The following is a 57,369-nucleotide window of genomic DNA, read 5'->3' as shown; positions in this document are numbered from 1 at the left end:
GATAGGTGGCTTCTGCGGCTTGAGCATCTAAGGTCTCAGATTGCTCAACCAAGGTACAGACCCAATAGGCTTGTTTACCTTCGCGGCAGTTGGTTGCGATTCGTTGTAGGACTTGTTCACGACGATCTAATGGAATCGTCACGGTTTGAATCGGTGTGCGTCCTGGTGGCAGTTCATCAATAACCGATGTATCTAAATCACCATAAGCACTCATAGCGAGGGTACGGGGAATCGGGGTTGCCGTCATCACCAACTGATGGGGCGTAAATTGATCTACGCCTTTATTTCTAAGCGCAAGGCGCTGATCCACACCGAAGCGATGTTGTTCATCAATGATCACTAAGCCAAGTTTGGAAAATTCAACATTGTCTTGGAATAGTGCATGTGTGCCGACGATGAGCTGCGAATGTCCTGCTTTGATCTGTTGTTCGGCGTGCGTACGTGCTTTACCTTTCTGTTTGCCCGATAGCCATGCAACTTGAATCCCCAATGGCTCGAACCAACGTTTAAAGTTCAAATAATGCTGTTCAGCTAAGATTTCAGTGGGTGCCATCAATGCCACTTGCCAATCTGCTTCTAGCGCATGACAGGCCGCTACGGCAGCGACCAAGGTTTTACCTGCACCCACATCGCCTTGAACTAAGCGCAACATTGGTTGATCTTGTTTTAGATCTTGTAGAATTTCTTTGGAAACGCGTTTTTGTGCATTGGTCATTTGAAAGGGCAGTGCTTCTAAGAGTTTTTTTGCTAGAACTTTGCTGCTGCTAAAACGTGGCGCAGCGATCTGTCGAATAAAAGCACGACGAGTAAGTAAACTAATCTGGTGAGCCACTAATTCTTCAAAGATTAAGCGTTGCTGTGCGGGATGTGAGCCTTGATTGAGTTGCAGCATATTGGCATCAATCGGCGGTTCATGAATGTAATGTAGCGCTTGTTTGAGTTCGTAGCCATTGCTGTGTTGACTTGGTAGCAGTTCAGGCAGATCATCACTATGATGTTTCAAAGCCTGACGGACATATTCACGCAACTTTGGTTGCGTCAGACCTTCTGTACTTGGGTAGATCGCGGTGAGTTGAGTTTGTGGCAATGCGGTATGCTGGTGGATGACTTGAATTTCGGGATGATACAGTTCTAAACCACGGGCACCAACGCGTACTTCACCGAAGATGCGTAATCGAGCACCCATTTGGATACGATCAGTTAAGCCTTTATAGATATGATAAAAACGCAAAGTAACTTTGCCGAAATCATCTTGTAATAAAGCGGCAAGGGATTTTTTCTTTCCCGGTGGGAAATCGACGGATCTGACCTCACCTTCAAGCAAATAGCTGCGTCCAACAACCAACTGATTCATCGGAATAATCGTGCTACGATCTTCATAGTCACGGGGAAGATGAAACAATAAATCATCCGTGCTAAAAATATGAAGCTTTTCTAATAGGGTCGCTGCGCTAGCGCCAACGCCTTGTAACTGCTGGACTGAACTCATATTTGATCAAGGACATGTATGCATATTTTATTTATTGGTTATGGTAAAACATCTCAGCGTGTCGCTAAACACTTATTTGAGTGTGGTCACCACATTAGCACAATTAGTCGTAGTGAAAAAACAGATTGTTATGCGACTCATTATATTCAAGACGTGCAGCGACTTGATTTAACAGCATTTCGTCCAATTGATGTGGTTTATGTGCTTCTCGCACCATCTCAAAGTGGCATTGAGGCTTATCAACACACTTATGTTGATAGTGTTGAGCCGATTGTTCGGGCCTTAAAATCACATCCCGTGCAACGCATCATTATTGTGTCTTCAACTCGGGTCTATGGTGAAAGTGCTGGTGAGCGAATTGATGACGAATCACTGATACAACCTGCCGATGAGCAAGGGCATTTACTGCGTAAGATGGAACTTTTATGGCAAGCGCATTATCCAGAGCGTAGTATTATCGTTCGACCAACGGGTATCTATGGGACATCGATTGTTCGATTAAAAAGATTGGCACAACAAGCGCTTACTTATCCTACAGTTCATTATAGTAATCGGATTCATATCGATGACTTAGCCAATTTTTTGGCCATGTTAGCTGATCTTTCAGAAGTAGAATCTAGTTATATTGTCAGCAACAATCAGCCTTTGCCTATACATGAGATTTTACTTTGGTTTCAGCAACAACTGGATTTGCCTCCTTTACAGCTTGTATCCAAACAACATACGGGCAAGCGAATTTATGCGACGAGACTGGCGAGAACAGCTTTTAAATTTGACCATTTGATTTGCTTTAATGACTATGCTGAGGCGCTATTGGCACATAGTAATAAATGAAATTTTGATTAAAATGTGACGTGGTTGTTCTTTTTTTGGGTTGGATTCTTGATTTTTACTCTCTGTGAGTACAGGGCTGATTGAAGCCGATATGTGTATATGGATTGCGCTAAGACATTAAGGGGTATATATGAAAAAAATAATTTGCTCGATGTTACTTGGCTTAATGACCACAATGAGTTGGGCGAGTGAAAAGGTATGGTGTGTATTTGATCCTTTGAGTACGCAGGGAGATATTAGCCGCCGTTTACATGATATTCGGTTATATGCGCAACATAGCCAAGTCCAATTGAAATTTAAAACCTTCAAAAATGAAAAAGAGGCGATCCATGCATTTGATCAAAATGAATGCTCTGGTTTAGTCGCGTCCAATTTTAATACCTATCGTTATAATCCATTTATGGGCAGTACCAGTGGCATTGGTCTGATTCCGAATAACCGTACGGCAAGGGTGTTTTTACAGCTGCTTACCAATCCGAATGTCGAAAAACGTATGATTGGTTCCGAGTATGAAGTGGTTGGCATGATTCCGGTTGGTACGGTCTATATGATCATGAATACCCAAAAGATCCAGAAAGTCTCGCAACTTAAAAATAAGAGTATTGGGATTTTGGTGGATAATCCACCGCAATTGGCATTGGCGCAAAGTGTCGGTGCAAAACCTGTTTATGTGGATTTTGCAAATGCCATAGATTTATTCAAACAGAAAAAAATTGATATCTTGGCTGCACCCGCTTATGGGGTGTTGCCATATAACTTAAAGACCGAGTTTGGTGAGAAGACTCAAGTGGTCAATTTCCCAGTGGCTTATTTTGCTGTCAATATCGTGATCCGCCCTCAAGTATACCCAGCGGGTTTTGGTCAGAATATTCGAACTTGGTTTGTTAAAAATAGCCATGTTTTGTCTGCTCAAGCAATTCAATGGGAAAACCAATTGCCTGCATATTATTGGGCTGATATTTCAGCTCATGAAAAACAAGGTTATGACGCTTTGGTGATGCGAATTCGTAATCGCTATGTGGCATCTGGTTACTATGATGCTTATTTTGTTGAACTAATCAAACGTTTAAGGTGTTTGGATGAACCCAAATACATCGAATGTCGAAGATAGATAAACAATAACGGCAACCGAAGTTGCCGTTATTGTTTTTGCTGTTAAGCCTTTTTGCGTTTGAGGCGACGTTTGGCTTGTTGTGATGCCATTGCCTCTAAAGCAGTTGCAAGTTCTTCATCACTGAATGTGGTGATGTGTTGCAGCATTTGTAAGGTGGTTTCATCTAGGACAAGTCGCGCACCTGCAGCCATCTCACTGAAGTTATCATCATATTCAATGAAACCTTGTTCATTATTGCGAATATAATTTTGCTGCGTTAAGACTTTAATAAAACTTTGGAAAAGTGATTTATCAAAGAATTCTGGTGAGTTGAATTCATAGAGCACAGATAAGCGTTGACCTAACAAATGACTTAACTCTTCAACTTGCTTGGTCGAAATATTGCCAGAACCACGTTGTGTAATCAGAGCAAGCGTCATGTAGTAGCGCTCCAAACTTTGTTTCACTGGCATTGCCAAAGTTAAAAGCTTTTGATGCTCTTCACTATTTGGTGTTGGGCTAAACAAGTTGTCATCATGATCTTGGAAAATCAGACCCAGCTGAACCAGCGCATCGATATAGCTATCAATGTGTTGCTGTAGTTCAGAAGGCTGCCATTTCATAAACAGTTCAGCTTTTAAGAACGGATACAAGGTACGAATCACATTACTTAGATCTGCTTTATTAATTTTACCGTTATGCTCAACCAGTGACGCAACCAAAGATGGTAATACAAAGGCATGCAAAATATTATTACGGAAATAGGTGAGTAAGACTGCTTGATTATCTTCAATTGCAATAATATCGCCCAAGACATGCTGAACACGTTTGATCAGTTTAAGTTTTAAACCATAAGCAATGATTTCTTTACCTGATAATGATGTCACTTGCGTACGTTCATCATAAGGCTGTTGGGTGACAAGGTCTCGGTAAATATCGAGCTGTTTTATACAGATTTCCTCGTCCAGCGTATGTTTTGGTGTCGCCAATAACACCAAAGAAAGCAATGAAACAGGGTTAACAACCACAGCACGGTTAATGTTTTCTAAAATCAGATTGGCAGAGCTTGCAACCACATTGGAGATTTCGGCTGAAATAGGCGCATCATTTTTTTCGACGTGAACATTGTCTGCTTGATGCTGTTTTAAAATGTCATCCAAGAAAACAGGTTCACCGAAGTTGACGTGAACTTTGCCGAAAATTCTTTCAATTTTACGTAAGGTTTTTAAGATGCCAAAAATAGATTCAGCTTCTTTCGGCTTACCTTGCATTTCACCAACGTAGGTCGCGCCTTCCATCAAGCGTTCATAGCCAATATAAGTAGGTAAAAATACGATCGGTTTGGCAGGTCCACGAAGGTGACCTTGAATGGTCATTGCCAACATGCCTGTTTTCGGTGGAAGTAAACGTCCTGTACGTGAACGTCCGCCTTCGATAAAGTATTCGATCGGTGTGTTACGAGATAAAATGCTATATAAATATTCTTTAAATACAGATGTGTAAAGTGCATTGCCACGGAAAGAGCGGCGAATAAAGAACGCACCACCACCACGCAATAATTGCCCCACAAACGGCATATTTAAATTATCACCCGCAGCGATATATGGAATCATCAAGCCGCGTTTATAAATCACATAGGACAATAATAAATAGTCGATATGGCTACGATGACATGGGGTATAGATAATTTCATAATCTTTTGCCAGCTCACGCACGGTGCTAAAGTTGTGTACCTCAACGCCGTCATAGAGTTGCGTCCATAAACGTGTCAGTGCCATATCGGCAAAACGCACCGCTGATGCAGAATAGTCCGAAACGATTTCATTGACATAACCAATGGCGCGACGTTCGGCTTCTAGCATGCTGATTTTATGATGGATACTTTCACGGCGAATCGCATCTTGCACATCTGGTGCTTTGACCACGGACTGCATAACATTACGGCGATCAGATAAATCAGGGCCGAGTACCACTTCACGCTGTTGATCTAAATAAGTATCGAGCGAGCTTGCAATATACGTTGCAGGAGAAATATTTGGATGCTGTGTTTTGGCATAGTCAACCAATTCACGTAAACATTGGGGTTCATGGAACTCTAAGTAGGATTGGCGGCCATGTAAGCCGATATTGACCAATTGCTTGACTGTACTCGGTGTTGCCCAAGTATCTGAAAATAATAATTTGAACCAAGAATCTTCTTTATCTGGTGATCGTCCCCAAAGTACGGTCACAGGAATCAATTGAACTTCAATGCCAGGATTTTGTTCAAGGGCTTCAATCAGTTGTAATAAGCGTGGAGGATAAGTTTGGGTATTGAAGAAAATATTATCGTTCTGATGTAAAAAAAGGACTGAATTTTTTTCTTGATAGTTGCCAAAACTCAAAGGATCTAGCGCAGGTTTTAGCTTAAGGCGACGCGTCTCACCATCGACCACCAGCGCATTACTATGCGAATAGTTTTGTAATACATAGCATACGACTTTATTTGGATCGGCTGGGCTTTGTTCTGTTGAGGTGGATTCTACAGGAACTTCACCAAGAACGTGCGGGGTTACCACAAGGTCAAGTAACTTACTCGAAAGTTGACGATACATTTGACCAAATCCTGTCTTGGACATTACGAACTCCTAAATATAACCCTAACATCAAGTCATGATGAACACGACATTCTGCTGTATTCTGACATAAAACGGTATGCTATTTTCTGACAAAATATAGCGTATTTGGTAGATTTTATCGTTAAAAATCGTATTTTTAGCAGGTATAAATAGAATAATGCGATGGGTAAATCATTTTATCTTGGCTACAATCTATATTAATCGACTCATCTCGATTAAGATGATTATTCTTGCTCCGCCTTAGGTTTCAAGCAAAATACTGCTTTGCTATGGCCCTCGTTATTTCTCCCTCATTGTTGTAAAAAGGTGATTACATGAATGCTTTAACGCAAGAACTCGTTGAGCTTTTGACGCTAGAAAGACTGGAAGCCAATATCTTTCGGGGCAATAGTCGCAACTTGGTTGGCAAACGTGTATTTGGTGGACAAGTGCTTGGGCAAGCATTAAGAGCAGCGTCATACACCACAGATCGTCCTGCGCATTCGTTACATGCATATTTCCTTTATGGTGGGGATGTTGATGCTCCGATTATTTATGAAGTAGATTCGCTTCGAGATGGGAAAAGCTTTGCCAGTCGTCAAGTGCGGGCGATTCAACATGGGCGTACTATTTTTTCGGCAATGGTTTCTTTTGCCAATCCTGAGGAAGGCTTAAATTATCAACATAAAGAGCCCGAATATCCTGCACCTGAAAGTTTGAAATCAGAAAATGAACTGAAAGAAGCGATGATTAATTTTGTCCCTGAAAATGTTCGTGCCAGTTTTATGCGTGAACGTCATGTGGAAATTCGCCCAGTTCAGCCAGTCAACCCTTTTCAGCCGCAACCTGAAGCACCGTTTTATGCACATTACATTCGAACCCATGGTGATATTGCTAAAAATTTGGATGAAATCTCATTGCATCAAGCGATCGTGGCATTTTATTCAGATTTCACTTTGATGACCACAGCATTACGTCCACACGGCTTGTCGTGGATTTCTCCAAATCTACAGTGTGCCAGTATTGATCATACAATTTATTTCCATCGCCCATTGCGTGCAGATGAATGGATGCTCTATGAAATGGAAGCGACCATTAGTGCGAGTTCTCGCGGGCTCAATTTTGGTCGGATGTGGCAAGATGGTCAGTTGGTATGTAGTACGGTTCAAGAAGGTTTGATTCGGCTCAGAGAAATCGAAACCCAATAACAAATAAATTTATACTAAGGCCATCATTCTGATGGCTTTTTTATGATATAGATGTGACAAAAAATTGCTCGATTCTTCAACATGAGCATGCCATAGTAGCAATAAGTCAAAAAACTTTATCAAGCATAATGAATTTAAATACACAGATTTTACTGGCCGCTGTGCTCGGTGTGGCATTTGGTTTTTTGTTAAATGCTTACCCACAAACGATATTCGTTGACTATAGTTTATATGGGCTCGGTATTTTAAGTAGCATCTTCATTGGTTTGTTGAAAATGCTATTGATTCCATTGATCTTTAGTTCAATTGTGGTCGGTGTTTCAAACTTACAAGCAGGTGGTCAATTTGGCCGCGTTTGGAAAATCACAGCGCTGAGTTCGATCACCACCACCACTTTGGCGCTGATTCTCGGCATCAGCTGCGCACATCTTTTTGACGTGGGCAAGGGAATTGATATCCAAATTTTCCAAGCCGAGATGCAAAGTCATCAGACCCCAGACACGCTGACCCCCTCTAGTTTTTTGACCAATTTTGTACAAAACACCCTGATCAACCCATTTAAAGCCTTTAGTGAAGGCAATGTTTTGGCGGTCGTGGTATTTGCATTATTTTTGGGTGTTGCGTTGGTTAAAGGTGGGGAGCGTTTTACGCTCGTGCGGAATAGCTTTCAACAATTTTTCGAAATGATGATGATGCTGGTGGGTTGGGTGATGAAACTTGCACCGATCGGCATTTTCGCATTACTCGCCAAACTGATCGCCAGTGAAGATCTTTCCGTATTGAGTCGTTTAGTTGAATTCGCGGCTGTGGTTACGGGAACCACCATTTTTCATGGTCTTGTGGTATTGCCATTATTGTTGTGGATATTTGGTCGAATGGATCCGATTACCTTTTTTAAAGGGGCTAGAGCAGCCTTGGTGACTGCTTTTGCAACCAGTTCCAGTTCTGCGACCATGCCGCTTAGTTTGAAATGCGCACAAGAAAATCTCGGTGTTAGACCGCAAACCGCAGGTTTTGTTATTCCTCTCGGCACGCAGCTTAATATGGATGGTACGGCGCTGTATGAAGCAGCGGCAGCATTGTTTATTGCCAATCTGATGGGTTTAGATTTATCCATCACCCAACAGATTATTGTCTGTTTGGTGGCGATTGTTGCTTCTTTAGGTGCGCCTGGGATTCCAAGTGCTGGCATGGTCACTATGATTATGGTGTTACAATCTGTTGGTCTACCCGCAGAGGCGATTGCAATTTTACTGCCTATTGATCGTTTATTGGATACAGTACGTACCGTGGTAAATGTGCAGGGCGATATGATGATTAGTGTGGTGGTGGATCGGCATACACCTGAGTGAAAAATATAAATGACAGTATGTGAGCGATAGATTGTATATCGCTCAGGCAGAGCGACTGGTGTCAGTTCAGTTGGAAGAATATTGCTTAGTTCAGCCAATGATGAAAATGTTGGATAAAGTTTTGGTTATTTAATTAGTTGAAAAGTGCATTAAAAAAAATGATTTTAATTGAGCGGTCTGTTGAAATATAAAAGAAAAAAAGATGATATATATTCTAATAAATTAATATTGTTAAAAATATATATATGAAATTAAAGCCATTTTATGACAAATGTCTTAAGAAAATATAGATAATCATTCTTGTTTGCACTATCATTTGTTTGTTTTTTGTCTGAGATCGTTTCTGGTCGCTAAAGAAAAATAGCGATGGAAAGGATATTCCGTTCTTTACCGCTTCGGGGGAAGCTATGAAAAACCGTTTTTTTCTAAAAAATCCAATCGTAATGAGTGGTTTGTTATTCGGTAGTTTTGCGCCTATGTTGCATGCTGAGACAGCACAAGAGAGCAAAACCATGGTTCTGCCTACCATTCAGGTGATCGGTTCACAGGATGGCGCTGTTTCTAAGATACCGGGTGCGGCTGTGATTGTAGATCAGGAGCAAATCCAAAAATTTGTCCCGACCTCGACCGAAGATATTTTAAAGCGTGTTTCAGGCGTTTATGTCAAACCTGAAGAAGAGTCTGCTGTTGTTGCCAATATCGGTATGCGCGGTATTAGCTCGGCTGATTATAAAACCTTAATTTTAGAAGATGGTGTGCCTGTTGCACCGGGTCTATTTGTGGGGAATGGTCGTTATTACAATCCGCGTGTACAACGCATGGATAGTATTGAAGTTCTAAAAGGTTCTTCGGCATTGCGTTATGGTCCATCAAATATTGGTGGCGTCATTAACTATCGTACCAAGCAACCCAAAGATGGTGCATTGGTCGATCTGTCGATTGGCTCTTGGGATACCTATAAAACCACAGTTGAATTGGGTGGCAGCTCTCCAAATAAAGACAGTAACTTTGGTGCAATTTTAAGTTGGGCGAAAAGTGATGGTTTCATGGACAAGAGCTATGAAATGAAAGATGCAGTCATCAAAGCGGGTACTGCGATTGGCGATAATCAATGGTTAGGTGTTAAATTTACCCATTATGAAAATGATGCCAACATTTCATATCGTGGGCAGTTCTTGGGTGAATATCATGCCAAGAAAAAGAACAATCCTGCACCAGATGACTGGTTCTTGACTGAGCGTAACTCATTCGACATCAACCATCGTTGGAACATCAATGCGGATACAGAACTTCAAACCTTGGTGTATTGGAGTGAAATGAATCGTGATTACTGGCGTTATGGAACGAATGCGGCAGCATCGCAAGCAGCAGGTCGTTGGATCTATACGGACAGTTTGAATGGTAACAATCGTGCCTTTGAGCGTGTAGGTGCTGAGACCCGTTTAGTGGCAAAACATGCGCTATTTAATATCCCGAGCGAAGCTGAGGTCGGTCTACGCTTGATGAATGAAAAAATGGATGATGTCACCATTAAGGCAACACGTGCAACACCGCGTACAGGTAGCATTGATCGGGATAGAAAAGATTCAGCTAAAAGTATCGCGTTATATGCACAAAACCGTTTAGATATTACCGATCACTTGTCAGTTACACCAGGTCTTCGTATTGAACGTTATGAGCAAGAACGCTTAGACAGAAAACAGAACCAATCTGTAAAAACTTCAAATACTGAAGTGATGCCTGGTTTGGGGGCGACGTTCCAGCTTGTGCCTGAAGCACAACTGTATGCGAGCGTTTATAAGGCTTTCTCTCCTGCTTCAAATGGTGATGCTTTAGATGGTTTAAAAGACCAAAAGCTTGATGCGGAAAGTTCAACAAACTGGGAGCTAGGAGTACGTGGTCAAAAAGATATCTTTAAATATGAATTGACTGCCTTCCGTATGGATTTCAAACATCAGGTGATCCCTGCGAATAGCAACTCTAATTTCCAACAAACCAATGGTGGAAAAACCTATCACCAAGGGCTTGAGGGTGCAGTTAGTGTTGATCTGGATGGTGGCTTTGATGCATTTGCCAATGTGACTTGGGTGGCAGATGCTCAGTTTAAAGGTGATCGCTATGACTCTAAGGATGTGATGACTGCGAAAGATGATAACCGTATTCCATATACACCTGAATGGGTGGCAAATTTGGGTGTTGGTTATAGTTATGCGGGTTTACGTACTCAGCTTAGTGCAAACTATATGGGATCTCAATTTACTGATACCATGAATACGCGTCCAATTGCAGAAAATACTGCGAACAATACCTTTTTTACAGGTAAACTTAATAGTTATACAACCGTTGATTTAACCTCTCGCTATACACTCAATGATCAAGTTGAATTCTACGGTGCAGTGAAAAACTTGGAAGACAAGCGATATATGGCAAGCTTGCGTCAAGGGATTTATGTAGGCCCTGAGCGTTCATTTGAAGCAGGCGTTCGCTATCGCTTCTAATTACATTTGTTCATAAATAAAAGCCCTCATCCTAAGATGGGGGCTTTTTGTATTGATTTAGCATAATTTCGTTTAAGCAGCTGGTTGTAAAGCACGTTTCGCAGCAGGAGAGTTGTTTAAATAGTTGACCGCATCTTGGGTATTTCCTTCTTTGACAGGATCATACCACGGCATGAGGTAATCAATTTGTTGTGAAATTAACCAAATTGGGTTTGGTAATATTTGATCATCTTTGCGTCCCTGTTTATACCATTCTAACCAAATCCAAGGTTTGAACGGACTCGGTTTCTTATCGGCAAAACGAGGGTCTTGACCCATGATGTGTGCTGCGCCATCCACCCATAAGCCAAGTACGCCAATAATCACCGCAACGCTGAGATAGTAACGAGCGATATAACCACCACCGAGATGACGATAAAGATCAAAGGCAACGGTACGGTGTTCGATTTCTTCTGAACCATGCCATTTGATTAAATCAATCATTTCTGGGTCAGCACCAAGCTCTTCCCAGCGTTTGTTATACAACGCATATTTACCAAGCACGCAAGTCATATGCTCAACAGTAGCGATAACACCTAAACGGAACAGATCCCATTGATGATCAAGTATTTTTGGGACTTGTTTGTCAAAAGGTTTATCCGCTAAAGCTTTGCCAAATACAAAGTCCATAATGTCGAGGTTGCGTTGAATATCAATATTGCGTTGGCTTAGATATTCTTTGTTTGCCGAGGTATGTGCAACTGCATGCATGGCTTCTTGGCGAATAAATGCTTGTACATCTTCTTTCAGTTTTGGATCGGTAATTTCAGGCAAAACTTTATTATATAAACGACAGAACCAAAACTCACCTGCGGGTAAGATATTGTTAATTTCATTAATAAAATAGCTAGCAAAAGGTTGATTTGGAATCCAATCTACAGGCGTTTTTTCCCAATCAAACTTTACTTTGCGAGGGAGAATTTTATAGTCAATCGAAGAACCAAGAACTTTGTTCTTCACAAATGATAGTAATTTCATCGTTTAGTCCTAATCGATAGTGCAATGAACCAATAGTATGGAGTATATGAAAATACGCCACCTATTGTGTTTAGCAATTCAGGACAATTAAAATTTATTTTATGCATCAAGTTGCATGAATTGCAATATGAGGGCTTTTTGAGACTTTATTCTCGTTGTATGTCTTACGAAACCTTGTTTCTCATCACGCAGTTTCGCAAAATATATTATATATCGTCTAAAAAAAATTGCAGCCGTATACGGCTCATGCTGCACACATATATGAAAGATTTACAGGTGCTATTCTTCAAGATCAGCGTCTGTAGCTTCTGGAATTTGATCGAGGTCAAATTCAGTCGGTTGGTCGAGTGTATAATTCAAACGGCCACCCATCACACTTGCCAATTCTTCTAAGCCAATTTTATTGAGTGATGAAAACAGTTGAATCGAAAAGTCTAGCTTCATCTTCTTCAATTGTTGTTTCACATCTAATAAGGTTTTATTGGCAGGTCCACGATTGAGTTTGTCCGCCTTGGTTAAAAGGATGTGCACAAATAAATGACGTGAATGTGCCCATTCCAACATCATTAAGTCAAAATGCTGCAATGGATGACGAATATCCATCAATAACACTAAGCCTTGTAAGCTTTGGCGATGGATTAGATAGTTTTCTAATTCTTTTTGCCAAACCAGTTTCATCGCTTCAGGTACGGCTGCATAACCGTAACCTGGTAAATCGACTAAACGTTGATCAGGATTACCTAAGCTAAAAAAGTTGATCATTTGGGTACGACCCGGTCTTTTCGATGCACGAGCCAATTGTTTTTGATTGGTCAGCGCATTGATTGCACTGGATTTACCTGCATTTGATCTACCAGCGAAAGCAATTTCATAGCCTGTATCTTCTACGCATAAAGCAAGCTTTGGCGCACTCATTAAAAACTCAGCTTGGCGTAACCAATTTAAAGACTGGTTTGCATAAAGTGTTAATGCAGGATCAGTCTGTTTCTCATAACTGATTTTTTCTTTTGGGGCGAGTTTAGCTTTGGTATCTTTCGATTGTTGACGCTGACGCATAGAAGCTTACTTTAAAATTTGAAATAGCGAGATCTATTATAAAGGATGTCAGAGATTCGTGCGAATCCTCATGACGAGGCTTTTGGAAGGAGTTGTAAAAAATCAATATTTGAATGCTGAGACGAGGGGAGAATACTGTGTTGCAATACTTCTCCCACGGTATATTGATCAAGACTTTGATAAAAGCTCTCCAATGCTTGATCTAAGATTCCTTTAAGTCCGCAGTGCGCACGTAAAACACAAGGTGGGGTATTGCATTCTACAATTTGCTGATGACCTTGTAAGATGCGAACGATGTCACCGAGTTTTAGATTTTTAGCTTCTGGATTGAGGCGAATACCGCCGCCTTTACCACGTGTGGTAATGATCCAGTGTTGCTTCCCCATAAAGTGAACAATTTTAACCAGATGGTTTTGCGAAACATGTAAATCTTGAGCAATATCTGCAATCGTATACGGTACATCACTCGGGCGAGCGACATACATCAAAATTCTAAGTGCATAATCAGTAAACTTATTGAGTTGCATGGTATTTCACTCAATCTAATGCTTTAAATACAAAGGGCTAGTCTATCATAGACTAGCCCTACGCAAAATGCAGCGCCGATTAGTTGAGTTTGACACCACCCGTGCCAAAAGCCTCGCTATGGATATTTTCTGCTGCAATGCCACGAGCGATCAGTGCTTTATGCTGTTCTGCCATAAATGGCATTGGGCCACATAAGTAATAATCTGCACTTGTCGGTAATAATGCAGCATCCATCGAACTTAAATCTAAGCGCCCTACAATGTCGTAATCTTCCCCGAGTACATCATCCGTATGTGGAAATTCATAAGCCGTAAATGTGCTGAGACGTGGATACTTGGCTTTAAGTTCATGAATATGTTTTTTCATCGCATGAACTTGGCTGCTACGACATGCATGGATAAAACTGACAGGTTGTGGCATATCCAAAGTCACCAATTGATTGAGCATGGCAATCATTGGGGTTAATCCGACACCACCACTAATGAAGACATTGCGCTTGTTACTATTCATTAAGTAGAAATTCCCTGTTGGTGCAGACACTTCAATTTCTGAGCCTTCAGCTAAACCATGTAATGTACTTGAAACCCAGCCACTTGCTAACTCACCTTTTTCATCTTCGCGCTTCACAGATATACGTAAATAATCCGATTGTGGACTAGTGGATAAAGTATATTGACGTGGCTGTCTGAGATTCAGCTCAGGCACAAAGACACGAACAGAGATGTATTGACCTGCTTCATATTGTGGTAAATCACCGCCATCAACTGGTGCAAGGTAGAAGGAGGTGATTTCATCACTTTCAACCACTTTCTTGGCGATTTTAAAATTGCGCCAGCCTAACCAACTGCCTTTATTTTGCTGATGTTGCTCATATATGGCTTTTTCAGTGCTGATGAATAGATCAGCCAATTGACCATATGCAGCTGCCCAAGCGTCAATAAGTGGATCTTGCATTGAAATATTCAGAACTTCACTGATGGAGTGGAGTAGGTTTTCACCCACAATGCCGTAATCTGGTGATTGAATATTTAGGCTGACATGTTTGTGTGCAATCAGTTCAACCATAGGTAAAAGCACGGAAGGATCTTCAATATTTTCAGCATAAGCGAGGACTGCGCCAGCAAGTGCCTGTGCTTGTGCACCACTACGTTGATGCCCCATATTAAAGGTTTCTTTTAATTCAGGATTATTTCCTAACATGCGGTTATAAAAATAGCCCGTTAACGCGACACCATTTTCACGCAGTACAGGAACAGTGGCTTTTACAAGGTCAATTTGCTGCGGAGTCATTTTAGATCTCTCTTGGCTATCATTTATAAGATGTATTTAAAATATACCTTTAATTTTGCATTTGCAATACGTATTTAAAGAAAACCATAAAAAAAATAAGGGATAATAAATTATCCCTTGATTTATAAATGAATAAAGCTTTATTTTCCAAATAATGAACCTAATAACCCCCGAACAATTTTTTGCCCAGAACTCCCACCCAAACTGCGCGCGGCACTCTTGGCAAAAGTCCCGACAATGTCTTGGGTCATTTTGGCGCGTTGTTGGGCTGCTTTTTCCTCAGCACGTTGTTGCTCACGGGCTAAACGTTCTTGCTCTTTGAGTTGTTGTTTTTCGGCAGCTTCTTGTTCTTTGGTTTGTTGCTTTTCGAGTTCAGCTTGCTGTTTTTGTTGCTCACGTTCAGCGACTTTGTTTTGCAGCATTTCATAAGCACTATCTCGATCAACTGCCTGATCGTATATACCTGCAACGATACTCTGCGCAATAATCACTTGGCGTTCTTCGGCGGTGATGGGGTTAAATGATGAGTAAGGTGGCATCACCCAGCCACGTTCTACAATCTGCGGCGTACCTTGTTCATCTAGACAACTAACCAATGCTTCGCCCACTGCAAGTTCAGTAATGGCTTGATCCACTTTAAAGTCTGGATTGGCACGGAACGTGTCAGCCGCAGTTTTGACTGCTTTTTGATCCTTCGGTGTAAATGCACGTAATGCATGTTGTACTCGATTTCCCAATTGACCTAACACGCTTTCAGGTAGATCCAGTGGGTTTTGGGTGATGAAGTAGATCCCAACGCCTTTGGAGCGAATTAAGCGAACCACTTGCTCGATTTTTTGCTGTAAGGCTGGGCTGGCATTATCAAATAATAAATGTGCCTCATCGAAGAAGAACACCAATTTAGGTTTATCCATATCGCCGACTTCAGGCAGTTGTTCAAAGAGTTCTGACAACATCCAAAGTAAGAAGGTGGCATATAGTTTTGGGGTATTCATGAGTTTATCGGCAGCTAAGATATTGATATAGCCATGACCGTTACTATCTGTTTGGATGAAATCCAGAATATTTAGACTGGGTTCGCCAAAGAATTGCTCGCCACCTTGATCGCCCAATGCCAATAGATTGCGCTGAATCGCACCGATACTTGCAGGAGATAGATTGCCGTATTCTGCTTTCAATTCGGAAGTGTGTGCGCTGACATAACTCAGCATCGATTTAAGATCTTTAAAGTCGATGAGTAATAAGCCTTGATCATCGGCAATGCGGAATACGGCGGAGAGTACACCTTCTTGGGTGTCATTCAGATTGAGCATGCGTGCTAACAGCAATGGGCCAATTTCTGAGATAGTGGTGCGAATCGGATGTCCTTGTTGCCCAAATAAATCCCAAAAGATCACGGGAGATGCTGCAAATGCGACGCTGTCTACTTTGAGTAGGTTGAGGCGTTCTTCAAATTTGGGACTACTGCTGCCTGCTTTGGCAAGACTCGAAACATCACCTTTGGCATCTGCCAAGAATACAGGGATGCCAAGCCGAGAGAAGCTTTCTGCAAGAACTTTGAGCGTAACAGTTTTACCTGTACCCGTTGCACCTGCGATCAAACCATGTCGGTTGGCAAATTTAGAATGTAGGACAATATCTTGTGTGGTGTCTGTGGTTTTTTTCGCAATAATGATGGGTGTGCTCATTGTTCACCTATTCTTCGTGTTATTCCAGTTGTTTTAGTGCATTTTGAATATCTTGGATCAAATCTTCGGGATGTTCTAGTCCTATACAGAAGCGAACCAATAAACCTTGTTGTAAATGTGTATTTTCAAGTGTGCGCATTTGTTTTAAGTCGTACAGCATGACTAAGCTAATAGGTCCACCCCAACTAAAACCTAGTTTGAAAAGGTCTAAGCTATCGCAAAACTTTCGAACGGCTGCAAGGTCATATTCAGGTTTAAAGATCACGCTGACTAAACCAGCGCTTTTGCCTGTGTTACACACCTCCTTCCAGAAGCAGTGACCCGCCGAATCGGGGTTGCTTGGATGCAGTGCTTGGCTGAATTGAGGTTGCTGTTTTAACCAGTCGAGTAGCTTATTTGCATTTTGTGCTTGTTGTTCATAACGTAAAGACATGTGTGCCAAGCTGCGTTGGATTTGTGCGGTGTCATCACCAGAAACAGAGATGCCTTGTATCGCATGCATACGGAACAGTTTGTGGTGTAACGCTTGATCACGTGTTACGACCGAGCCCATGAGTATGTCGCCGCCGCCGCTTGGGTATTTGGTCAATGCATGAACGGTGATATCCACTGAAAGATGTTCATCTGAAAAATCAAAGGCATTAAAGGCCAGTCCAGCACCCCATGTGTTATCTAGCGCTGTTAGCACATTCGCTTGTTGAGCCTTTTTGACTAGGTGCTTTAAGTCTGGAAACTCAAGAGTGATCGAGCCAGCCGCTTCTAACCAAATCAGTTTGGCTTTATTTGTAGGTTGAAAGCTGTCTGCATCAATTGGATTGTAAATCTTAACGGTGATGCCATAACGATCTTGTAGGTTGTTTAAATGTTCTAAATTAGGGCCATAAATATTATCGGCGACCCAGACTTCATCACCTGCGCTTAATACTGCACTATTCACTAAATTAATCGCAGATAAACCACTTGGTGCAAGTAGGCAATAACTGCCGCCTTCGATTTGAGCGATATTGTCTGCCAGAGTGAATGTGGTTGGAGTGCCATGGGTGCCGTAACTATAGTCATAAGCATCGGTCCAGTGGCGATCAAAAAGGTGCGCTGTGGATTGAAAAATAATGGTGGATGCACGAAATAGGGGAGGTTGAACCGTCTCAATGTATTGAGGGGCTTGGCGTGGTGCATGAACGAGGTCAGTTTGTCTATTTTTATGTGTAGTCATGGGGCAAAATCAAAGCGATATAATGAATTAGGTTAAGAGAAAATAAGCAAAGCCGCCAGCGATTTGCATGTTTTGTACAGAATCGGTACAGATAGAACACTCTGACTTAGAACTGGCTTTATTTTTGCTAAGAATTATTATCATTCTAACTAAAATAGGTTTTAGCGCATGAAGTCGCATTTAAGAGTGCATTATTTTCAGCACATCGCAGGTGAAGGTTTTGGAAGTTGCTACGATTACTTAAAGGCAAATCAAGCAAAAATTACCGCAACTGAATTTTTCGCTTTACCCGTTGATTTACCACTCGAATTGGAAGCATTGCCAAGGGTGGATGAGGTCGATCTACTCATCATTATGGGTGGAACGATGAGCGTCAATGATGAGGTGAATTATCCTTGGTTAAAGCTAGAAAAAAGATGGTTGCGTCGTTATCTGGCAGCAGGTAAGCCGGCGATTGGTTTGTGTTTGGGTGGTCAGTTGATCGCAAATGCGTTGGGTGCGGCAGTAAGTCGAAATCCACATCAAGAATTGGGCTGGATGGATGTCGGCAGAGCGACGCACATCCCTGAAAATTGTTTTCAAATTCCTGAGAAAATTAACATTATGCAATGGCATAGTGAGACTTTTGAAATACCTCGCGGTGGTGTGCATTTGGCTGAAAATAGCGTGTGTCGCAATCAGATGTACCAAATTGGGCGCAATGTACTTGGTTTTCAATTTCATCCTGAAATTACGCCGCATGCCTTGCATCTTCTGATCGAGAATGAGGAAGATGCGGCTGTATTTAATGGTGAGTACGTACAACCGATATCTGAGCTAAAAAGAACCCTGAAAAGCAAATTTGAGCAGGGAAATCGTTTGCTGAATCAAGCAATAGACTACGTAGTGAGCGCATAAGACAGGTTAAAATCTAAAAATAAAAAAGAAGAATTGCATAAGACTTAAACAATCGCTATAATGAGCGTCCCTCAATAGGAGGGCGTTTACTGCGAGTAAAGTAGTAAATGCATGACAGTCGTGGCATCGATCACGACCATAGTGATTTTCACTGCCCTTGACACTTACCTAAAAGGTGAGGTGCGTCATGGGTGATTCTTTATATATTTGGCTTGGAGTTTACTGGTATGTCTAACCAGAGAATTCGTATCCGTTTGAAGTCTTTTGATCATCGTCTGATTGATCAATCTGCTCAAGAGATCGTAGAAACCGCTAAGCGTACTGGCGCACAAGTGTGTGGTCCAATTCCGATGCCAACGCGCATCGAACGCTTCAACGTTCTTACTTCACCACACGTCAACAAAGACGCACGTGATCAGTATGAAATCCGCACATACAAACGTTTGATCGATATCGTTCAACCAACAGATAAAACTGTTGATGCATTGATGAAGTTAGATCTTGCTGCTGGTGTAGATGTTCAGATCGCTTTGGGTTAAGGCTTTCGGTTGATTAACGTTAAGTTAATTAGGCCGCTTTTTTAGAGGTTTATGCACATGGCTATTGGTTTAGTCGGTCGCAAATGTGGTATGACTCGCATCTTTACAGATGCTGGTGTATCTGTACCTGTTACAGTTATCGAAGTCGATCCAAACCGCATTACGCAAATCAAAACACTTGAAACTGATGGTTATCAAGCAATTCAAGTAACTACTGGTGAACGTCGCGAATCGCGCGTAACTAACGCTCAGAAAGGTCACTTCGCGAAAGCGGGTGTTGCTGCTGGTCGTTTGGTTAAAGAGTTCCGTGTTACTGAAGCTGAGCTTGACGGTCGTGAAGTTGGTGGTTCTATCGGTGTTGACATGTTTACAGTTGGTCAAGTAGTTGACGTAACTGGTCAATCAAAAGGTAAGGGCTTCCAAGGTGGTGTTAAGCGTTGGAACTTCCGTACGCAAGATGCTACTCATGGTAACTCGTTATCTCACCGTGTTTTAGGTTCTACAGGTCAAAACCAGACACCTGGTCGCGTGTTCAAAGGCAAGAAAATGGCCGGTCACTTAGGTGATGAACGCGTAACAGTTCAAGGTCTTGAGATTGTATCTATTGACGCTGAACGTTCTGTTTTAGTTGTTAAGGGTGCTATTCCTGGTTCAACTGGCGGTGACGTTATCGTGCGTCCTACCATCAAGGCCTGAGGGGAAATACTGTGAATTTAAAAACTGTTTCCGGCTCTGCTGTTGAATTGTCTGAAGTTGCTTTCGGACGTGAATTTAACGAAGCTCTTGTACACCAAGTTGTTACAGCTTATTTAGCTGGTGGTCGTCAAGGTACTCGTGCTCACAAATCACGTGCAGATGTTTCTGGCGGTGGTAAAAAACCATTCCGTCAAAAAGGTACTGGTCGCGCTCGTGCGGGTTCTATTCGTAGCCCAATCTGGGTAGGTGGTGGTAAAACTTTTGCTGCTCGCCCACAAGATTGGTCTCAAAAAGTAAACCGTAAGATGTATCGCGGCGCAATGCAATGTATCTTAGCTGAACTTGTTCGCCAAGATCGCCTTGTGTTAGTTGAAGAGTTTGCTGTTGCAGCTCCAAAAACTAAAGAATTGCTTGCTAAACTTAACGACTTGAATGCAACTCGTGCATTGATCATTACAGATGCTGTAGATGAGAACTTGTATCTTGCAGCGCGCAACCTTCCACACGTAGATGTGGTAGATGCAACTGCGATTGATCCTGTTAGCTTGATCGCATTTGATAAGGTTGTAATGTCTGTAGCTGCTGCTAAGAAAATTGAGGTAGAACTCGGATGAACAACGAACGTATCTATCAAGTCCTTCAAGGACCAGTATTCTCAGAAAAAGCACAAGTTTTAGGTGATACTGCTGGTGTTCAAGTGTTCAAAGTTGCGCTTAATGCCAACAAACTTGAAATCAAAAAAGCAGTTGAGCAACTCTTTGGTGTTGAGGTTGTTAAAGTAAACACAACAATCACTAAAGGTAAAACAAAACGCTTTGGTAAAACATTAGGACGTCGTTCTGATGTGAAAAAAGCATACGTCACCCTGAAAGCTGGCCAAGATGTTGAAATGGCTGACTTGGGCGATACCGCTGAAAACGCAGCGGAATAAGGACGAGAATTATGCCAATTCAAAAATGTAAGCCAACGTCTCCAGGACGTCGCTTTGTAGAGAAAGTGGTTCATAGCCATCTCCACAAAGGTGCACCTTATGCGCCGTTGGTTGAAGCAAAAAAACGTACTGGTGGTCGTAATAATAATGGTCACATCACTACACGTCATGTAGGTGGTGGTCATAAACAAAACTATCGTATTGTTGACTTTAAACGTAATAAAGATGGTATTCCTGCGACTGTAGAGCGTATTGAATACGATCCTAACCGTACAGCTCATATTGCTTTAGTTCTATATGCTGATGGTGAACGTCGTTATATTATTGCGCCAAAAGGCCTACGTGCTGGTGATAAAGTTCAATCTGGTAACGATGCTCCAATTCGTCCAGGTAACTGCTTGCCGCTTCGTAACATGCCAATCGGTTCTACCTTGCACAACCTTGAACTTAAAATCGGTAAAGGTGCTCAATTAGCACGTTCTGCTGGTACTTCAGTTCAGTTGTTGGGTCGTGATGGTTCTTACGCTATTGTTCGTTTACGTTCAGGTGAAATGCGCAAAGTCCATGTTGAATGTCGTGCTGTAATTGGTGAAGTTTCTAACCAAGAAAGCAACCTTCGTTCATTGGGTAAAGCTGGTGCTTCACGCTGGCGTGGTATTCGTCCTACCGTTCGTGGTATGGCGATGAACCCGGTTGACCATCCACACGGTGGTGGTGAAGGACGTAGTAAAGGTATTCAGCCTGTAAGTCCATGGGGTCAAAAAGCTAAAGGGTACAAGACACGTACCAATAAGCGTACGACTAAGATGATTATTCGCGACCGTCGCGTCAAGTAAGGAATCTGAATAATGCCTCGTTCATTAAAAAAAGGTCCATTCGTCGACGCACATTTGTTCGCTAAAGTTGAAGCTGCTATTGCTGCTAACAACCGTAAGCCGATCAAAACTTGGTCGCGTCGTTCAATGATCCTACCAGACTTTGTTGGTTTAACAATTTCTGTTCACAATGGTCGTAACCATGTTCCAGTAATTATTTCTGAGCATATGGTTGGTCATAAACTCGGTGAATTCGCGCCAACTCGTACCTATCGTGGTCACGGTGTTGATAAGAAGTCTAAACGTTAATAGGTGCTATGATGGAAGTAACTGCAAAATTACGCGGTGCCGCTATCTCGGCACAGAAAGCACGTTTAGTTGCTGATTTGATCCGTGGTAAATCGATCGCGCGCGCGCTAGATATTCTAAATTTCAGCAACAAGAAAGCGGCTGTGCTTGTTAAAAAAGCACTTGAATCTGCGATCGCGAATGCTGAACACAATAACAGCTTAGATGTTGATGACCTTAAAGTAACTACGATTTACGTTGATGAAGGTGTAAGCCTTAAGCGTATCATGCCACGTGCTAAAGGCCGTGCAGATCGTATTACTAAGCGTACTTGTCACATCACCGTTAAGGTAGGGGTTTGATATGGGTCAGAAGGTTCATCCAATCGGTATCCGCCTGGGTGTTGTGAAACGCCATAACGCTAACTGGTATGCGAGTCCGAAACAATACGCTGAATATTTACTTAAAGATCTTCAAGTTCGTGAGTTTTTAAATAAAAAACTTAAGAATGCGATGATTAGTAATATTCTTATCGAACGTCCTACTGGCGCTGCTAAAGTAACTATTAGCACTGCTCGTCCAGGTATCGTAATCGGTAAAAAAGGCGAAGATATCGAGAAATTACAGCGCGAACTCACCACTATTATGGGTGTTCCAGCTCAAGTAAGCATCAATGAAATTGATCGCCCAGACTTGGACGCGCGTTTAGTTGCTGAAGCAATTGCTTCACAATTAGAAAAGCGTGTGATGTTCCGTCGTGCTATGAAGCGTGCGGTACAAAACACAATGCGTGCTGGCGCTAAAGGTATCAAAGTTGAAGTTTCTGGTCGTTTAGGTGGTGCAGAGATTGCTCGTACTGAATGGTATCGTGAAGGTCGTGTACCTTTGCATACACTTCGTGCAGACATCGACTACGCAACTGTACGTGCTGAAACAACTTACGGTACGATTGGTGTTAAAGTTTGGATTTTCCGTGGCGAGATCTTAGGTGGCATGAAACAAGTCATGAACCCTGCTCCTGCTGAAGATCGTCCAGCTAAACGTGGTCGTGGTCGTGGTGAAGGTCAAGAGCGTCGTGGTCGTCGCGGTGACCGTGCTGCTGACAAGGGAGAATAATCCATGTTGCAACCTAAACGTACCAAATTCCGTAAAGTGCACAAAGGCCGTAATACTGGTCTAGCGCATCGTGGTAGTACAGTATCATTTGGTTCGATCGCAATTAAAGCAACTGAACGTGGTCGTATGACTGCGCGTCAAATTGAAGCTGCGCGTCGTACCATTAGCCGTCGTATTAAACGTGGTGGTAAAATCTTCATCCGTGTATTCCCGGACAAACCAATTACTGAAAAACCATTAGAAGTTCGTATGGGTAAAGGTAAGGGTAGTGTGGAATACTGGGTTTGTCAGATTCAACCAGGTAAGATCCTGTACGAAATTGAAGGTGTTAGCGAAGAGTTAGCGCGCGAAGCATTTGCTTTGGCTGCAGCTAAACTTCCGTTTAAAACCACTATCGTGACTCGGACGGTAATGTAATGAAAACTAAAGATCTACGTGAAAAATCGGTAGAAGAGTTGAAAGCTTTGCTTGATGAGCAACAGCTTAACCAATTCCGTCTTCGTATGGCGAAAGCAACTGGTCAATTGGGTAAATCGCACGAAGTGCAAATTGCTCGTAAAACTATTGCTCGTATCAAGACACTCCTTACCGAAAAACAGGGGAACGGACAATGAATGAAAAAACAGTCCGCACGTTAACCGGCAAAGTCGTAAGCGACAAAATGGACAAGTCTATTGTTGTGCTTATTGAACGCCGCGTTCAACACCCGTTGTATGGCAAATCAATCCGCCGTTCAACTAAATTACACGCTCATGATGAGAACAACGTTGCTAAAACCGGCGACTTAGTGACCATTAAAGAAAGCCGCCCAATTTCTAAAACTAAAGCTTGGGCTTTAGTGGAAGTCGTTGAAGCAGCTGCTGAGTAATTAGACGTTCTTGTTGCATCATCGGGCGATTTCGAGTACTCTTTGAGCCTTTCGAAATTGTGACCGGTGATGCTCGGTTTTGGAGTAGGGCAATGATTCAAACCGAAAGTATGCTCGACGTAGCAGACAACAGTGGTGCACGCCGCGTACAATGTATCAAAGTACTAGGTGGTTCACATCGTCGTTATGCTTCTGTTGGCGACATTATTAAAGTTACTGTAAAAGAAGCAATTCCACGCGCACGTGTTAAAAAAGGTGACGTAATGAATGCTGTAGTTGTTCGTACAAAGTTCGGCATTCGTCGTCCAGATGGATCTGTGATCCGTTTTGATGATAACGCTGCTGTTATTTTGAACAACAATAAAGCTCCGATTGCTACTCGTATCTTCGGACCGGTGACTCGTGAACTTCGTACTGAACAGTTCATGAAAATCATTTCATTGGCTCCTGAAGTTCTATAAGAGGCAATCATGGCTAAGATTAAAAAAGGCGATCAAGTAATTGTGATCGCAGGTAAAGAGAAAGGCAAACAAGGTATCGTTTTGTCTGTTTCTGAAGATCGAGTTAAGGTTGAAGGCCTTAACTTAGTGAAGAAGCATCAGAAGCCAAACCGTGTAACTGGCGCCGAAGGCGGTATTGTTACTCAGGAAGCTTCGCTTCATATTTCAAACGTGGCAGTTTTTAATGCTACAACCCAAAAGGCTGACCGTGTTGGTTACCAAGTGATTGATGGCGCGAAAACGCGTGTATTCAAATCAAATGGTGAATCAGTGGCGACAGCGAAGTAATAGGTTGAAAAGGCAATGGCCAGACTTAAAGCACGTTACAATGACGAACTTAAAGCAAAGTTACTAGAAGAACTTGGCATTAAGAATGTGATGGAAATTCCTCGCATCACAAAAATCACCCTTAACATGGGTGTAGGCGCAGCTGCAACTGATAAGAAATTATTAGATGGTGCTGTTGCTGATATGCAACTCATTGCTGGTCAAAAACCAGTTGTGACGCTTGCTCGTAAATCGATTGCTGGTTTCAAAATCCGTGATGGTTGGCCAATTGGTTGTAAAGTTACTTTACGTGGCGACCAAATGTACGAATTCTTGGATCGTTTGATCTCTATCGCAATCCCTCGTATCCGTGACTTCCGTGGTTTCTCAGCGAAATCATTTGATGGTCGTGGTAACTATTCTATGGGTTTAAAAGAGCAAATCGTTTTCCCTGAAATCGATTTTGACAAAATTGATCGTATCCGTGGTTTGGACATCACGATTACGACCACTGCTCGTAGCGATGACGAAGGCCGTGCGCTTATGCGTGCATTCGGCTTCCCGTTCAAATAAGAGGTCGATATGGCTAAGAAAGGTATGATTAATCGCGAATTGAAACGCGAACAGACAGTTGCTAAATACGCTGCAAAACGTGCTGAATTAAAAGCAACGATTGCAAATGTAAATGCAAGTGAGGAAGAACGTTTCAATGCGATGTTAAAGTTACAGGCATTGCCACGTAATGCATCTCCAGTGCGTCTTCGTAACCGCTGTGGTTTAACTGGTCGTCCTCATGGTTACTTCCGTAAGTTCGGTTTAGGCCGTAACAAATTACGTGAAACAGTAATGCAAGGTGATGTACCGGGCGTTGTTAAGGCAAGCTGGTAAGGAGCGACTAAATGAGTATGCAAGATACCGTTGCCGACATGCTAACCCGTGTTCGTAACGCACAAATGGCAAAGAAACAAACTGTTTCTATGCCTTCTTCTAAGTTGAAGGTTGCTATTGCAAACGTACTTCAACAAGAAGGTTATATTTCAAATGTAGAAGTTGCTCAAGAAGAGATTAAATCTACTTTGACAATTACGTTAAAATATTTCGAAGGCAAACCAGTTATCGAAACGGTTAAACGTGTAAGCCGTCCAGGCCTACGCCAATACCGTGGTAAAGATAAACTACCGAGCGTTAAGCAAGGTTTGGGTATTGCAATTGTTTCTACAAGCAAAGGCATCATGACTGATCGCGCTGCACGTGCTGCAGGCGTTGGTGGTGAAGTTATTGCTTTTGTTTCTTAATAGGTGATTCCTCATGTCTCGTGTGGCTAAAGCCCCAGTAACTGTGCCGAATGGTGTAACAGTTACTCAGAACGGCCGGCAGGTCGAAGTGAAAGGCAGCAAAGGTACATTGTCTTTCAACCTGCATGCGCTGGTCGAGCTAAAACAGGAAGAAGGTAATCTTCAACTTGCTCCGGCTAAAGAGTCGAAAGACGCTTGGATGCAAGCTGGTACTGCTCGCGCTGTATTGAACAACCTTGTAAAAGGTGTTAGTGAAGGCTTCGAACGTAAGTTACAGCTTGTTGGTGTTGGTTATAAAGCTGCGGTTAAAGGTACTGTTGTAAACCTTAACCTTGGTTACTCACACCCGATTGACTACGCTTTACCTGAAGGTGTAACAGCGGAAACTCCAACTGCAACTGAAATCGTATTGAAATCAGCAAACAAGCAGTTGTTAGGTCAAGTGGCGGCGGAAATCCGTGCATACCGTTCTCCTGAACCATATAAAGGTAAAGGTGTTCGTTATTCGGATGAAGTTATTCTTCGTAAAGAAGCTAAGAAGAAATAAGGCGCGAGGTTCTTATGAACGAAAAGAAACAAACCCGTTTGCGTCGTGCGAAAAGCACACGCTTGCACATTCGTGCATTGGGTGCGACTCGTTTGTGTGTAAACCGCACTCCGCGTCACATCTATGCTCAAGTTATTTCAGCAGATGGTGGAAAAGTTTTAGCGCAAGCTTCAACTTTGGATGCATCTTTGCGTAGTGGTGCGACTGGTAATATCGATGCAGCAACTAAGGTTGGTGCTTTAATCGCAGAACGTGCTAAAGCAGCTGGCGTTACTAAAGTTGCATTTGACCGTTCTGGTTTTAAATATCATGGTCGTATCAAAGCCTTGGCTGATGCTGCTCGTGAAGGCGGCTTGGAGTTCTAATCATGGCGAAAGTTGAACAAAACGAAGGTCTCGTTGAAAAGCTGGTTGCCGTTGATCGTGTAGCCAAAGTTGTTAAGGGTGGTCGTATCTTCTCTTTCACAGCATTAACTGTTGTGGGTGATGGTAATGGGCGCGTAGGTTTTGGTCGTGGTAAAGCACGTGAAGTTCCAGCTGCTATCTCTAAAGCACTTGAAGCTGCTCGTCGCAACATGATTACTGTAGACCTTGCGGGGACTACTTTACAGCACCCTGTGAATGCTCGTCATGGTGCAAGCCGTGTATACATGCAGCCTGCTTCTGAAGGTACTGGCGTAATTGCTGGTGGCGCGATGCGTGCTGTTCTTGAAGCTGCTGGTGTACATAACGTACTTGCTAAATGTTACGGTTCTACTAATGCTGCTAACGTAGTAAACGCGACTTTCAAAGGTTTGCGTGATATGACTTCTCCTGAGAAAGTCGCTGCGAAACGTGGTAAATCAGTAGAAGAAATTCAAGGGTAATCAATCATGAAAACGATTAAAGTTACCCAGACTAAATCTTCTTCGCATCGTTTAAAAAATCATAAACTTTGCCTACAGGGTTTAGGTCTGCGTCGTATTGGTCATACTGTAGAAGTGCAAGATACGCCTTCTAACCGTGGTATGGTCAACAAAGTTTACTATATGGTTAGTGTAGAGGAATAAGCCATGACTCTGCGTTTAAATGAACTTGCACCAGCAGAAGGTGCTAAGCGTGACAACCGTCGTTTAGGCCGTGGTATTGGTTCAGGCGTTGGTAAGACTGGTGGCCGTGGTGTCAAAGGTCAAAAATCACGTAAAAGCGGTGGTACTCGTCCAGGCTTTGAAGGTGGTCAAACAGCACTTTATCGTCGTTTGCCAAAATTCGGCTTCACTAGCCAAATTGCTTTGAAAACTGCTGAAGTACGTTTGTCTGAGTTGAATAAAGTGGAAGGTGATGTAGTTAGCCTTGAAACTTTAAAAGCTGCGAATGTAGTTCGTCGTGACCAAATTCGTGCTCGCATCGTGCTTTCAGGTGAAATCACTCGCGCGTTCACTGTACAAGGTGTTACGTTGACTAAAGGCGCTAAAGCTGCTGTTGAAGCAGCTGGCGGTAAGGTCGAGGAGTAATCTCGAGTGTCTATGACTCCTAGTTCTTCAGGTCATGTTAACATGATGAAAGGCCAACCATTTCATGTGAAATACCGTGAAATTATTCGTCGATTAATGTTCTTGATTGGCGCGTTGTTGGTCTTTCGACTAGGAGCGCATATTCCGTTGCCAGGCATTGACAGTGTGGCACTAGCGAGCTTTTTTAAGGCTAATGAAGGTACCTTCTTAGGCTTATTTAATATGTTCTCTGGTGGCGCATTGGAGCGCATGTCAATTCTAGCGTTAGGGATTATGCCGTACATTTCTGCATCGATTATTGTGCAGTTGATGTCTACGGTGGTTCCTTCGTTAGAAGCTTTGAAAAAAGAAGGCGAGCAAGGCAAACGTAAAATCAATCAATACACGCGTTACGGCACCTTATTTCTTGCACTCGTGCAGGGTATAGGGATGTGTGCTGGTTTGATTAGTCAGGGTATTACTTTGACATCAGGCTTGGCATTCTATGTTCCAGCAGTGACTTCGCTTGTTGCAGGAACAATGTTTTTGATGTGGTTGGGAGAGCAGATTACCGAACGTGGTGTTGGTAATGGTATCTCAATGATCATTTTTGCAGGTATTGTGGCTGGTTTGCCAAATCTTGTAATTCAGTCGTTCTCGTCTGTTCAGAATGGTCAAGGTAGTTTAATTGGATTAGCTGTCTTCGGTTTATTATCGTTAGCAGTTCTCGCTGCGATTGTGTTTATTGAAAAAGCACAACGTCGTATTCCAGTGAACTATGCTCAAAAACAGCAAGGTCGTCGGGTATTTACTGCACAGCAAACGCATTTGCCATTAAAAATTAATATGGCGGGTGTTATTCCAGCGATTTTCGCAAGCTCACTGTTATTATTTCCAGCGAGTTTGGGGCAATGGTTAGGGAGTGCTGATCCAAATGCAGGGATTGTAAAACGTAGTCTGCAAGACTTGGCATTGGTGTTATCGCCTGGACAGCCGTTGTATTTGATGCTCTTTGGCGGGTTAATTATTTTCTTCTGTTATTTCTATACGGCACTCGTTTTTAGTCCGAAAGAAGTTTCAGAGAATCTAAAACGTAGCGGAGCATATGTGCCTGGTATCCGTCCAGGTGAGCAAACGGCTCGTTATTTAGATCATATTCTTAACCGTTTGACGTTTATTGGTGCAATTTACATTACCGTGGTGTGTTTAATGCCAATGGTTCTGCAAAGTTCGTTTGGTATTCCATTCCATTTGGGTGGGACATCATTGTTGATTGTTGTTGTCGTAGTCATGGATTTCATGGCACAACTTCAAGCACACCTTACTTCGCATCAATATGACAATCAAACGTTAATGAGAAAAACGACTGCTCATCCGAAGGGATAAGCGCACTTAGAGGTTTCATCATGAAAGTACAAGCTTCTGTAAAGAAAATTTGTGGTAGCTGTAAAGTTATCCGTCGTAATGGGGTTATTCGCGTAATTTGTAGCGCAGAACCTCGTCATAAGCAGCGTCAAGGTTAATTTAATTAAGACCTGTTGATTTCAGTAGGCTAATTAGGTTATTATCCGCCCCTCAAGATTTTTGTGGGGCGGTTGATTATCTCTGCTGCCTTTTTGGAGAAAAGTGAATGGCTCGTATTGCCGGTGTAAACATTCCGGATAACAAGCATGCTGTTATCTCCCTCACGTATATTTTTGGTGTCGGCCGCCATACAGCTAAGAATATCTTAGCTGCTGTTGGTATTGCTGGAACTACAAAAATCCGTGAGTTGGACGATGCACAGCTTGATGCGATTCGTGCAGAAGTTGCTAAGGTTCCAACCGAAGGTGATTTACGTCGCGAAATTTCCATGAACATTAAACGTTTAATGGATTTAGGCTGCTACCGTGGTCTTCGTCATCGTCGCAGCTTGCCTGTCCGTGGTCAACGCACCAAAACTAACGCACGTACCCGTAAAGGTCCGCGCAAACCGATTAAAAAGTAAGATTTCTGGAAGCTAAAAGATGGCTAAAGATACTCGCACACGCAAGAAGGTCACTCGTACCGTCTCTGAAGGTGTTGCACACATTCACGCTTCTTTTAATAACACCATTGTAACGATTACCGATCGTCAAGGTAATGCATTGGCTTGGGCTACCTCTGGTGGACAAGGCTTCCGTGGTTCACGTAAATCAACTCCGTTTGCTGCTCAGGTAGCTGCTGAAGTTGCTGGTAAAGCAGCTTTGGATTACGGTTTGAAAAACCTAGACGTCCTTGTAAAAGGTCCTGGTCCAGGTCGTGAGTCTGCGGTTCGTGCATTAGGCGCAGTGGGTTATAAAATTAACAGCATTACCGATGTGACGCCAATTCCTCACAACGGTTGCCGTCCACCTAAAAAACGTCGCGTGTAAGGAGAAACATTCATGGCTCGTTATATTGGTCCAAAATGCAAACTCTCTCGCCGCGAAGGGACAGACCTGCAACTTAAATCAGGCGTTAAACCGTTTGATGTTAAAACCAAAAAGCACAATAAAGCACCTGGTCAACATGGTGCGGCTCGTGGTGGTAAGCAATCTGAGTATTCACTACAATTACGTGAAAAACAAAAAGTACGTCGTATGTACGGTGTGTTAGAACGTCAATTTAGTAATTACTATAAAGAAGCTGCTCGTGTGAAAGGCGCAACAGGTGAAAACTTGTTGAAATTGCTCGAAAGCCGTCTTGATAACGTTGTTTATCGCATGGGTTTTGGTTCTACACGTTCAGAAGCTCGTCAGTTAGTCAGTCACCGTTCTATTACTTTAAATGGTCGTCGTGTAAACATTGCGTCTATTCAAGTAAAAGCTGGTGATGTAATTGCGGTACATGAAGGTGCTAAGCAACAATTGCGTATCAAAAATGCAATTGAATTAGCTGCTCAACGTGGTACACCTGCTTGGATGGAAATTGATCATTCTAAGTTGGAAGGTACGTTCAAAGCTGCACCAGATCGTTCTGATTTACCTGCTGAAATCAACGAAAGCTTGATTGTAGAATTGTATTCTAAATAATCCTTGAGGTAGCAATAAATGACGCGTACTGCAAACGAGTTTCTAACTCCGCAAGCGATCAAGGTCGAAGCGGTGAGCGGGACCTCGGCAAAAGTGATTCTGGAACCTTTAGAGCGTGGCTTTGGTCATACTCTAGGTAATGCTTTACGTCGCATTCTATTGTCTTCTCTGCCTGGCGCTGCTGTGGTAGAAGTAGAGATAGAAGGCGTCGAGCACGAGTACAGTACTTTAGAAGGCTTGCAGCAGGACATCGTCGAGCTCTTGCTGAACCTAAAAGGATTGTCTATTAAGCTGTTCGATCAAAACGAAGCATATTTGACATTAGAGAAACAAGGTGCGGGTGACGTAACAGCAGCTGACCTTCGTTTACCTCATAATGTTGAAGTGGTTAACCCTGATCATTTAATCGGTACTTTGAGTTCTTCTGGTTCATTAAAAATGCGCCTTAAAGTTTCTCAAGGTCGTGGTTATGAAACATCTGACTCTCGTTTCCCGGAAGGCGAAACACGTCCAGTAGGTCGTTTACAGTTAGATGCTTCTTATAGCCCGATTAAGCGTGTGTCTTACACAGTTGAAAATGCTCGTGTAGAACAACGTACTGATCTTGATAAGCTAGTGATCGATCTTGAAACTAATGGTACTGTTGATCCAGAAGAAGCAATCCGCAAAGCGGCAACAATCTTGCAACAACAAATTGCAATTTTTGTTGATCTTCAGAAAGATCAAACACCTGTGGCTCAAGAACCTCGCGAAGAAGTTGACCCAATCTTGCTTCGTCCAGTAGATGATCTCGAGCTAACTGTTCGTTCTGCTAACTGTTTGAAGGCAGAAAATATTTACTACATTGGTGATCTTGTTCAACGTACTGAAGTTGAGTTGTTAAAAACTCCAAACTTAGGTAAAAAATCGTTAACTGAGATCAAAGATGTTTTGGCATCGAAAGGTTTACAACTCGGCATGCGTTTAGAGAACTGGCCACCAGCTAGTCTCCGTATGGATGACCGTTTTGCCTATCGTAGCCGTTAATTAAGTAGGACTATCACCATGCGTCATCGTAATAGTGGTGTGAAATTAGGCCGTACAAGCAGCCACCGTAAGGCGTTGTTCCAAAATTTAACAAATGCTTTAGTTGAGCACGAGTTAATTAAAACAACTTTGCCTAAGGCGAAAGAACTTCGCCGCGTTGCTGAGCCTTTAATCACTTTGGCTAAAAACGATACAGTAGCAAACCGTCGTTTAGCGTTTGCTCGTACTCGCTCTGCAGCAACTGTTGGTAAATTATTTACCATTCTTGGCCCTCGTTACAAAGAACGTAACGGCGGTTATCTTCGTGTTCTTAAAGCGGGCTTCCGTGCAGGTGATGCTGCACCGATGGCTTACGTTGAACTCGTTGACCGTGAAGTAAAATAATACTTCTACGTGTAGAACAGTTGTTCAAAAAGGTTGGCGAAAGCCAACCTTTTTTATTGTGTATTTAAAAAAGATTGAAATATCTGAGTTTTTTTAATAAAAATTAATGTAATAACTATTTTTTAATATTTATGAAATAGGCTTTGTATAGATAAACCTTAAATGAAGAGCATTTTACTTTTGCAGTGGTCCAGAAATCCAATACCCATGATCAGTACAAGTTTTTGAAATTATGGGTGTAACATTTGTTGGTTCTGGATCGTATAAACCACCACTTAAGGTTATTTGTTCGCCAATAAATATAGACTTACCTGTAAAACCCTCAAGAATAGTAATTTTTCCATCAAAAGAGTTTTCTAATTTACTATCATGATGCCAAATGATTAAAGGACCTGAATCATTTCCTAATCGAATACAGCCATTTTTATCTACATATAATGAAGAATGAACAGATGAAAGCATTGAAATATTATTTCTGCTTTTATTTATGATTAATATCGGTGTCGTAAAAGACTTTATGGGAGCTTGATTTATACACCCTGAAAATAATATGCTCAAAAGTAGAAAAATAGATAAATATTGTATTTTCATATGGTTCTATATCGTCATTGAACTCTAAACTTTAGTTTAAATTATCTAAAATTAATGTAATACAGCTTATACGAAATCTTTGCTGTGTTACCTGAAGCATCAAAAAACTTATTGTAAGCAGTTTTAGAGTTCAATGCGCTAGAATGCCTCTTAAGTCTTTATATTGTCTGGCGCTCTTTATTTGGTCAGTATTACACTTTTCTTTTCATCATAAGTTAAAACTAACTAGCTAAAGCATCTAGATAGGAGTGGTGTATAGCTAAGCTAACTCTTGATTGGCTAAAACAGACACCCAGTCGGAAAATTCGAGGTGTCTGAGCTCCAATTTTTCTGCAAATTGTCCCGAACTGATATAAAAAAACCGATGAATGACTAAACTTGACATTGTGTATTGTCAAATTTGTGCTTTAATAAACTCATAGTTTCTACTAGGTATAAAAAAATGGAAAAGCAAGTTGATGTTCTAATTATTGGCGCAGGAATCTCTGGGATTGGCTCTGCTGTGCATATTTCTAAAAACTGTCCACAACGTAGTTTTGAAATCTTAGAGCGTCGTGAAAGTTTTGGTGGAACTTGGGATTTATTCCGATATCCAGGGATTCGCTCTGACTCTGATATGTCAACTTTTGGTTTTAATTTTAAGCCATGGGCGAAAGAAAAAGTTTTGGCAAGTGGTCCAGAAATCAAGGGTTACCTCGCTGAAGTTATTAACGAATTTAAGTTAAAAGAAAAAATTCATTTTGGTCATCGTGTCCTTTCTGCAAACTATGATTCTGCTAAGAAAAAATGGTTGGTTGAAATAGAAGACAGCAACAAGAAAAAACAAACTTGGTCAGCAAATTTTGTAATGGGTTGTACTGGCTACTACAATTATGATCAAGGTTATGCACCAACATTTCCTCATCAAGAAGATTTTAAAGGTCAATTGATCCATCCACAGCATTGGCCAGAAAATTTAGATTATAAAGGTAAGAAGGTCGTTATCATTGGTAGTGGTGCAACAGCTATTACCCTCGTTCCTTCAATGGTGAAAGGTGGAGCAGGGCATGTCACGATGTTGCAACGTTCACCTTCTTATATTGCAAGCATTCCTTCGATTGACTTTATTTATGAAAAGACCCGTAAATTTATGTCAGAAGAAACTGCATATAAATTTACCCGTGCACGTAATATCGGGATGCAACGTGCAATTTATGCACTTGCACTAAAACATCCGAAAACAGTACGTCGTTTATTGTTGAAAGGTATTGAATTACAGCTTAAGGGTAAAGTAGATATGAAACACTTTACACCTAGCTATAATCCTTGGGATCAACGTTTATGTGTTGTACCTGATGGTGATTTGTTCAAAGCACTGCGTGAAGGTCAAGCCAGTGTTGAAACGGATCAAATTGAGAAGTTCACTGCGAATGGCGTATTATTGAAGTCTGGTAAGCACTTGGAAGCTGATATTGTCATTTCTGCAACAGGTTTAGAAATTCAGATTCTAGGTGGTGTGAAAGGTTCGATAGATGGTAAGCCAATGAATACCTCTCATCATATGCTGTATCAAGGTGTGATGGTCAGTGATGTTCCGAATATGGCGATGATCATTGGTTATATCAATGCCTCTTGGACTTTAAAAGTAGATGTTGCTGCTGACTACATTTGTCGCTTGCTCAATCACATGGACCAGAATGGCTTTGATGAAGTCATTGCCTTGGGTAACCAAGCTGATTTGATGGAAGATACTGTAATGGGGAGCTTGTCATCAGGTTACATCGCCCGTGCTGCTGATGTAATGCCTAAACAAGGACGTCGTGCACCTTGGAAAGTAACCAACAACTACCTTGCTGACCGTAAAGAATTGAAAAATGCGAAATTTAATGATGGCGTTTTACAATTTAGTAAACGTGACGAGCAAGCAGATCGTAAACCAAAATTAGTGTCATAATGGTTTAATTGAAGTAAAAAAGCCCTATGCAAATGCATAGGGCTTTTTGTTTAAATGTTGAATGGATATTCTTTAAATAATTTAAATATCGAGTATATTGAGCACATTAAAAAAATTGATCAGCAAGGAAAGTGTGATGAAGCAAATACTAATTTTGGGGACTTTATTATTGAGTACTTTTTCTTTTGCAAGTGATGTCAAACAAAAAGAAGTGATTGCGCAAAAGTTAGTGTCTATAGATGGAACAGAGCAAGGTCTGCAAAGTACTGACAAGATGATTTTAGAGCAAATCCGTATGCGTTTGCCGAAAGATATACCAGAAAGCTTTTATGTGGATTTAGTTAAGAACTTAAATAGTGAGCAAAGAAAGCAGTTTATTGTTCAGCGCTATGTCGAAACGTTTAGTCAAAAAGAATTACAAGCGGCATTAACCTTTTATCAATCTACTGAAGGAAAAGTCTGGGCGACAAAAGCCAGTGAAGTAGGGAGCGAGGTTGCACATTTTACCACACAATATGCACGGACTGCTTTAAATACCACCATGCAACAACATATAGAAAACCCGACGGTGAAACAATTAATGGCAAGGATGAATCCCTCTGCTGTTCAACCAGCTGAAAAGGTTGAGCAGAAGTAAATAAAAAAGGAATAGCGCATTAGTACTATTCCTTTTTTGGGTTACATCGGGATCATAAGGTACGTGAAATAAGTTCTTTCATGATTTCATTGGTACCCGCATAGATACGGTTGGCACGGTTGTCGATATAAGCACGTGCAATTGGATATTCCAGCATATAGCCATAACCGCCATGTAATTGTAAGCATTCATCTACAACTTTTGAGAACATGTCAGAGATTTTGTATTTAGCTGCTGCTGCTGCATCAACGCCTAAGTTTTCTTCTAACTGTAATTCCATGCAGCGATCTAGGTAGGTACGACAGAAATCAATTTCAGTTCGTAACTCTGCCAGTTTAAAACGAGTGTTTTGGAACGTACTAATCGCTTTGCCAAATGCTTTACGGTCTTTGGTGTATTGCACTGTATGAGCAAAGGCAGCTTCAGCACCTGCTTGGCAAATGATCGCAACCAGCATACGTTCCCACGCAAGCTCTTTCATCAGCATCATGAAGCCCATACCTTCCATGCCAAGAAGATTTTCTTTGGGTACACGCACATCATCAAAGAACAATTCACAGGTATCTTGACCTTTCATGCCGATTTTATTCAAAGGTTTACCTTTGCTAAAACCTGCGCGGTCTGCTTCAACAATAATCAGAGATAAGTTGGCTGAACCTTTTTCATTGTTGCCTGTTTTACAGACGACAATAGCCATGTCACAGAGATAGCCGTTGGTAATAAAGATTTTAGAGCCATTAATCACATATTCATCGCCATCAAGCACGGCTGTGGTGCGAACGGCTTGTAAATCTGAACCTGTTCCTGGTTCTGTCATCGCAATCGCTGTAACAGCTTCACCTGTTGCCATTTTCGGTAGCCATTGTTGTTTTTGCGCGTCATTGCCAAAGTTGTTGATATAGTTGGCAACGATATCTGAGTGCAAAGAAAACCCTGTGCTTGAGTCCATAGCATAAGCTTGTTCTTCAATCAGAATCATGCTGTACAGTCGATCTACACCTGAGCCACCATATTCTTCAGGCATGGTGGTGCAGAGTAAGCCAAGTTCACCTGCTTTATTCCACAAATCTCGATCGACGTGTTGTTGTTGCTCATATTTTTCAATATTTGGAACAACTTCTTTTTCATAAAACTTACGGACGGTTTCGCGAAATGCTTCGTGATCGGAAGTAAATAGTTTACGCGGTAACATATTTGGAATTGGACGAATAGCACCTGATTGCATTTGTTATTTTTTCCCTAGTCTATTGGATTTAAAAATCATCTTTATCACGATACAAGAAATCGAAAATATTGAACAATGTGATCAATGCTCAATTTGATTGATGTATTTGGTCACTTGAGAAAAATCTCTGCGAACTTTATGAGACGATCGAGTACACTATGGGGAAATTGTTGCGTAGTGGAACAAAGCATGTCTGAAGAAATGACACTGGAAGAACGTAAGGTAATTTATCGTGCACGTCGGGGATTAAAAGAAATCGATGTGTATTTTGACCCTTATGTTAAAAATTACTATCTCAGTGCGGATGTCACGGAAAAAGCATTATTTGCAGAGTTGGTCGATCAAGAAGACCCTGATTTGCTAGATTGGTTTATGGAAGTCGGGGAGCCACCGCGCACCGAGTTGAAAGATTTTATTTTAAAATTAAAACACTATGTACATGGCTAGCCGTGTTTTTGAGTTGCAATACAGTCGATTTGCTATTGTTTTGCAACTCTTTATTTTTATTATCATTATATGTTTATTATATCGATTGCTCTCTATACCGTTATGGTTACTCAGCATTGTTATCATGGCGGTTGCTTGGTTTGTATTTCAAAAAAACCTCAAATACAACGCTTTGAATATTTAGACGGTCAAGAATGGTCTTTTTGTTTTCGTCATTTGCCTCACTCGATTCAACATAGAAAAATCCGACAGATTATTGATCACCAATGCTATATCGTGATCTATTTTTATGATCCTTTGCATCCCCCATGTATCATTTGGTGGGATCAATTATTAGTTTCACAGTGGAAAAACCTGAAAATACTGGCAAAACTCGCTTGATTGTTAGACAACTCCATGGTCGTGTGTTTTAAATAAAATAATAATATTCAATATCTTATGTGATTTTATCACTTGTGTGTTCTAAATTGTTAGATTAAATACTCTAAAATATCCTGAAAATTATGATTGTCCGACAATATGGCGATCAAGTTGGATGCGTTTTGGTTAAAGTACAAACACCAACGTAAAGTATGGTGGAGGTCCAAAATGATGGAAATTCCAACATGGTCGTTTCTGGTGATTGCAGTCATTTTTGCAATTGTAGTAGGAAGAGCAGGAACTTTACTCAGGGAACTTCTTGAGTCACATCAATCTAAGATTGGAGTGAACAAGAGAAAGAGATTGAAGGTGTCATCAATATATCATACTCCCATGAACATTGATGATGAGCGCCAATCTAGTGTCTATCAAAAGTAGACACACAAAGTGTAGGAGGTCTCTATGGAGATTTCAATGTGGATGTTTCTAGTAATTGCAATTGTTATGGCAATTGTAGTAGGAAGAGCTGGAACGTTACTTAAGGATTATTTTCAACAAAACTAAAATGTAAAAAGTTTCACGATTTTACCAGTTAATAAGTAGCATGTGCTGAACCGTCGCAATGCTACTTTTTTTTGCCTGAAATTCCTGTATTCCCAAATATCTGTCAATTCATTGTTCTGTGAAGTGTGTCAAGATATCTATGTCAAAATTAGAGCAATTACTCTTTAACTCGAGTATGGCATCTGATAAGGTACGATTAAAAGGAAAATAAATTAATTAGAGGACAGGAAGTATGTCTAGACTGCATAAAGTTGGACAGGGCGTGGCGGTTGCGTTTTTAACAACATCAATGTTAACAGGGTGTTCGTATGTGATTAAAACTGGGGCAAATGTTGCTCTAGGTTTTGGTGAAAGACATATTGTACCGCCAATTTTAGCAATGGATGATGCTGAAATGGTGTGTAACTCAGGGAACGCTTTAACGCCGGCTGTGATGTCGACCAAAGAGATGGGGGCTGATCCAACGCGAATGGCGGTATTGTTGTATACAGCATCTGGTGTTTGTGCTGAAAATCAAGCATTGGAAGCAGAACTACGTTATTTGCGAGCAGCAAAAGCAGGACAAATTACTGAAGCACAAGATGCGCGTATTGAACAAAAACGTTGGGCAGCGATTGCGGCTCAACGTCAATATACCAGTTATCAGCTTTTCGCAAACCGCTGGGAAACGAAATATAAATATAAATTAGGCGACTCCTGCCCAACTATGCGTAATGATCTAGATCAAACGGTGTATTTGCTTGGGATGGTAAATGGCTTGCAAGCAATGACCAATGATATTAATTCTGGTGGTTCAGTCAACGTACCTAAAGATATCGCAGGGATTGTTGAGCGCGGCATGGCCTGTTTGGATAATGAAAAATATTGGGGTGCGCCAATGGCGACCCGTGCAGTGATTTGGACCTTATTACCTGGTGCTGGCGATGGAAAACCTGAACCTTATGCAACCATGAAAGAGTCAATGCAAATTGGTGAGAAAAAAGGTGTTCGTTTAGCGCATGCATTATATGCTGTTGCCGCTCAAGCAAGCGGTGATGATGCGAAAATGCGTGATGCGTTACGTTCTTATGCAGCTGCCTCAGGTGAAGACAAACCAGCAAATCCTCAATTTAGACTAGTTGACCAAATAGCTGGCTTGATGGTGCGCGGTATTGCAGACCGTTATTGGACTGAAAATACGGGTGTACGAGCAAGTGATGAGGGCTTATCTTCATTTTGGGATGAAGAAAAACAAAGTTCATCAGAATTAGATGCTTTATTCGATGGTGATGAATAACGATCTGTTCTAGCAGTAAACCTGTTGAGTAACTTGAATTAAACGACCTTTTACAGTTCTCAGTGAACAAATTATTTATGATTTGTGCATCGTAAAAGGTCTGTTTTTGAAGAGGTGTAGATAAATGAAAGATCAAATATGGATACGGAAAGTCATTTTGATCGCTGTATGTATTTCAATATCAGCGAGCTTACAAGTCTTTGCTGATCATTTTATTTATTGGAAACCGAGTTTACTCACAGAGTTCTGGCGTTTATGGACGGCGCATTGGGTGCATGTTGGATGGATGCATTTTTTATTGAATATGTTGGCATTCGCATGTTTGCCGTTCATTTTCCCTCATGTACTTAATCGACATTTATGCGCACTGTTATTGATCCTACCGCCATTTATCAGCCTCATTTTTTATTTTTATTTGCCTTATATTGATGCTTATGCTGGATTGTCTGGTGTTCTGCATGGTTTATATACTGCGGTGAGTTTGGTGTATTTGCAGTATCCGAAAGAACGTAAGTTTGCCATATTGGTTTTGGTCTTGATTGCTGCAAAGTTACTTTGGGAAAATACCTTTGGACAAGCAGGCACAGCTCAGTTAATCGGTAGCCCCGTGTTAACGGAGGCACATTTGATTGGTGCGATTGGCGGTGTGTTAAGTGGTTTAGCTTATTTATCGATAAAAAGGAAAGGTAGAACGCAGGCAAATTGATAAAAACAACCTATAAAAAAGTGATTGTAGTCATTCTTTTTTGGAAAAGATTGCTGCAAATTTAAGCGGTTTAAAAGGGACTGGTGATTCAAAGGGTAAATTCATTTATCTATCAACCATGGATATCGCATGATTCAACATCTTTGGATGGATGTTGAAAACAATAAATTGGAATAGACATGCAAAATGATCAAGAGAAAAAGTCTGGATTAGGTCTGCTGAGTTATATCTGGACAGAGTGGATATCGGCCTTTGTCGTTCTCGCCTTACTATTAATGACGCTCGTTATTGGTACAGGTGAGATGATTCATGGTCAGTTATTGCGTATGGGGGAGCGTTTGTATGGCGATCCTAATACTGGTATGCAATATTCGTTTCTTCGTGCTGAACCGACGAAACCAACCTGTGATACTAATCCAAATATCGATGCGCAAGTTCAAGAGCAGATGAAGATTAATGCTGCAGATGAATTTGCCAGTATGTTTGGTGTCGCATCGGAATCGGATGTTCGTTCGTCATTGCTTGCTGCAAAGCAACAGTGTGAAGAAAAATATCAATTCTATGATAAAGCAATGGCACATATTGAGGCCAATCCAAGCGTCCGGACCTATCGAAATATTGAAACATCCTTTTTTGGTGTTTTTAAATTTGGCTCCGAGAATCGCGCTTTATTTTTAGTGATTATGGTTTTATTTGCTGCAATCAGTGCGACGATAAAATCACATCATATTGGTTTACGTAGTCCTGCGACTAAAATTGATTTCCGTATTTATAACACTGCGATGTTGTTGGGTAATGGTTTACTCACCTACTCAGTGTACAGCCAATATCATTCTGTCCTGAATTCTGGTGTGCCTTTCGCCTCGGGAATGAATATTATTTATTGGCTCTGGATGGTTTTATTTGGTGCGTTAACGTTAATTAGTTTATTCCATTTAGTGAAGTCACCACCACCAACACGCGAAGGTGGAAATATTGGTTTAGCTTTCCTTAGTATCCCATTGTATGCATATATGGCGATTATTACGGGGATTGCATTCACCTTCTTTATGGATTATCCGATGGGGCAAGGGATTTACCTTGGCCAATTGGTTGAATTCGCAAATATTTTCTTAAATCTTGCCTTGTTTATTTGGGCAGGTATGTTGCTTAAGCAAACACGTATTGTTGATTTATTCTTAAATATTTTACGTCCGTGGAACTTAGCACCTGAAACCTTAACTTGGCTTATTTTGATTGCTGCTGCATTACCAACAGCGTATACCGGTGCATCTGGTATCTTCGTTATTGCTGCGGGTGCGATCATTTATAAAGAAGTTTGGAACGCAGGTGGTCGTCGTCAGTTTGCATTAGCTGCGACTGCGCTCTCAGGCTCGCTTGGCGTTGTGTTACGTCCGTGTTTATTAATTGTGGTTGTGGCATCTTTAAACAAAGAGGTGACAACAGACCTACTTTATAAACATGGTATGTATGTCTTCTTACTGACATCAACCTTATTCTTGGTGATTGCATTATTCTTTGCTGAGCAAAAATTCCGTATTGCACCTCCAAAAATTGCTTTACCGAAATCACTGCGCGCATTCGTTCCTGTAGCGCCGTATATCGTGATTTTTGTGCTGATTTGGTTGTTCTATAAACATGCGTTATCAACTGAGCTAAATGAATTTACTGCACCTGTCATGATGCCAGTGATTCTATTGTTGATGGTATTGTTTGATAAGTTACGTAAAGAGCCTGCACCACTTGCACCTGTTGGACATTGGGACAGTACTTTAAATACCTATACAGCACCATCAGATGGTTCTCAACCAGTACCACCAGTGAATCCATCGGATGATCCACGTAATCCTGAACGTCGTGTTCCATTTGGCAAAGCATTACATACCTCAACGACAGAAACCGTTGGGCATATTGGTGCATTAGTTATTTTGATGGCGCTTTCGGTCAGTGTCGGTGGTTTCCTCGAACATATTGAGGTCATGGAAGCTTTCCCGCGTGACATCAGTAGTATGTTTGTAGTGATTTCCTTAGTTGTGGTGTTTATGGTCTTGGTCGGTATGATCATGGATCCATTCGGGGCGGTTATCCTTATCTCCGCAACTGTTGCACCTGTGGCTTATCAGTATGGGATTGATCCTGTCCACTTCTGGATGATTGCATTGGTTGGCTTTGAGCTGGGCTATGTCACGCCACCTGTTGCTTTGAACCATTTATTGGCACGACAAGCGATTGGTGATGATGAGGTGAGGGCTGCGGATGCAGAAGTGAAGCATAAATCATTCTACTATCGTTATGAGCGTTGGATCTTACCGTTATTGGTGATGGTTCCTGCAATCTTAATTGTTGCGTACGTACCGTATTACTTTAAGTTGTTCGGTTGGTATCAATAAGTAACTCATTAAAAAAGCACCTTCGGGTGCTTTTTTATGCACTGAAAAATTGTGTGTATTGATTGAATTGAACATTTATTTGGGCGTAAGGGGGATTCACTGGAACAAAAACTGATTAGCCAACAGTTATGGTTTTTTAATTACTTTTGTTTTTGTATAAATGGGCTACATAACAAAATCGCCACTAGAATAAAAGCAAACCCAATCAAACTATATATATCGGGGATTTCTTGCCAAAGAAAAAATCCCCAAATGCCAGCAAAAATGATCGCCATATAATTCACTGGTGCAATCTGACCAGCAGGCGCAAGACGATAAGCGTGTGACATAAAGATTTGGCTAGTATTGGCAAGGATACCTGCACTGATTAGGAAAAATAACTCTTTGAGGTGATATGGACGCCAAACCCAAAACATCGGAATCACCGAGAGGAATGAACCAATCAAGCAGAAATAAAAAACAATTCGTTCAGGTGGTTCTGTCCGAGTAAGTGCTCGTACCGTGACAAAGGCCAGTGCGGCAAAGAGACTTGATCCCATCCCAATCATTGCAATCCAGTTCAGCAAGCCTTGATCAGGTTTGGCAACAAAAATAACCCCAATCAATCCTAAAGCTGCGGCACAAAGCATCGCTGCTGTGATTCGTTCTTTTAAAAATAACCATGCGATGAGTGGAATGAAAATGGGTGATGAATAGGTAAATACCATGGCATTGGAGAGTTTTAGATGTGCAATGGCATAGAAAAACCCATACATTGCTGCAAGCCCGGTCAAGCTGCGCCATGTATGCATCCATAGTTTTTCTGTTTTTACAAAACCAAAGCCTTGTTTAAAGATAAAGGGGATAAACAGAATGAGTCCAACGATGTTTCTGAAAAAGACGATTGTATAGTTATCAACGGTATGGGATGCATAGCGAATACAGATCCCCATCACAGAAAATAAAAGTGCAGAGAGCATGAGACATGCAATGGCAATGGGTACTGGATAGCGCTGACCGATACTGGACATAAAATAACAATGCTAGAAGGTGATTTACATTCTAGCAAAATGGGGATCGCGAAAACGCTTTTAAGATGATTGAGCTTGCTGAATTTGAGCCTCTAATAATTTAATTTGTTCCTCTTTCAGCCTGAGTAGAGCATCGACATCTTCATGTTGCTGTTTTAAATCTTTTTGCTGATCTTTTAATTGATGGTGAATATCATCTAATTTAGCGATTTCTTCTTTGGCTAAGCTGTCATTGGCCGGTAAAGGTTGCTTTATTAATGATTCTTGCACTAATTGGATGGGAGCAGGTACTTCACTCTCATCTATCGTCGAGATCTCTGGTGTTACAGTGTTCGCCTCTTCTGCTTCTTGAGAAATTATTTCCTCAGCTATAGGTTGGTCTGAGTACGTACTCGGCTGTAGATTCTTCTGTGTCAAAAACCATTGTATTGCAAAAAACAAAACCACAATAATGCTAATGCCAGCAATGATCATCCACAATAACTTGGCGTTTTTGGTTTGGCTTGGTGACGTCATTTTTTTTAACCTTCTAGTCAAAATGACGAGGTTTGAACTGTATCACCCCAATTTCATCTGGCTCTGCGATTTCAGGTTCATCCACTTGAGTTGGCCGTTTTTCGCTATAAGCACATTCGATACATTCAATCCACTCGTCATCCACAGTAGTGATCTTAACCACACGATCTAACGCGCCACATTTGGGGCATTTTGCACCCGCGATGAACTGTCTTTTCATGTCAGTTAATACCACCCTGTGAACAATAATGACGTAGTTTAAGCGGTTTTATCAGCGTTCGTCCAACCTTGATGACGCAATAATGCATCTATTTTCGGTTCTCTTTTTCGGAAATTGCGAAACGCATCAAGTGCAGTCTCTTTTCCGCCAACTGCTAGGATAAACTGCCGAAACTCTTTTCCTGTCTCGGTATTAAAAATACCTTCATTTTCGAAGCGATCAAAGGCATCACTCGCTAAAACTTCAGCCCATTTATACGAGTAATAACCCGCAGCATAGCCGCCTGCAAAAATATGGCTGAAACTGTGTTGGAAACGGTTATAAGCAACAGTGGGAACAACGGCAAATTTACTGCGAATATCATCTAAGGTATTCTGAATCTGCTGGCTGTTTAATGCAGGTGCTTGACGGTGAATGGTGAGGTCAAACAAGGCAAACTCAATTTGACGCAAGGTTTGCATTCCTGACTGGAAAAACCGTGCATTCAGTAATGCAGCTAACAATTCTTGCGGCAAGGTTTGCTTGGTTTCAGTATGCTCACTGAGAACATCTAAGCTTTCGTTATCCCACGCCCAGAATTCCATAAACTGGCTTGGTAACTCCACAGCATCCCAAGCCACGCCGTGTGTACCTGCAACTGAGATATTATCCACTTCTGTGAGCATGTGATGTAAGCCATGACCAAACTCATGGAATAAGGTAATCACTTCATCATGCGTGAGCAAGGCAGGCTGATCACCAATTGGTGGAGTAAAGTTACATACCATATAGCAGACTGGTTTTTGTAATCCTGTTGCGGTTTGCACACGGGAACGGAAACCACTCATCCATGCGCCACCACGTTTACCGTTGCGGGCATATAAGTCAAAGTAGAAACCACCAATCACTTGACCTTGATCTTCAATTTCAAAATAACGCACATCATTTTGCCAAACAGGTGCTTGGCGTTCGATGATTTGGATGTCATACAGGCGTTGCACGATCTGAAATAAACCTTGAACAACTTTTGATGCAGGGAAATACGGTTTGAGTGCTTCTTGAGATAAATTAAATTGTTGTTGTTTCAGCTTTTCAGAATAATAGGTTGCATCCCACGGTTTTAATTCTTCGATACCATCTTGTTGTGCAATAGCCTTGAGTTCTGCAATTTCAGCCAATGCAGGCGCACGTGCATGTTCAGCCAAATCGACTAAGAATTTATCGACTGTCTCAACATCAGGTGCCATTTTACTGGCAAGAGAATATTCAGCAAAATTATTAAAACCTAATAATTGTGCCATTTCCTGACGCAGGCTGAGGATTTCCTCCATGACAGGCGTGTTGTCAAACTCAGTTTTATCAGACTGCTCAGATGCACGTGTCACATAGGCCTTATACAATTCTTCTCTTAATGCTCGATCATCGGCATAGGTCATAATCGCGAAATAAGCAGGGAAATCGAGTGTTGCAACCGCTTGGTCAAGCTCACGTTGTTGCCCGTATTGCTTTAATAATTCAACACTACTTTGTGGCAGACCTTTGAGTTGTGCTTCATTTAAAGGTTTAAAGTAAGCTTGAGTTGCATCAAGGACATGATTGGAAAAGTCTGATGAAAGCTGAGATAGACGTGCTGAGATGTCGGCATAGCGTTTTTTTGCTTCGCCTTCGAGTGCCACACCTGAAAGTTTAAAGTCACGTAGCGCCAGTTTAATGGCACTTTGTTGTGCTTCGCCGAGGGTTTGGAACGCAACGCTATCATGAACCTGTTGGTAAGTTTGATAGAGCGCCGCGTGCTGTCCAAGTTGTGTGTAGTATTCGCTTAAACTCGGTAATAGCGATTGATATACCTCACGGGTTTCAGGGTTATTCATGACGGCATTGAGATGCGATAAAATGCCCCATGCTTCACTCATGTTATTTTCAAGCTGGTCAACTTCGGTCAATGTTGCCAATTGAGTTTTGGTATCTTGAGGGGCTTCACTTAGGCGATTTAAGAAGTTCTGACCATTTTGAATGCTTTGTTCAATCTGTTGTTTTAAGTCGGCAAGTTGAATTTGATCAAATTGAGGAACTGGAAGCGTTGCTTGCTGTAGTGTCATTCTATTTTTGCCATATCATCTTTAAACATAGTTATAGATGTAGGGGTGATGACATCAGAAATCAAGTTGAAGGTATGATTTATTAGGTTAACTTCTGGTTTTGGCTGAGAAAGGAGGTTCAATCGCCAAACAAATTCACGTCTGGTGATCTCTTACTATTTTATGATGCGATATTTTATATGTGTTACCAAATTCGTGCCTCGTTGCTCCAGTATTTCAAAATTTATTGGTGGTACATCCTCGAACAAGCGTTTGCCTTGACCTACCACGACCGGAACGATCTGTAGCCATAACTCATCAATAATACCTGCTTTCAAATATTGATTGACGGTATCTGCACCACCTGCAATTGCAACATCTTTTTCACCAGCGACTGCTTTTGCTTTTTCCAGAGCACTTTGTATTCCATCAGTCACAAAATGAAAGGTCGTACCACCTTGCAAAGCTAGATTCTCCCGAGCAGTGTGGGTAAGAACAAATACAGGAGCATGATATGGGGGTTCTTCGCCCCACCAACCTTCCCATGTATTATATTCTGCCCCACTTGGGCCGAACATATTACGTCCCATAATAAAAGCGCCAGCAGAGGTTAAACTGGCAATTTCATGCTTATGCTGATCAGCTTGCTCAAACAACCATTTACACAAACTTTGATGAATATTAGGTAACTCACCGAAAGGCTTATCTTCAGTCATATTCAGGCCAGCAACGAAACCATCAACGGATATACATATACCGCATATTACTTTTCCCATACTGGCCTTCCTATTCATGATTTAAGCGTCTTGCTTTACCTTCGCATTGGACTTTTTCTTTTTCGGTTTTGCTTTCTTCTTCACCTTTTCTTTGCTTTCAGGCTTAGAAGCGCTCTTTTTGCTTGGTTTCTTTGCGTAAGGACTAGCTTTGTCCTTATTCTTCTTTTTAGCAACGGGCTTTTCACCATCTTCACTGAGTTGAGCGATGATAGGTGCTTTGCTAAATACTTCTTCAGTGGTTAGGGTTTTACTTGAAGCAGTACGTGGCGCTTTTTGACGAATCACACGACCCAAATGTGTCAATTGCTGAATCAGTTGGAAGTCGATTTTACGTTCTTCCAAGTTCACGCCAGCGACTTTGATCTTGACTTCATCACCTAAACTAAAGGCTTGACCACGGTTTTGTCCGACCAGACTTTGGCTGGCTTGATCATAGAGGAAATAATCCTCACCGAGTTGGCTGACATGGATCATTCCATCCACATATAAGTCTTTAAGGGTGACAAATAAACCAAACTCAGTCACAGCACTAATCAGGCCAACAAACTCATCGCCTAAATGCTGTTGCATATAGTGGCATTTCAACCATGTGGTCACACTACGCGAAGCTTCATCTGCGCGACGTTCGGTTTGAGAGAAATGCTCACCTGCATCATCCAAGGCTGCACCAGAAAGCGTGTGAGGCTTTTGTTGCAAATGCGTTTTAATGGCACGATGAAGTAATAAATCGGGGTAACGACGAATTGGTGAGGTGAAATGCGTATACGCTTCATATGCCAAACCGTAGTGACCAGAGTTTTTTGCGCCGTAATAGGCTTGCATCATCGAGCGCAATAACACCGCATGAATACTTGGTGCATCGAGTCGATCCTTGGTCGCTTCGATTACGCGTTGATAATCTGCTTGGGTCGGTTGTTCTGGGAATGGTAGACCGAGTAATTTCACAAAATCACGTACTTTTTGAATACGTGAAAATTCTGGCGCTTCATGCACACGATAGAGCATCGGAATATCATGTTCTAAAGCGTATTCTGCCGCCGCGACATTGGCGAGCAACATACATTCTTCAATCAGTTTATGAGCAACGTTGCGCGTACGCGGCAAGATTTCTTTGATACCACCCAACTCATCAAAAGTCATATAGGTTTCAATGGTTTCAAACTCCATTGCATGACGTTCTGCACGTAACCCTTTTAGGGTTTGATAAAGTTGGAACAGGGTGTTGAGTGATTTATGAATGCTTTTATCTTGTGGAATCGCATCTGTTGTACCATCAAAATATTCACTGACTTGGGTATAAGTCAAACGTGCTTTGGAGTGCATTACCGCAGGGTAGAATTCATAACCCGTTACTTTCCCTGCGCGAGACAGTTTTAAATCACAGACCATACATAGACGGTCAAGGTGCGGATTTAAAGAACACAAGCCATTCGACAATGCTTCAGGCAACATAGGCAAAACAAAGTGTGGGAAATAAACCGAAGTTCCTCGATCTTCTGCTTCTTCATTCAAAGCCGAATCTAAACGGACATAATGACTGACATCGGCAATGGCTACCACCACACGATAACCCCCACCAGGGCGTTTCTCCGCATACACGGCATCGTCAAAGTCACGCGCATCTTCACCATCAATGGTGACGAGTGGTAGATCGCGTAGATCTACACGTCCTTTATGGTCTTGTGCAGACGGTTCTTTGAAACTTTCAGCTTCTTTGATGACCGCATCTGGAAACTCGTAAGGCAATCCAAACTCTAAAATCGTTTGAGGAATAATAATTTCGGTATCAGCTTTGTCTGCCATGGATTGAATCACATGACCCGTTGCTAGCTCTTCACGCGTTGGATAGTCATCAATTGCAACACGCAACATATCACCAACTTTTGCATTGGCATGTTCAATCAGTTCTTTTTCTAAGGTGATTGGTTGGTGCTGATTGGGATTACTGGGTTGAATAAAATATTCACCATCATGTTCAATGACTTTACCAATAATCTGTTTAACGCGGTGTTGAACTACTTCGCTAATAAAACCCCAAGCTTTGCCTTTACGATCGACGGAGGTCTGACGAACCTTGACGCGATCGCCATTAAAGACCAATCGTAATTCACGTTCAGCCAAGAGGATGTCGTTTTGCCCTGCGATATTGGCAGTACCTAGACCTTTACTATTGATATATACCGTTGCCTCATGGCTCGGGAGGTCTGTTGCTGGCTGAAATTTATAGCCATCCTTCATTAACTGACCATCACGCACCATCGCACTTAAACGATGGTTTAATGCATCAATACTTTTTTGATCTTGAAGATTAAAGCATTCGACGAGTTCAGCGTGTGATTGAGCAGTTTGTAATTGTTCTAATGTGGTTAAAATAAGAGTTCGGCTCGGAATCGGGTTGTCATAACGTTCAGCTTCTGCTTTTGCTTCGGGATCGCCCCAGTTTTTAATCATATCGTTTCATTTCACATCTGGCAGATCGCTTTAGCATAAGTCATTCAAACTTCGACTGCACGCCAAAGATTGCAAGTTTCTGTTTACGCCACGGATCTGTATAAAAGAGAAGTCTATATTAACAAGCGTTGAAGCAAAAAATGCTGAAAAAACACCAAAATCGTTTAAAAAATATTTGATTGATATAAAAAAACAGAAAAAAACAGGATCTTCCCTTGTGTAAAGGAGTTTTAGTTTGTATTATTGCGCTCGTGTTACGGTGAGATGGGTGAGTGGCTGAAACCACATCCCTGCTAAGGATGCGTACGGGTAACTGTACCGAGGGTTCGAATCCCTCTCTCACCGCCATTTTTTACTTAATGCGCTCATAGCTCAGCTGGATAGAGCACTTGGCTACGAACTAAGGGGTCGGGAGTTCGAATCTCTCTGAGCGCACCAAGTAAATATTGCACAAGTAACACATGCCACATTGGCACATAAGTAATGCGCTCATAGCTCAGCTGGATAGAGCACTTGGCTACGAACTAAGGGGTCGGGAGTTCGAATCTCTCTGAGCGCACCAACTTAATGAAAAACACCGCTTAATTGCGGTTTTTTTGTGCCTGAATTTTCTGAGTAAATACTTTTGAACTAAACGGTGATCAACAATAGTTGCCGTCTAATTTTTAAAAGACGATTTGTTTCATTTCTTTTGCAGCACTTTTTCAAAGAAAAGATATAAATAGCCTACAGTTCCCAATACGCCAACCATACGCACCACATGAAATGCAGTCACCAAAGGCACACCTAGTTGTAATACATTTGCAGTAATAGTCATTTCAGCGACACCACCGGGTGCGAGACCTAAGCCAAGTGTCGGGAGGGGAATATCTGTCCATCGCATTAGGATGTATGCAACTAAGCCTGTGAGTACCAATGCGCCAAGATTACAGAGCGCGACAATACTTAGATAGTGTGGTGCGGTTTTAAAAAATCCAGCTTTGAATTTATTGCCAAGTGACCAGCCGAGTAAAACTTGTCCCAAGTGTACAATGGGATCTGGTATGGCTGAGAGATGAATATTTTGTGCGGTAAAAAAAATAGCAATCAGTAATGCGCCAAAGGTCCAAGGGTTGGGGAGTTTGTAGTGCTGGAAAATACGACTGGCGAGATAAGATAAGATTACCAAAAGGACCAAACCAAACCAATTTATTTCCATATTACGGTCGATGTGATGGTCATCAAAGCCATGCCATCCCATAAACTGATAGGCGAACGGAACAATCACCACCACCATCAGTACGCGTAACGTATGTGCTGATGCAACTTTGTCTACTTGGGCTTGGTGGTGTTCTGCTAAATGTGACATTTCATTTGCCCCGCCAATCGCGGAAGCAAACCAAGCTGTTTTAAAATCGACTTTGCCCCAACGTTGTAAGATGACAGCACCAATCCCACCTAACATTAACGCGAACAGTAGACCTATCAATAATGCGAGCCAATTTTTTGCAATCAGATGCAGCATTTCTGGCGTGAAATACAAACCTAAAGTCAGTCCGATAATCGATAAACCGATACTGCGTGCAGCACTGTGGCACTCAATTGGGGCATGATTGATTTTCAGTAAAGCGGTAATAAACAGTGATCCCAATAGCCAAGGGATGGGCAAGTGCAACCACTGTGCAAGGTGAGCACCAAGAAAGGCGATGGCTAGACTCAAAGCATACTTTAGATATTGCATTGAATGAGATCACATAAACTAGAACAATGCGTAATCGCAGAGTAGACCAATCGTAATGAGGTAATCACGAGACTTCTTTCATTACTAGTTAAACCCTCTTTGTTCTTCCTCTATCGGGAGAAACAAAAAAGGGTTTGTAAAAAAAGTCTACGATTGATCAGTAATATTAAATTGCTTTATGGCGATTGCGTAACCAACGAATTAACGGCAACACAATCATGATACCCGCCAACATCCATAAGGTCTTGGTAATATAGCCATCAAATAGGATGGATAGTTCACCTTGCGAAATGGAGAGTGCGCGGCGCAAGCTAGATTCCATGAGTTCACCTAACACGAACCCGAGAATGAGTGCTGATAAAGGGAAATTAAGTTTACGTAAAATATAACCAAAAATACCTAAAATCACCATGAACACAAGGTCGAAGACTGTGCTATGGATGGCATACACCCCCACGAAGCTGACTGCTGCGATGGCTGGAAGCAAAATAAAGTTTGGCACACTCAGTAGCTTGGCAAAGAAGCGAACCAATGAGATGTTCATAATGAGTAGTAATACACTGACCACAAACAATGAGGCAATCAGTCCCCAAACAATCGTTGGTTGTTCGGTGAATAACTGTGGACCGGGCGTAATGTTATAAAGCGTCAAAGCGCCTAACATGACTGCTGTTGTGCCTGAACCGGGCACACCTAGGGTGAGCATCGGAATAAATGAACCACATGCTGAAGCGTTATTGGCAGCTTCTGGTGCTGCAATACCACGCAAATCACCTTCACCAAATTTGCCATCTTTTCCTGCGAGTTTACGTTCGCTGGTATAAGACATTGCACTGGCGATGGTTGCACCCGCACCGGGTAAAATACCAACAATAAAGCCAAGCAAAGAACTGCGAATCGTTGTGCCTAAGGTGAACGTAAACTCTTTGAGGTTGAATAAACTGCGCTTGCCTTGTCCTAAAGCTTTTTGTCCAACTGTTGTTTTTTCCAGCATAATTAGAATTTCGCTGATACTGAAAAAACCAATCACAATTGTTGTAAATTGTACGCCGTCGCTTAAATTGACTGAACCAAAGGTAAAACGATACACACCAGTGACAGCATCAACACCTACGGTCGCAAACAATAAACCGATCAATGCTGCAATGGCTGTTTTAATGGGTTGGTCGCCCACTAAGCCACTTAAACACGTGAGTGCGAATACCATTAAAACGAAATATTCAGCAGGCCCGAAGACAATTGCCCATTTTGCTAAAAGTGGTGCAAATAACACGATTCCCGTGATTGCGATCAAGCTGCCAATAAATGAGCTCATAGCTGAAAGTGATAGCGCAATCCCTGCCTTACCTTGTTTAGCGAGTGGATATCCATCCATCGTCGACATAATGGCGGCGGCATCACCAGGCACATTGATTAGAATCGCGGAAATACGACCTCCGTATTCACAGCCCAGATAGACCGCTGCTAATAGGATTAGCGCACTTTCAGGTGGGAGGCCCAATGCATAAGCAAACGGGAGCAGTAATGCGACACCATTGATTGGGCCGAGTCCGGGTAATAGTCCAACAATTGTTCCAATAAATGCACCGATGAGCGCGATCATTAGGTTTTGAGGTGTTAATGCGACTTGAAAGCCGTACATTAAATATTCATAAACTTCCATTTATTCTTCCTTGATTAACTAAAAAATCCCAATGGCAGTGGTACATCTAATACGTAGTCAAATAACCCGTATAAAAGACAACCAAAGACAATGCCTGAGATTAGTGATGCTTTGATGCTTCCTCCAAAAAGGGTGCCGACAAGGAAAAACATGATGGCGGTCGCAATAGGGAAACCTAAAAATTCAAAAGTTACCGCGTAAATCAGCATAAACAGCATCAATAAGCCGATTCTTTTTAGAATTGAAGGTGTGTAGCCTAAATCAATGAATTCAGCTAATTTTTGAGGTCTAAATGTTAGATAAAAACAACTTACAATCAGTAGTAATAGGAGCAGTACGGGATAGGGGCGTGGCCCTAAAGGGTCATACGCAAAAGGGGCGACATAGCCCCAAGCTAAATAAAGAAGACCTAAACTGACGAGTCCCAAAGTCCCTGAAAAAATCCTTTCTGCGGACATAAATAATTCCTTTTCTGTACCAAAATTCAGGAGCATTTCAATACTGAGTTTTTTCGCTATAGCAAAATGTGAGGATTGAAATGCTCTAATCGCCTTAAGGGTTATTTTGTAACGAGATCGAACTCTTTTGATAAATCTCTGAGTTGATTAGTTTGCTGCATGACAAATTTATCTAACTCTTCTCCAGTCATAGAAAGCGGGAGTAAATCGAATTGTTCTCGAGATTTTTCAAACTTCGGATCAAGCATCATTTTTTCAAATGATGTTTTCCACCATTGATAGGCTTCGTCACTAACTTTTGGGCCAACATAGTAACCACGAACCACAGGCCATTGGATGTCGAAACCTTGTTCTTTTGCTGTTGGTATATCAGCTAAAGCATTTGGTAGGCGCTCAGGTGCAAATACCGCGAGTGCACGTAACTTACCTGATTTGACATGAGGAATAACTTCGGCAACACCTGCGCTAACCACTTGGATGTGGTTGCCTAAAACAGATGTGACGGCTTCACCACCGCCTTCTAACGCAATATAGGTCATTTCTTTTGGATTCACACCAGCAGCTTTAGCGAGCATCGCGGTTTGCATCCAATCTTGACCACCGACACTACCACCTGCACCGAAGCTCACGGATTTTGGATTTTTCTTAAGGGCGGCAACTAAATCGTTTAGGTTTTTATAAGGAGATTCTGCATTGACTGCAACCACGCCATAGTCTGTGCCTACAATGGCTAACCAACGAACATCTTTTTCAGTATATTGACCGAATTTTCCTTGTGAGAGATTCAGTAGCGAACCTGTGGAAAAAGCCACAATGGCATTGTCATTAGCAGGGTCGTTGGCGACGATTTTATTGTATGCAACTGCACCTACACCACCCGGCATGTAGGTGACACGCATTGGGGATTTTAGTATTTCGGTTTCTTTAAACGCATTTTGTGCCAATTTACAGGTCAGGTCAAAACCACCTCCTGGTTTTGCTGGTGCAATACATTCTGGGCGTTTAGGTTCGCCGACTTCGCCTTGTTTTTTGTTGCATGCCGTTAGACCTAATCCTAAGGTCAGTAAAGTACCAGTTAATAGAATGCCTTTTAACATTTTAAGTGTTTCTCCATAAACGGTTATATTTATATGCAAACTTTGGGTGTGCATATTTTTATATAGGCTTCGTTGCCTAGATTTTTAAAAGACGGGGGAGAGGTATTTTAAACCTTGCGACACTCTCTACCACTTTTGCATAGCTTTAATTTGAATTGTGGAATCCGTTGTTTATCATAAAAAATAAACAGAAAAAGAATATCATTATCTTATCTATGGTTATGATTCATTTTTAAAATACATGTAAAGTGGTTATTTATTTTAGAAATACCATGTGCTGCTAAATTATTATAGAGGGATATAAGTTGATGATTTTCTTTTTAAATATAAGGGGGAATGTTTTTTGAAAAATGGGTGGTTGGTGATTGATATTTGAGCGATGCGTGATATGGATTTGTGATAATTGGTTGAGGGTTATGAATAAGCGAAGATTAAATCCTGCTTTATTATTAAACTTTTGTATTTGATTTATTGAAAATTATTGATGGGTTTAAATAATGAATAGGTATTAAAAAAGCCAAAACTGATAAAATTTTGGCTTTTTATTCGTGGTGGGGCTTAGAACTTAAACTCTAAGCCAGTACCAACAACAGGTTGTTTATCTTTTGCATCTGCTTGTTTGAAAGTTGCATAGGCTGTATAGCCATAGGCTTTTACTTGTTTGTTAAATGAATAATCTACGCCTGCCATAATTTGCTTAGCATCATAGTCTGCATCATCATTTTTAAAGCTGGTCGAATTTTGACTGTATTGTGCTTTTAGATTCCATTTCTCAAGGTTTGGGAGTCGATATTCTGCACCGACCAGCCAACCTATGGAATCATCAATATTGTTTGCGCCGACAGTATTGCCTTTTGCTTCTTCAACCTCAGATTTTTGGATTAATGCTTTTAAAGCGAGTCCATCGATTGGTTTGATACGCCCTGTCAGACGTAAAGTGTTAGCTGCTGCAAAGACTTTATCTATGTCGGTATGTGTATCTGTTGCATTGAGAAACCCGCGTCCTAAAAAGTTGCTTGGAATCGCTTTGTCGTAGGCAATCGCTGCCAAGAAGATTGGATCTGCATAGGTGATTGATGTTGACCATGCATCACCTAAGCCCCCACCATCAACAGTTACGCCACCTTGATTGCTTTTGATCCCTTGTGCTTCACCTGTTGCAAGTAAAGCATTGAATTCAATATTGGCTTCTTTACCAGCTGCAAATTTGGGTGATTCATATACCACAGTATTATTGATGCGGTTTTCACCTGGCATGATACTTGTAATGTCGGCTGTGTTGCGGACGTAGTTATTGAAGCTATCAACAGCGCTGGATAATTTTTTTAATGGTGAGTTGTTCTTACCGACTTTGAGTGTTCCGTATTTGTCATCCTTTAAGCCAACATAGCGATCACGTTGCGACCAATCGGTTCCATCACCGTCGGCGTTAAATGACCACTCAATCAAGTAAACAGCGCTGAGGCGTTCGGTTAATTTCTCTTCACCTTTAAGTCCGAGGAATGAACTATTGCTGTTTACTTTCCATACATCTCGATCAGATTTGGTTGCATTGTTTTCAGGTAGGTAGTCGAGACTGGCATCGATTTCGCCATAGATTTTTGGAGCAGCGATTGCTGAGCAGGTGGTGATGCTTAATATACTGGCAATTAAAAAATTAATTTTCATTTATGTCATCCTAACAATTTAAAATTATGAATAAGCAACCGTCATCTCATTTAAACAAATGAAATATAAAATAGACCATGCTGTTTAGACGAAAATATTTCTAAAGAAATCAATAAATTTAAATCCGTGTGGCATAAGTCTTGAGCTGTGTTTTCATAATTAAATACTTACACTCAAAGATTAAGTGTAGGCATCTAAGCAATCCTTCGCTAAAGAATAGATTTAATGCACGAGGCATGGCCTGTGAACTTATTCAGTGTGGATTTTATTGTATTTAAAGTGAGGTCGGCATTTAATTTTTTGATAAGGGTGGTGGTGATATTTAGTTTTATGATGAAGATGTGATTTGTACTTTTATTTTGATTTCTCATTAATGTATTTTTTGATATAAATATATTAGACCTTAGTCTAGTATAAACGCTGGGATTTATCTTAAATAAGGTGCATTTATTATTAAGCATAAATTTTATTTATGACTTTTTATTTGAACTCATTATTTAGATTTTTTGTGTTTCTCCCATCTGGGGGTGAAAAAAATCTAATATAAAAAAACCGCTGAAATATCAGCGGTTTTTTTATATTTAAACAGGATTAGAAAAGGTTGGTACTTTCAAATAGTTGTTCAGTGAGATTGATGTTTGAAACTGAAAGATGGTCAGTAAGGTTTGTACCTGAGCTGCTAAGAGAGAAACCTTGAGAAGACGTTGTTGCACCTAGAACAGAATCTAAGATGCTATCTACACCATTACTGCTGCTACAACCACAGTCACCGACATTAACTGAAAGTAATCCAGTTAGGTTTCCAACGATATCGCCACTGAGGATACCAGTGATTGAACCCAGAGGACCACCATCACCGCCAATACCACCGATGATGCCACCACCAAGCAGATCTTCACCGACAACATGTTGGATAATATCCGCAGCAGTTGAACCATTATTGATGAGTGTACCGATCACGCCAGTCGCATTAGCCATCGCGCCACCAAAATCAGCGCCAGCTAAATCAGAGATTGCTTCAAGTGTACCGTTGACGGTATCGCGAGAAGTTTCAAAAGTAAGCGTGCCA

Annotated in this window: 61 protein-coding genes, 3 tRNA genes and 3 pseudogenes (1 of these 67 only partly in view); 45 read left to right on the top strand and 22 right to left on the bottom strand. The window is 41.5% G+C overall.

The genetic code is table 11. The features are described from left to right. On the bottom strand, nt 1-1,489 hold the 5' portion of the coding sequence (recG, locus tag F991_RS14915) for an ATP-dependent DNA helicase RecG (protein ID WP_004673031.1). Its footprint begins 557 nt before the window's first position; 1,489 of the gene's 2,046 nt are visible here — the first part of the coding sequence; it begins with the start codon at nt 1,487-1,489; the stop codon falls past the left edge of the window. Between the two features lie 18 nt (nt 1,490-1,507). Here recG and F991_RS14910 point away from each other — a divergent pair, with 18 nt between their 5' ends. Together F991_RS14910 and F991_RS14905 are read left to right on the top strand one after the other, a co-directional pair. Continuing rightward, a complete protein-coding gene (locus F991_RS14910; RefSeq protein WP_004673030.1) occupies nt 1,508-2,323 on the top strand; it encodes an NAD-dependent epimerase/dehydratase family protein in 816 nt (271 codons plus the stop codon). Nucleotides 2,324-2,453: 130 nt separating this feature from the next. After that, on the top strand, nt 2,454-3,434 hold the full coding sequence (locus F991_RS14905; protein WP_004673029.1) for a putative solute-binding protein: 981 nt from the start codon (nt 2,454-2,456) through the stop codon (nt 3,432-3,434). 44 nt (nt 3,435-3,478) lie between these two features. On the opposite strand, the gene plsB is transcribed toward F991_RS14905, so the two are convergent. After that, the gene (gene plsB / locus F991_RS14900; RefSeq protein WP_004673028.1) at nt 3,479-6,034 is read right to left on the bottom strand and encodes a glycerol-3-phosphate 1-O-acyltransferase PlsB; all 2,556 of its coding nucleotides are present in this window, start codon (nt 6,032-6,034) and stop codon (nt 3,479-3,481) included. 314 nt (nt 6,035-6,348) lie between these two features. Here plsB and F991_RS14895 point away from each other — a divergent pair, with 314 nt between their 5' ends. From F991_RS14895 to F991_RS14885, 3 genes are all read left to right on the top strand, one after another. Next, nucleotides 6,349-7,221, top strand: a complete 873-nt coding sequence (locus F991_RS14895; protein WP_004673026.1) for an acyl-CoA thioesterase — start codon at nt 6,349-6,351, stop codon at nt 7,219-7,221. 128 nt (nt 7,222-7,349) lie between these two features. Beyond that, on the top strand, nt 7,350-8,573 hold the full coding sequence (locus F991_RS14890) for a dicarboxylate/amino acid:cation symporter (RefSeq protein WP_004673024.1): 1,224 nt from the start codon (nt 7,350-7,352) through the stop codon (nt 8,571-8,573). A gap of 407 nt (nt 8,574-8,980) precedes the next feature. Further along, on the top strand, nt 8,981-11,071 hold the full coding sequence (locus tag F991_RS14885) for a TonB-dependent receptor family protein (RefSeq protein WP_004673022.1): 2,091 nt from the start codon (nt 8,981-8,983) through the stop codon (nt 11,069-11,071). A 72-nt stretch (nt 11,072-11,143) separates the two neighbouring features. Here F991_RS14885 and F991_RS14880 read toward each other — a convergent pair whose 3' ends face one another. The 6 genes from F991_RS14880 to F991_RS14855 all read right to left on the bottom strand — a co-directional run bounded on the left by F991_RS14880 (nt 11,144) and on the right by F991_RS14855 (nt 17,863). Next, the gene (locus tag F991_RS14880; protein ID WP_004673020.1) at nt 11,144-12,088 is read right to left on the bottom strand and encodes a metal-dependent hydrolase; all 945 of its coding nucleotides are present in this window, start codon (nt 12,086-12,088) and stop codon (nt 11,144-11,146) included. A gap of 279 nt (nt 12,089-12,367) precedes the next feature. Then, nucleotides 12,368-13,144, bottom strand: coding sequence for a ribosome biogenesis GTP-binding protein YihA/YsxC (gene yihA, locus F991_RS14875; protein ID WP_004673017.1), 777 nt, complete (start codon nt 13,142-13,144; stop codon nt 12,368-12,370). A gap of 68 nt (nt 13,145-13,212) precedes the next feature. Beyond that, complete coding sequence (locus F991_RS14870; RefSeq protein ID WP_004673015.1) at nt 13,213-13,671, bottom strand: RrF2 family transcriptional regulator; 459 nt, start codon at nt 13,669-13,671, stop codon at nt 13,213-13,215. A 79-nt stretch (nt 13,672-13,750) separates the two neighbouring features. Next, complete coding sequence (gene hmpA, locus F991_RS14865; protein WP_004673013.1) at nt 13,751-14,962, bottom strand: NO-inducible flavohemoprotein; 1,212 nt, start codon at nt 14,960-14,962, stop codon at nt 13,751-13,753. A gap of 140 nt (nt 14,963-15,102) precedes the next feature. Further along, entirely contained in the window at nt 15,103-16,650 is a 1,548-nt protein-coding gene (locus tag F991_RS14860; RefSeq protein WP_004673012.1) for a helicase HerA-like domain-containing protein, read from the bottom strand. Nucleotides 16,651-16,669: 19 nt separating this feature from the next. Next, nucleotides 16,670-17,863, bottom strand: a complete 1,194-nt coding sequence (locus F991_RS14855; protein ID WP_004673011.1) for a PLP-dependent transferase — start codon at nt 17,861-17,863, stop codon at nt 16,670-16,672. A 168-nt stretch (nt 17,864-18,031) separates the two neighbouring features. Between F991_RS14855 and F991_RS14850 the strand changes: the two genes are divergently transcribed. From F991_RS14850 to rplQ, 29 genes and pseudogenes are all read left to right on the top strand, one after another. Further along, entirely contained in the window at nt 18,032-18,760 is a 729-nt protein-coding gene (locus F991_RS14850; protein WP_004673010.1) for a type 1 glutamine amidotransferase, read from the top strand. 227 nt (nt 18,761-18,987) lie between these two features. Continuing rightward, nucleotides 18,988-19,299, top strand: coding sequence for a 30S ribosomal protein S10 (rpsJ, locus tag F991_RS14845; protein ID WP_000070912.1), 312 nt, complete (start codon nt 18,988-18,990; stop codon nt 19,297-19,299). 57 nt (nt 19,300-19,356) lie between these two features. Then, entirely contained in the window at nt 19,357-19,995 is a 639-nt protein-coding gene (gene rplC / locus F991_RS14840) for a 50S ribosomal protein L3 (protein ID WP_004673009.1), read from the top strand. A gap of 11 nt (nt 19,996-20,006) precedes the next feature. Next, the gene (rplD, locus tag F991_RS14835) at nt 20,007-20,609 is read left to right on the top strand and encodes a 50S ribosomal protein L4 (protein WP_004673007.1); all 603 of its coding nucleotides are present in this window, start codon (nt 20,007-20,009) and stop codon (nt 20,607-20,609) included. Then, entirely contained in the window at nt 20,606-20,926 is a 321-nt protein-coding gene (gene rplW / locus F991_RS14830) for a 50S ribosomal protein L23 (protein WP_004673004.1), read from the top strand. Before rplD ends, rplW begins: the two co-directional genes overlap by 4 nt. Nucleotides 20,927-20,937: 11 nt before the next feature. Continuing rightward, nucleotides 20,938-21,762: a 50S ribosomal protein L2 gene (gene rplB / locus F991_RS14825; RefSeq protein WP_004673002.1), complete on the top strand. Its 825-nt coding sequence runs from the start codon at nt 20,938-20,940 to the stop codon at nt 21,760-21,762. 12 nt (nt 21,763-21,774) lie between these two features. Then, a complete protein-coding gene (gene rpsS, locus F991_RS14820; RefSeq protein ID WP_004673001.1) occupies nt 21,775-22,050 on the top strand; it encodes a 30S ribosomal protein S19 in 276 nt (91 codons plus the stop codon). Between the two features lie 11 nt (nt 22,051-22,061). Further along, a complete protein-coding gene (rplV, locus tag F991_RS14815; RefSeq protein ID WP_004672999.1) occupies nt 22,062-22,391 on the top strand; it encodes a 50S ribosomal protein L22 in 330 nt (109 codons plus the stop codon). 1 nt (nt 22,392) lies between these two features. Then, nucleotides 22,393-23,209 (top strand): annotated as a pseudogene (gene rpsC / locus F991_RS14810) (30S ribosomal protein S3). Then, nucleotides 23,149-23,562 (top strand): 50S ribosomal protein L16, encoded by a 414-nt coding sequence (gene rplP / locus F991_RS14805; RefSeq protein ID WP_004672996.1) that lies wholly within the window; start codon nt 23,149-23,151, stop codon nt 23,560-23,562. The pseudogene rpsC and the gene rplP overlap by 61 nt, the downstream one beginning before the upstream one ends. Next, nucleotides 23,562-23,759 (top strand): 50S ribosomal protein L29, encoded by a 198-nt coding sequence (rpmC, locus tag F991_RS14800; RefSeq protein ID WP_000849927.1) that lies wholly within the window; start codon nt 23,562-23,564, stop codon nt 23,757-23,759. Before rplP ends, rpmC begins: the two co-directional genes overlap by 1 nt. Continuing rightward, the gene (gene rpsQ / locus F991_RS14795; protein ID WP_004672995.1) at nt 23,756-24,013 is read left to right on the top strand and encodes a 30S ribosomal protein S17; all 258 of its coding nucleotides are present in this window, start codon (nt 23,756-23,758) and stop codon (nt 24,011-24,013) included. Before rpmC ends, rpsQ begins: the two co-directional genes overlap by 4 nt. A gap of 92 nt (nt 24,014-24,105) precedes the next feature. Beyond that, nucleotides 24,106-24,474: a 50S ribosomal protein L14 gene (gene rplN, locus F991_RS14790; RefSeq protein WP_004657680.1), complete on the top strand. Its 369-nt coding sequence runs from the start codon at nt 24,106-24,108 to the stop codon at nt 24,472-24,474. Nucleotides 24,475-24,483: 9 nt separating this feature from the next. Continuing rightward, a complete protein-coding gene (rplX, locus tag F991_RS14785) occupies nt 24,484-24,801 on the top strand; it encodes a 50S ribosomal protein L24 (protein ID WP_004672994.1) in 318 nt (105 codons plus the stop codon). Nucleotides 24,802-24,816: 15 nt separating this feature from the next. Next, nucleotides 24,817-25,353, top strand: coding sequence for a 50S ribosomal protein L5 (rplE, locus tag F991_RS14780; protein WP_004672992.1), 537 nt, complete (start codon nt 24,817-24,819; stop codon nt 25,351-25,353). 9 nt (nt 25,354-25,362) lie between these two features. Continuing rightward, on the top strand, nt 25,363-25,668 hold the full coding sequence (gene rpsN, locus F991_RS14775; protein WP_004672990.1) for a 30S ribosomal protein S14: 306 nt from the start codon (nt 25,363-25,365) through the stop codon (nt 25,666-25,668). Between the two features lie 11 nt (nt 25,669-25,679). Further along, entirely contained in the window at nt 25,680-26,075 is a 396-nt protein-coding gene (rpsH, locus tag F991_RS14770; RefSeq protein WP_004672989.1) for a 30S ribosomal protein S8, read from the top strand. Nucleotides 26,076-26,088: 13 nt separating this feature from the next. Next, entirely contained in the window at nt 26,089-26,622 is a 534-nt protein-coding gene (gene rplF / locus F991_RS14765; protein ID WP_004672987.1) for a 50S ribosomal protein L6, read from the top strand. 14 nt (nt 26,623-26,636) lie between these two features. Then, nucleotides 26,637-26,987, top strand: a complete 351-nt coding sequence (rplR, locus tag F991_RS14760) for a 50S ribosomal protein L18 (RefSeq protein WP_004660364.1) — start codon at nt 26,637-26,639, stop codon at nt 26,985-26,987. 2 nt (nt 26,988-26,989) lie between these two features. Continuing rightward, nucleotides 26,990-27,487, top strand: coding sequence for a 30S ribosomal protein S5 (gene rpsE, locus F991_RS14755; RefSeq protein WP_001141025.1), 498 nt, complete (start codon nt 26,990-26,992; stop codon nt 27,485-27,487). 6 nt (nt 27,488-27,493) lie between these two features. Continuing rightward, entirely contained in the window at nt 27,494-27,670 is a 177-nt protein-coding gene (rpmD, locus tag F991_RS14750; RefSeq protein WP_003653652.1) for a 50S ribosomal protein L30, read from the top strand. 3 nt (nt 27,671-27,673) lie between these two features. After that, nucleotides 27,674-28,114 (top strand): 50S ribosomal protein L15, encoded by a 441-nt coding sequence (gene rplO / locus F991_RS14745; protein ID WP_004672986.1) that lies wholly within the window; start codon nt 27,674-27,676, stop codon nt 28,112-28,114. 45 nt (nt 28,115-28,159) lie between these two features. Further along, a complete protein-coding gene (gene secY / locus F991_RS14740) occupies nt 28,160-29,479 on the top strand; it encodes a preprotein translocase subunit SecY (RefSeq protein WP_171063511.1) in 1,320 nt (439 codons plus the stop codon). A 20-nt stretch (nt 29,480-29,499) separates the two neighbouring features. Next, entirely contained in the window at nt 29,500-29,616 is a 117-nt protein-coding gene (gene rpmJ, locus F991_RS14735; protein WP_000867907.1) for a 50S ribosomal protein L36, read from the top strand. Nucleotides 29,617-29,723: 107 nt separating this feature from the next. Continuing rightward, on the top strand, nt 29,724-30,080 hold the full coding sequence (gene rpsM / locus F991_RS14730; protein ID WP_004672984.1) for a 30S ribosomal protein S13: 357 nt from the start codon (nt 29,724-29,726) through the stop codon (nt 30,078-30,080). Nucleotides 30,081-30,099: 19 nt separating this feature from the next. Beyond that, nucleotides 30,100-30,486 carry a 30S ribosomal protein S11 gene (rpsK, locus tag F991_RS14725; protein WP_001040166.1) on the top strand — a complete coding sequence of 129 codons (387 nt, stop codon included), beginning with the start codon at nt 30,100-30,102 and terminating at the stop codon, nt 30,484-30,486. A gap of 12 nt (nt 30,487-30,498) precedes the next feature. Next, nucleotides 30,499-31,125, top strand: coding sequence for a 30S ribosomal protein S4 (gene rpsD / locus F991_RS14720; protein ID WP_004672983.1), 627 nt, complete (start codon nt 30,499-30,501; stop codon nt 31,123-31,125). An 18-nt stretch (nt 31,126-31,143) separates the two neighbouring features. Continuing rightward, complete coding sequence (locus tag F991_RS14715; RefSeq protein ID WP_004672981.1) at nt 31,144-32,151, top strand: DNA-directed RNA polymerase subunit alpha; 1,008 nt, start codon at nt 31,144-31,146, stop codon at nt 32,149-32,151. A gap of 18 nt (nt 32,152-32,169) precedes the next feature. Beyond that, nucleotides 32,170-32,535, top strand: coding sequence for a 50S ribosomal protein L17 (gene rplQ / locus F991_RS14710; RefSeq protein ID WP_004672979.1), 366 nt, complete (start codon nt 32,170-32,172; stop codon nt 32,533-32,535). Nucleotides 32,536-32,709: 174 nt separating this feature from the next. On the opposite strand, the gene F991_RS14705 is transcribed toward rplQ, so the two are convergent. Further along, nucleotides 32,710-33,126 (bottom strand): hypothetical protein, encoded by a 417-nt coding sequence (locus tag F991_RS14705; RefSeq protein WP_228127779.1) that lies wholly within the window; start codon nt 33,124-33,126, stop codon nt 32,710-32,712. A gap of 442 nt (nt 33,127-33,568) precedes the next feature. Between F991_RS14705 and F991_RS14695 the strand changes: the two genes are divergently transcribed. Together F991_RS14695 and F991_RS14690 are read left to right on the top strand one after the other, a co-directional pair. Continuing rightward, on the top strand, nt 33,569-35,059 hold the full coding sequence (locus F991_RS14695) for a flavin-containing monooxygenase (RefSeq protein WP_004672977.1): 1,491 nt from the start codon (nt 33,569-33,571) through the stop codon (nt 35,057-35,059). 136 nt (nt 35,060-35,195) lie between these two features. Then, nucleotides 35,196-35,696, top strand: coding sequence for a DUF2059 domain-containing protein (locus tag F991_RS14690; protein ID WP_004672976.1), 501 nt, complete (start codon nt 35,196-35,198; stop codon nt 35,694-35,696). Nucleotides 35,697-35,748: 52 nt separating this feature from the next. Here the strand turns inward: F991_RS14690 and F991_RS14685 are convergent, their stop codons facing one another. After that, nucleotides 35,749-36,921 (bottom strand): acyl-CoA dehydrogenase family protein, encoded by a 1,173-nt coding sequence (locus F991_RS14685; protein WP_004672975.1) that lies wholly within the window; start codon nt 36,919-36,921, stop codon nt 35,749-35,751. Between the two features lie 189 nt (nt 36,922-37,110). Here F991_RS14685 and F991_RS14680 point away from each other — a divergent pair, with 189 nt between their 5' ends. The 6 genes and pseudogenes from F991_RS14680 to F991_RS14655 all read left to right on the top strand — a co-directional run bounded on the left by F991_RS14680 (nt 37,111) and on the right by F991_RS14655 (nt 42,664). After that, nucleotides 37,111-37,368, top strand: coding sequence for an FAD assembly factor SdhE (locus tag F991_RS14680; RefSeq protein WP_004672974.1), 258 nt, complete (start codon nt 37,111-37,113; stop codon nt 37,366-37,368). Further along, nucleotides 37,355-37,749: pseudogene (locus F991_RS17870) on the top strand (hypothetical protein). The gene F991_RS14680 and the pseudogene F991_RS17870 overlap by 14 nt, the downstream one beginning before the upstream one ends. A 210-nt stretch (nt 37,750-37,959) precedes the next feature. Continuing rightward, entirely contained in the window at nt 37,960-38,166 is a 207-nt protein-coding gene (locus tag F991_RS14670) for a hypothetical protein (RefSeq protein ID WP_171063509.1), read from the top strand. 358 nt (nt 38,167-38,524) lie between these two features. After that, nucleotides 38,525-39,568: a hypothetical protein gene (locus F991_RS14665; RefSeq protein ID WP_004672967.1), complete on the top strand. Its 1,044-nt coding sequence runs from the start codon at nt 38,525-38,527 to the stop codon at nt 39,566-39,568. 124 nt (nt 39,569-39,692) lie between these two features. After that, entirely contained in the window at nt 39,693-40,274 is a 582-nt protein-coding gene (gene rrtA, locus F991_RS14660; protein ID WP_004672965.1) for a rhombosortase, read from the top strand. A 179-nt stretch (nt 40,275-40,453) separates the two neighbouring features. Continuing rightward, the gene (locus tag F991_RS14655) at nt 40,454-42,664 is read left to right on the top strand and encodes a TRAP transporter large permease subunit (RefSeq protein ID WP_004672963.1); all 2,211 of its coding nucleotides are present in this window, start codon (nt 40,454-40,456) and stop codon (nt 42,662-42,664) included. Between the two features lie 140 nt (nt 42,665-42,804). Here F991_RS14655 and F991_RS14650 read toward each other — a convergent pair whose 3' ends face one another. From F991_RS14650 to rnr, 6 genes are all read right to left on the bottom strand, one after another. Further along, complete coding sequence (locus F991_RS14650) at nt 42,805-43,674, bottom strand: DMT family transporter (RefSeq protein WP_004672962.1); 870 nt, start codon at nt 43,672-43,674, stop codon at nt 42,805-42,807. Between the two features lie 60 nt (nt 43,675-43,734). Then, nucleotides 43,735-44,190: a hypothetical protein gene (locus F991_RS14645; protein WP_004672961.1), complete on the bottom strand. Its 456-nt coding sequence runs from the start codon at nt 44,188-44,190 to the stop codon at nt 43,735-43,737. A gap of 13 nt (nt 44,191-44,203) precedes the next feature. Then, on the bottom strand, nt 44,204-44,410 hold the full coding sequence (locus tag F991_RS14640) for a YheV family putative metal-binding protein (RefSeq protein WP_004672960.1): 207 nt from the start codon (nt 44,408-44,410) through the stop codon (nt 44,204-44,206). Nucleotides 44,411-44,448: 38 nt separating this feature from the next. Further along, nucleotides 44,449-46,488, bottom strand: a complete 2,040-nt coding sequence (locus tag F991_RS14635) for a M3 family metallopeptidase (protein ID WP_004672959.1) — start codon at nt 46,486-46,488, stop codon at nt 44,449-44,451. A 155-nt stretch (nt 46,489-46,643) separates the two neighbouring features. Then, nucleotides 46,644-47,243, bottom strand: coding sequence for a dihydrofolate reductase family protein (locus F991_RS14630; RefSeq protein ID WP_004672958.1), 600 nt, complete (start codon nt 47,241-47,243; stop codon nt 46,644-46,646). Nucleotides 47,244-47,264: 21 nt separating this feature from the next. Next, nucleotides 47,265-49,694: a ribonuclease R gene (gene rnr / locus F991_RS14625; RefSeq protein WP_004672957.1), complete on the bottom strand. Its 2,430-nt coding sequence runs from the start codon at nt 49,692-49,694 to the stop codon at nt 47,265-47,267. A gap of 258 nt (nt 49,695-49,952) precedes the next feature. Here rnr and F991_RS14620 point away from each other — a divergent pair. The 3 genes from F991_RS14620 to F991_RS14610 all read left to right on the top strand — a co-directional run bounded on the left by F991_RS14620 (nt 49,953) and on the right by F991_RS14610 (nt 50,256). Continuing rightward, nucleotides 49,953-50,042, top strand: a tRNA-Ser gene (locus tag F991_RS14620). 13 nt (nt 50,043-50,055) lie between these two features. After that, nucleotides 50,056-50,132 (top strand) — tRNA-Arg (locus F991_RS14615). Nucleotides 50,133-50,179: 47 nt separating this feature from the next. Next, nucleotides 50,180-50,256: transfer RNA gene (locus tag F991_RS14610), tRNA-Arg, on the top strand. 120 nt (nt 50,257-50,376) lie between these two features. On the opposite strand, the gene F991_RS14605 is transcribed toward F991_RS14610, so the two are convergent. The 6 genes and pseudogenes from F991_RS14605 to F991_RS17865 form a co-directional block, all read right to left on the bottom strand. Beyond that, the gene (locus F991_RS14605; RefSeq protein WP_004672955.1) at nt 50,377-51,414 is read right to left on the bottom strand and encodes an AbrB family transcriptional regulator; all 1,038 of its coding nucleotides are present in this window, start codon (nt 51,412-51,414) and stop codon (nt 50,377-50,379) included. Between the two features lie 166 nt (nt 51,415-51,580). Beyond that, nucleotides 51,581-53,077 (bottom strand): tripartite tricarboxylate transporter permease, encoded by a 1,497-nt coding sequence (locus F991_RS14600; RefSeq protein ID WP_004672953.1) that lies wholly within the window; start codon nt 53,075-53,077, stop codon nt 51,581-51,583. Between the two features lie 14 nt (nt 53,078-53,091). Next, nucleotides 53,092-53,535, bottom strand: a complete 444-nt coding sequence (locus F991_RS14595) for a tripartite tricarboxylate transporter TctB family protein (protein ID WP_004672951.1) — start codon at nt 53,533-53,535, stop codon at nt 53,092-53,094. 101 nt (nt 53,536-53,636) lie between these two features. Continuing rightward, the gene (locus F991_RS14590) at nt 53,637-54,632 is read right to left on the bottom strand and encodes a tripartite tricarboxylate transporter substrate binding protein (RefSeq protein ID WP_004672950.1); all 996 of its coding nucleotides are present in this window, start codon (nt 54,630-54,632) and stop codon (nt 53,637-53,639) included. A 558-nt stretch (nt 54,633-55,190) separates the two neighbouring features. Next, nucleotides 55,191-56,300: a porin gene (locus F991_RS14585; RefSeq protein ID WP_004672949.1), complete on the bottom strand. Its 1,110-nt coding sequence runs from the start codon at nt 56,298-56,300 to the stop codon at nt 55,191-55,193. 591 nt (nt 56,301-56,891) lie between these two features. Next, nucleotides 56,892-57,369, bottom strand: a pseudogene (locus F991_RS17865) (agmatine deiminase); the annotation flags it as partial.

The sequence above is a fragment of the Acinetobacter sp. CIP-A165 genome, assembly GCF_000367985.1.
GTDB lineage: Bacteria > Pseudomonadota > Gammaproteobacteria > Pseudomonadales > Moraxellaceae > Acinetobacter.
This window is presented reverse-complemented; position numbering and strand designations above follow the sequence as displayed.

Coding starts and splice junctions, on each gene's coding strand:
- F991_RS14910 (WP_004673030.1), top strand. CDS start 1,508: ATGCATATTTTATTTATTGGTTATGGTAAAACATCTCAGCGTGTCGCT.
- F991_RS14905 (WP_004673029.1), top strand. CDS start 2,454: ATGAAAAAAATAATTTGCTCGATGTTACTTGGCTTAATGACCACAATG.
- plsB (WP_004673028.1), bottom strand. CDS start 6,034: ATGTCCAAGACAGGATTTGGTCAAATGTATCGTCAACTTTCGAGTAAG.
- F991_RS14895 (WP_004673026.1), top strand. CDS start 6,349: ATGAATGCTTTAACGCAAGAACTCGTTGAGCTTTTGACGCTAGAAAGA.
- F991_RS14890 (WP_004673024.1), top strand. CDS start 7,350: ATGAATTTAAATACACAGATTTTACTGGCCGCTGTGCTCGGTGTGGCA.
- F991_RS14885 (WP_004673022.1), top strand. CDS start 8,981: ATGAAAAACCGTTTTTTTCTAAAAAATCCAATCGTAATGAGTGGTTTG.
- F991_RS14880 (WP_004673020.1), bottom strand. CDS start 12,088: ATGAAATTACTATCATTTGTGAAGAACAAAGTTCTTGGTTCTTCGATT.
- yihA (WP_004673017.1), bottom strand. CDS start 13,144: ATGCGTCAGCGTCAACAATCGAAAGATACCAAAGCTAAACTCGCCCCA.
- F991_RS14870 (WP_004673015.1), bottom strand. CDS start 13,671: ATGCAACTCAATAAGTTTACTGATTATGCACTTAGAATTTTGATGTAT.
- hmpA (WP_004673013.1), bottom strand. CDS start 14,962: ATGACTCCGCAGCAAATTGACCTTGTAAAAGCCACTGTTCCTGTACTG.
- F991_RS14860 (WP_004673012.1), bottom strand. CDS start 16,650: ATGAGCACACCCATCATTATTGCGAAAAAAACCACAGACACCACACAA.
- F991_RS14855 (WP_004673011.1), bottom strand. CDS start 17,863: ATGACTACACATAAAAATAGACAAACTGACCTCGTTCATGCACCACGC.
- F991_RS14850 (WP_004673010.1), top strand. CDS start 18,032: ATGAAGTCGCATTTAAGAGTGCATTATTTTCAGCACATCGCAGGTGAA.
- rpsJ (WP_000070912.1), top strand. CDS start 18,988: ATGTCTAACCAGAGAATTCGTATCCGTTTGAAGTCTTTTGATCATCGT.
- rplC (WP_004673009.1), top strand. CDS start 19,357: ATGGCTATTGGTTTAGTCGGTCGCAAATGTGGTATGACTCGCATCTTT.
- rplW (WP_004673004.1), top strand. CDS start 20,606: ATGAACAACGAACGTATCTATCAAGTCCTTCAAGGACCAGTATTCTCA.
- rplB (WP_004673002.1), top strand. CDS start 20,938: ATGCCAATTCAAAAATGTAAGCCAACGTCTCCAGGACGTCGCTTTGTA.
- rpsS (WP_004673001.1), top strand. CDS start 21,775: ATGCCTCGTTCATTAAAAAAAGGTCCATTCGTCGACGCACATTTGTTC.
- rplV (WP_004672999.1), top strand. CDS start 22,062: ATGGAAGTAACTGCAAAATTACGCGGTGCCGCTATCTCGGCACAGAAA.
- rplP (WP_004672996.1), top strand. CDS start 23,149: ATGTTGCAACCTAAACGTACCAAATTCCGTAAAGTGCACAAAGGCCGT.
- rpmC (WP_000849927.1), top strand. CDS start 23,562: ATGAAAACTAAAGATCTACGTGAAAAATCGGTAGAAGAGTTGAAAGCT.
- rpsQ (WP_004672995.1), top strand. CDS start 23,756: ATGAATGAAAAAACAGTCCGCACGTTAACCGGCAAAGTCGTAAGCGAC.
- rplN (WP_004657680.1), top strand. CDS start 24,106: ATGATTCAAACCGAAAGTATGCTCGACGTAGCAGACAACAGTGGTGCA.
- rplX (WP_004672994.1), top strand. CDS start 24,484: ATGGCTAAGATTAAAAAAGGCGATCAAGTAATTGTGATCGCAGGTAAA.
- rplE (WP_004672992.1), top strand. CDS start 24,817: ATGGCCAGACTTAAAGCACGTTACAATGACGAACTTAAAGCAAAGTTA.
- rpsN (WP_004672990.1), top strand. CDS start 25,363: ATGGCTAAGAAAGGTATGATTAATCGCGAATTGAAACGCGAACAGACA.
- rpsH (WP_004672989.1), top strand. CDS start 25,680: ATGAGTATGCAAGATACCGTTGCCGACATGCTAACCCGTGTTCGTAAC.
- rplF (WP_004672987.1), top strand. CDS start 26,089: ATGTCTCGTGTGGCTAAAGCCCCAGTAACTGTGCCGAATGGTGTAACA.
- rplR (WP_004660364.1), top strand. CDS start 26,637: ATGAACGAAAAGAAACAAACCCGTTTGCGTCGTGCGAAAAGCACACGC.
- rpsE (WP_001141025.1), top strand. CDS start 26,990: ATGGCGAAAGTTGAACAAAACGAAGGTCTCGTTGAAAAGCTGGTTGCC.
- rpmD (WP_003653652.1), top strand. CDS start 27,494: ATGAAAACGATTAAAGTTACCCAGACTAAATCTTCTTCGCATCGTTTA.
- rplO (WP_004672986.1), top strand. CDS start 27,674: ATGACTCTGCGTTTAAATGAACTTGCACCAGCAGAAGGTGCTAAGCGT.
- secY (WP_171063511.1), top strand. CDS start 28,160: ATGAAAGGCCAACCATTTCATGTGAAATACCGTGAAATTATTCGTCGA.
- rpmJ (WP_000867907.1), top strand. CDS start 29,500: ATGAAAGTACAAGCTTCTGTAAAGAAAATTTGTGGTAGCTGTAAAGTT.
- rpsM (WP_004672984.1), top strand. CDS start 29,724: ATGGCTCGTATTGCCGGTGTAAACATTCCGGATAACAAGCATGCTGTT.
- rpsK (WP_001040166.1), top strand. CDS start 30,100: ATGGCTAAAGATACTCGCACACGCAAGAAGGTCACTCGTACCGTCTCT.
- rpsD (WP_004672983.1), top strand. CDS start 30,499: ATGGCTCGTTATATTGGTCCAAAATGCAAACTCTCTCGCCGCGAAGGG.
- F991_RS14715 (WP_004672981.1), top strand. CDS start 31,144: ATGACGCGTACTGCAAACGAGTTTCTAACTCCGCAAGCGATCAAGGTC.
- rplQ (WP_004672979.1), top strand. CDS start 32,170: ATGCGTCATCGTAATAGTGGTGTGAAATTAGGCCGTACAAGCAGCCAC.
- F991_RS14705 (WP_228127779.1), bottom strand. CDS start 33,126: ATGAAAATACAATATTTATCTATTTTTCTACTTTTGAGCATATTATTT.
- F991_RS14695 (WP_004672977.1), top strand. CDS start 33,569: ATGGAAAAGCAAGTTGATGTTCTAATTATTGGCGCAGGAATCTCTGGG.
- F991_RS14690 (WP_004672976.1), top strand. CDS start 35,196: ATGAAGCAAATACTAATTTTGGGGACTTTATTATTGAGTACTTTTTCT.
- F991_RS14685 (WP_004672975.1), bottom strand. CDS start 36,921: ATGCAATCAGGTGCTATTCGTCCAATTCCAAATATGTTACCGCGTAAA.
- F991_RS14680 (WP_004672974.1), top strand. CDS start 37,111: ATGTCTGAAGAAATGACACTGGAAGAACGTAAGGTAATTTATCGTGCA.
- F991_RS14670 (WP_171063509.1), top strand. CDS start 37,960: ATGGAAATTCCAACATGGTCGTTTCTGGTGATTGCAGTCATTTTTGCA.
- F991_RS14665 (WP_004672967.1), top strand. CDS start 38,525: ATGTCTAGACTGCATAAAGTTGGACAGGGCGTGGCGGTTGCGTTTTTA.
- rrtA (WP_004672965.1), top strand. CDS start 39,693: ATGAAAGATCAAATATGGATACGGAAAGTCATTTTGATCGCTGTATGT.
- F991_RS14655 (WP_004672963.1), top strand. CDS start 40,454: ATGCAAAATGATCAAGAGAAAAAGTCTGGATTAGGTCTGCTGAGTTAT.
- F991_RS14650 (WP_004672962.1), bottom strand. CDS start 43,674: ATGTCCAGTATCGGTCAGCGCTATCCAGTACCCATTGCCATTGCATGT.
- F991_RS14645 (WP_004672961.1), bottom strand. CDS start 44,190: ATGACGTCACCAAGCCAAACCAAAAACGCCAAGTTATTGTGGATGATC.
- F991_RS14640 (WP_004672960.1), bottom strand. CDS start 44,410: ATGAAAAGACAGTTCATCGCGGGTGCAAAATGCCCCAAATGTGGCGCG.
- F991_RS14635 (WP_004672959.1), bottom strand. CDS start 46,488: ATGACACTACAGCAAGCAACGCTTCCAGTTCCTCAATTTGATCAAATT.
- F991_RS14630 (WP_004672958.1), bottom strand. CDS start 47,243: ATGGGAAAAGTAATATGCGGTATATGTATATCCGTTGATGGTTTCGTT.
- rnr (WP_004672957.1), bottom strand. CDS start 49,694: ATGATTAAAAACTGGGGCGATCCCGAAGCAAAAGCAGAAGCTGAACGT.
- F991_RS14605 (WP_004672955.1), bottom strand. CDS start 51,414: ATGCAATATCTAAAGTATGCTTTGAGTCTAGCCATCGCCTTTCTTGGT.
- F991_RS14600 (WP_004672953.1), bottom strand. CDS start 53,077: ATGGAAGTTTATGAATATTTAATGTACGGCTTTCAAGTCGCATTAACA.
- F991_RS14595 (WP_004672951.1), bottom strand. CDS start 53,535: ATGTCCGCAGAAAGGATTTTTTCAGGGACTTTGGGACTCGTCAGTTTA.
- F991_RS14590 (WP_004672950.1), bottom strand. CDS start 54,632: ATGTTAAAAGGCATTCTATTAACTGGTACTTTACTGACCTTAGGATTA.
- F991_RS14585 (WP_004672949.1), bottom strand. CDS start 56,300: ATGAAAATTAATTTTTTAATTGCCAGTATATTAAGCATCACCACCTGC.